The sequence below is a fragment of the Corynebacterium sp. HMSC06D04 genome (assembly GCF_001807315.1).
Lineage (GTDB): Bacteria > Actinomycetota > Actinomycetes > Mycobacteriales > Mycobacteriaceae > Corynebacterium > Corynebacterium simulans.
On sequence record NZ_KV788547.1, the window covers coordinates 227,617 to 283,876 of the forward strand.

The 56,260-nt window shown below is 58.1% G+C and carries 54 protein-coding genes, 1 tRNA gene and 1 pseudogene (2 of these 56 running past the window's edge); 41 read left to right on the top strand and 15 right to left on the bottom strand.

The features are described 5' to 3' along the window. The 5 genes from HMPREF3155_RS06895 to HMPREF3155_RS06915 form a co-directional block, all read left to right on the top strand. Nucleotides 1-929 carry the 3' portion of an ABC-F family ATP-binding cassette domain-containing protein gene (locus HMPREF3155_RS06895; protein WP_061922386.1) on the top strand. Its footprint begins 703 nt before the window's first position, so the window shows 929 of its 1,632 coding nt (coding positions 704-1,632); the start codon falls outside the window, past its left edge; the stop codon is at nt 927-929. A 53-nt stretch (nt 930-982) separates the two neighbouring features. Further along, entirely contained in the window at nt 983-1,921 is a 939-nt protein-coding gene (locus tag HMPREF3155_RS06900) for a nucleoside hydrolase (RefSeq protein ID WP_061922389.1), read from the top strand. 106 nt (nt 1,922-2,027) lie between these two features. Then, a complete protein-coding gene (locus tag HMPREF3155_RS06905; protein WP_061922391.1) occupies nt 2,028-2,777 on the top strand; it encodes a hypothetical protein in 750 nt (249 codons plus the stop codon). Continuing rightward, the gene (locus tag HMPREF3155_RS06910) at nt 2,774-3,457 is read left to right on the top strand and encodes an energy-coupling factor transporter transmembrane component T family protein (protein ID WP_061922394.1); all 684 of its coding nucleotides are present in this window, start codon (nt 2,774-2,776) and stop codon (nt 3,455-3,457) included. The genes HMPREF3155_RS06905 and HMPREF3155_RS06910 overlap by 4 nt, the downstream gene beginning before the upstream one ends. A gap of 20 nt (nt 3,458-3,477) precedes the next feature. Further along, a complete protein-coding gene (locus HMPREF3155_RS06915; RefSeq protein ID WP_168162312.1) occupies nt 3,478-4,542 on the top strand; it encodes an ATP-binding cassette domain-containing protein in 1,065 nt (354 codons plus the stop codon). On the opposite strand, the gene HMPREF3155_RS06920 is transcribed toward HMPREF3155_RS06915, so the two are convergent. Both HMPREF3155_RS06920 and HMPREF3155_RS06925 read right to left on the bottom strand, forming a co-directional pair. Further along, nucleotides 4,543-5,907, bottom strand: coding sequence for a PFL family protein (locus tag HMPREF3155_RS06920; protein ID WP_061922400.1), 1,365 nt, complete (start codon nt 5,905-5,907; stop codon nt 4,543-4,545). It abuts the gene before it with no gap. A 2-nt stretch (nt 5,908-5,909) separates the two neighbouring features. Further along, nucleotides 5,910-6,179: an ACT domain-containing protein gene (locus tag HMPREF3155_RS06925; protein ID WP_049062390.1), complete on the bottom strand. Its 270-nt coding sequence runs from the start codon at nt 6,177-6,179 to the stop codon at nt 5,910-5,912. A 38-nt stretch (nt 6,180-6,217) separates the two neighbouring features. Here HMPREF3155_RS06925 and HMPREF3155_RS06930 point away from each other — a divergent pair, with 38 nt between their 5' ends. Further along, nucleotides 6,218-6,886: an SDR family oxidoreductase gene (locus HMPREF3155_RS06930; RefSeq protein WP_061922403.1), complete on the top strand. Its 669-nt coding sequence runs from the start codon at nt 6,218-6,220 to the stop codon at nt 6,884-6,886. Between the two features lie 5 nt (nt 6,887-6,891). Here HMPREF3155_RS06930 and HMPREF3155_RS06935 read toward each other — a convergent pair whose 3' ends face one another. Next, the gene (locus HMPREF3155_RS06935) at nt 6,892-7,464 is read right to left on the bottom strand and encodes a TetR/AcrR family transcriptional regulator (RefSeq protein WP_061922406.1); all 573 of its coding nucleotides are present in this window, start codon (nt 7,462-7,464) and stop codon (nt 6,892-6,894) included. A 154-nt stretch (nt 7,465-7,618) separates the two neighbouring features. Continuing rightward, nucleotides 7,619-10,435, bottom strand: a complete 2,817-nt coding sequence (gene can, locus HMPREF3155_RS06940) for an aconitate hydratase (protein WP_210385648.1) — start codon at nt 10,433-10,435, stop codon at nt 7,619-7,621. A 394-nt stretch (nt 10,436-10,829) separates the two neighbouring features. On the opposite strand from can, the gene HMPREF3155_RS06945 reads away from it, so the two are divergent. From HMPREF3155_RS06945 to HMPREF3155_RS06955, 3 genes are all read left to right on the top strand, one after another. After that, nucleotides 10,830-11,327, top strand: coding sequence for an Rv1476 family membrane protein (locus HMPREF3155_RS06945; protein WP_061922409.1), 498 nt, complete (start codon nt 10,830-10,832; stop codon nt 11,325-11,327). A gap of 1,764 nt (nt 11,328-13,091) precedes the next feature. Continuing rightward, complete coding sequence (locus HMPREF3155_RS06950) at nt 13,092-14,972, top strand: DIP1281 family NlpC/P60 protein (protein ID WP_070432913.1); 1,881 nt, start codon at nt 13,092-13,094, stop codon at nt 14,970-14,972. 30 nt (nt 14,973-15,002) lie between these two features. Beyond that, nucleotides 15,003-16,076 carry a ferrochelatase gene (locus tag HMPREF3155_RS06955; protein WP_061922415.1) on the top strand — a complete coding sequence of 358 codons (1,074 nt, stop codon included), beginning with the start codon at nt 15,003-15,005 and terminating at the stop codon, nt 16,074-16,076. 6 nt (nt 16,077-16,082) lie between these two features. On the opposite strand, the gene HMPREF3155_RS06960 is transcribed toward HMPREF3155_RS06955, so the two are convergent. Further along, complete coding sequence (locus tag HMPREF3155_RS06960; RefSeq protein WP_061922418.1) at nt 16,083-16,847, bottom strand: hypothetical protein; 765 nt, start codon at nt 16,845-16,847, stop codon at nt 16,083-16,085. A gap of 33 nt (nt 16,848-16,880) precedes the next feature. On the opposite strand from HMPREF3155_RS06960, the gene HMPREF3155_RS06965 reads away from it, so the two are divergent. Continuing rightward, nucleotides 16,881-17,723, top strand: coding sequence for a DUF3097 domain-containing protein (locus tag HMPREF3155_RS06965; RefSeq protein ID WP_070432914.1), 843 nt, complete (start codon nt 16,881-16,883; stop codon nt 17,721-17,723). Here the strand turns inward: HMPREF3155_RS06965 and HMPREF3155_RS06970 are convergent. Together HMPREF3155_RS06970 and HMPREF3155_RS06975 are read right to left on the bottom strand one after the other, a co-directional pair. Continuing rightward, nucleotides 17,720-18,292 (bottom strand): hypothetical protein, encoded by a 573-nt coding sequence (locus HMPREF3155_RS06970; RefSeq protein WP_062035052.1) that lies wholly within the window; start codon nt 18,290-18,292, stop codon nt 17,720-17,722. The two genes, HMPREF3155_RS06965 and HMPREF3155_RS06970, sit on opposite strands and share 4 nt — an antisense overlap. Nucleotides 18,293-18,411: 119 nt before the next feature. Further along, a complete protein-coding gene (locus HMPREF3155_RS06975; protein ID WP_070432915.1) occupies nt 18,412-19,128 on the bottom strand; it encodes a TVP38/TMEM64 family protein in 717 nt (238 codons plus the stop codon). Between the two features lie 223 nt (nt 19,129-19,351). Between HMPREF3155_RS06975 and HMPREF3155_RS06980 the strand changes: the two genes are divergently transcribed. Then, nucleotides 19,352-19,981 carry a DedA family protein gene (locus tag HMPREF3155_RS06980; RefSeq protein ID WP_062038979.1) on the top strand — a complete coding sequence of 210 codons (630 nt, stop codon included), beginning with the start codon at nt 19,352-19,354 and terminating at the stop codon, nt 19,979-19,981. A 168-nt stretch (nt 19,982-20,149) separates the two neighbouring features. Here HMPREF3155_RS06980 and HMPREF3155_RS06985 read toward each other — a convergent pair. Next, nucleotides 20,150-20,235, bottom strand: a tRNA-Leu gene (locus tag HMPREF3155_RS06985). A 228-nt stretch (nt 20,236-20,463) separates the two neighbouring features. Here HMPREF3155_RS06985 and HMPREF3155_RS06990 point away from each other — a divergent pair. After that, entirely contained in the window at nt 20,464-21,003 is a 540-nt protein-coding gene (locus HMPREF3155_RS06990; protein ID WP_070432916.1) for a YbhB/YbcL family Raf kinase inhibitor-like protein, read from the top strand. A 92-nt stretch (nt 21,004-21,095) separates the two neighbouring features. On the opposite strand, the gene HMPREF3155_RS06995 is transcribed toward HMPREF3155_RS06990, so the two are convergent. Then, nucleotides 21,096-22,205, bottom strand: a complete 1,110-nt coding sequence (locus tag HMPREF3155_RS06995; protein ID WP_070432917.1) for a quinone-dependent dihydroorotate dehydrogenase — start codon at nt 22,203-22,205, stop codon at nt 21,096-21,098. Between the two features lie 15 nt (nt 22,206-22,220). Continuing rightward, the gene (locus HMPREF3155_RS07000; RefSeq protein WP_141744792.1) at nt 22,221-23,231 is read right to left on the bottom strand and encodes a hypothetical protein; all 1,011 of its coding nucleotides are present in this window, start codon (nt 23,229-23,231) and stop codon (nt 22,221-22,223) included. A 124-nt stretch (nt 23,232-23,355) separates the two neighbouring features. On the opposite strand from HMPREF3155_RS07000, the gene HMPREF3155_RS07005 reads away from it, so the two are divergent. The 9 genes from HMPREF3155_RS07005 to HMPREF3155_RS07045 all read left to right on the top strand — a co-directional run bounded on the left by HMPREF3155_RS07005 (nt 23,356) and on the right by HMPREF3155_RS07045 (nt 32,920). Then, entirely contained in the window at nt 23,356-24,180 is an 825-nt protein-coding gene (locus HMPREF3155_RS07005; protein ID WP_201040701.1) for an undecaprenyl-diphosphate phosphatase, read from the top strand. A 92-nt stretch (nt 24,181-24,272) separates the two neighbouring features. Beyond that, nucleotides 24,273-25,511 (top strand): cysteine--1-D-myo-inosityl 2-amino-2-deoxy-alpha-D-glucopyranoside ligase, encoded by a 1,239-nt coding sequence (mshC, locus tag HMPREF3155_RS07010; protein WP_070432918.1) that lies wholly within the window; start codon nt 24,273-24,275, stop codon nt 25,509-25,511. 24 nt (nt 25,512-25,535) lie between these two features. Then, nucleotides 25,536-25,919 (top strand): hypothetical protein, encoded by a 384-nt coding sequence (locus tag HMPREF3155_RS07015; protein WP_070432919.1) that lies wholly within the window; start codon nt 25,536-25,538, stop codon nt 25,917-25,919. 20 nt (nt 25,920-25,939) lie between these two features. Continuing rightward, nucleotides 25,940-26,695 (top strand): HAD family hydrolase, encoded by a 756-nt coding sequence (locus HMPREF3155_RS07020; protein ID WP_070432920.1) that lies wholly within the window; start codon nt 25,940-25,942, stop codon nt 26,693-26,695. Nucleotides 26,696-26,744: 49 nt separating this feature from the next. After that, a complete protein-coding gene (locus tag HMPREF3155_RS07025) occupies nt 26,745-27,008 on the top strand; it encodes a phosphoribosyl-ATP diphosphatase (protein ID WP_061922452.1) in 264 nt (87 codons plus the stop codon). Between the two features lie 17 nt (nt 27,009-27,025). After that, on the top strand, nt 27,026-27,871 hold the full coding sequence (hisG, locus tag HMPREF3155_RS07030) for an ATP phosphoribosyltransferase (protein WP_070432921.1): 846 nt from the start codon (nt 27,026-27,028) through the stop codon (nt 27,869-27,871). 144 nt (nt 27,872-28,015) lie between these two features. Next, the gene (aspA, locus tag HMPREF3155_RS07035; protein WP_061922458.1) at nt 28,016-29,548 is read left to right on the top strand and encodes an aspartate ammonia-lyase; all 1,533 of its coding nucleotides are present in this window, start codon (nt 28,016-28,018) and stop codon (nt 29,546-29,548) included. A 311-nt stretch (nt 29,549-29,859) separates the two neighbouring features. Next, nucleotides 29,860-31,167 carry an anaerobic C4-dicarboxylate transporter gene (locus HMPREF3155_RS07040; protein WP_061922461.1) on the top strand — a complete coding sequence of 436 codons (1,308 nt, stop codon included), beginning with the start codon at nt 29,860-29,862 and terminating at the stop codon, nt 31,165-31,167. A gap of 85 nt (nt 31,168-31,252) precedes the next feature. Beyond that, on the top strand, nt 31,253-32,920 hold the full coding sequence (locus tag HMPREF3155_RS07045; RefSeq protein WP_070432922.1) for a formate--tetrahydrofolate ligase: 1,668 nt from the start codon (nt 31,253-31,255) through the stop codon (nt 32,918-32,920). On the opposite strand, the gene HMPREF3155_RS07050 is transcribed toward HMPREF3155_RS07045, so the two are convergent. After that, nucleotides 32,917-33,741, bottom strand: a complete 825-nt coding sequence (locus HMPREF3155_RS07050; RefSeq protein ID WP_070432923.1) for a RecB family exonuclease — start codon at nt 33,739-33,741, stop codon at nt 32,917-32,919. The genes HMPREF3155_RS07045 and HMPREF3155_RS07050 overlap by 4 nt on opposite strands. A gap of 46 nt (nt 33,742-33,787) precedes the next feature. Here HMPREF3155_RS07050 and HMPREF3155_RS07055 point away from each other — a divergent pair, with 46 nt between their 5' ends. The 13 genes from HMPREF3155_RS07055 (at nt 33,788) to HMPREF3155_RS07115 (ending at nt 49,045) form a co-directional block, all read left to right on the top strand. Beyond that, nucleotides 33,788-35,047, top strand: coding sequence for a M18 family aminopeptidase (locus tag HMPREF3155_RS07055; protein WP_061922470.1), 1,260 nt, complete (start codon nt 33,788-33,790; stop codon nt 35,045-35,047). 45 nt (nt 35,048-35,092) lie between these two features. Then, the gene (locus HMPREF3155_RS07060; RefSeq protein ID WP_061922473.1) at nt 35,093-35,929 is read left to right on the top strand and encodes a tRNA (adenine-N1)-methyltransferase; all 837 of its coding nucleotides are present in this window, start codon (nt 35,093-35,095) and stop codon (nt 35,927-35,929) included. Nucleotides 35,930-36,020: 91 nt separating this feature from the next. Further along, the gene (gene arc / locus HMPREF3155_RS07065) at nt 36,021-37,580 is read left to right on the top strand and encodes a proteasome ATPase (protein WP_070432924.1); all 1,560 of its coding nucleotides are present in this window, start codon (nt 36,021-36,023) and stop codon (nt 37,578-37,580) included. Continuing rightward, nucleotides 37,565-39,082, top strand: coding sequence for a depupylase/deamidase Dop (gene dop / locus HMPREF3155_RS07070; RefSeq protein ID WP_070432925.1), 1,518 nt, complete (start codon nt 37,565-37,567; stop codon nt 39,080-39,082). Before arc ends, dop begins: the two co-directional genes overlap by 16 nt. 73 nt (nt 39,083-39,155) lie before the next feature. Further along, nucleotides 39,156-39,347: a ubiquitin-like protein Pup gene (locus HMPREF3155_RS07075; RefSeq protein ID WP_061922482.1), complete on the top strand. Its 192-nt coding sequence runs from the start codon at nt 39,156-39,158 to the stop codon at nt 39,345-39,347. A 44-nt stretch (nt 39,348-39,391) separates the two neighbouring features. Continuing rightward, on the top strand, nt 39,392-40,768 hold the full coding sequence (pafA, locus tag HMPREF3155_RS07080) for a Pup--protein ligase (RefSeq protein ID WP_070432961.1): 1,377 nt from the start codon (nt 39,392-39,394) through the stop codon (nt 40,766-40,768). A gap of 34 nt (nt 40,769-40,802) precedes the next feature. After that, entirely contained in the window at nt 40,803-41,801 is a 999-nt protein-coding gene (locus HMPREF3155_RS07085; protein ID WP_070432926.1) for a helix-turn-helix transcriptional regulator, read from the top strand. Nucleotides 41,802-41,803: 2 nt separating this feature from the next. Beyond that, the gene (locus HMPREF3155_RS07090) at nt 41,804-42,760 is read left to right on the top strand and encodes a helix-turn-helix transcriptional regulator (protein WP_070432927.1); all 957 of its coding nucleotides are present in this window, start codon (nt 41,804-41,806) and stop codon (nt 42,758-42,760) included. Nucleotides 42,761-42,838: 78 nt separating this feature from the next. After that, nucleotides 42,839-43,102: a Sec-independent protein translocase subunit TatA gene (gene tatA / locus HMPREF3155_RS07095; protein WP_070432928.1), complete on the top strand. Its 264-nt coding sequence runs from the start codon at nt 42,839-42,841 to the stop codon at nt 43,100-43,102. 181 nt (nt 43,103-43,283) lie between these two features. Further along, a complete protein-coding gene (tatC, locus tag HMPREF3155_RS07100) occupies nt 43,284-44,249 on the top strand; it encodes a twin-arginine translocase subunit TatC (protein ID WP_070432962.1) in 966 nt (321 codons plus the stop codon). 21 nt (nt 44,250-44,270) lie between these two features. Continuing rightward, nucleotides 44,271-47,084, top strand: a complete 2,814-nt coding sequence (locus tag HMPREF3155_RS07105) for a DEAD/DEAH box helicase (protein ID WP_070432929.1) — start codon at nt 44,271-44,273, stop codon at nt 47,082-47,084. Nucleotides 47,085-47,107: 23 nt separating this feature from the next. After that, on the top strand, nt 47,108-48,292 hold the full coding sequence (locus HMPREF3155_RS07110; RefSeq protein WP_070432930.1) for a M24 family metallopeptidase: 1,185 nt from the start codon (nt 47,108-47,110) through the stop codon (nt 48,290-48,292). Beyond that, nucleotides 48,293-49,045: an SDR family oxidoreductase gene (locus HMPREF3155_RS07115; protein WP_070432931.1), complete on the top strand. Its 753-nt coding sequence runs from the start codon at nt 48,293-48,295 to the stop codon at nt 49,043-49,045. 70 nt (nt 49,046-49,115) lie between these two features. Here the strand turns inward: HMPREF3155_RS07115 and HMPREF3155_RS07120 are convergent, their stop codons facing one another. Next, entirely contained in the window at nt 49,116-49,997 is an 882-nt protein-coding gene (locus HMPREF3155_RS07120; protein WP_246817708.1) for a hypothetical protein, read from the bottom strand. A gap of 100 nt (nt 49,998-50,097) precedes the next feature. Here HMPREF3155_RS07120 and HMPREF3155_RS07125 point away from each other — a divergent pair, with 100 nt between their 5' ends. The 3 genes from HMPREF3155_RS07125 to HMPREF3155_RS07135 are packed head-to-tail and all read left to right on the top strand — an operon-like array spanning nt 50,098 to nt 53,148. Next, nucleotides 50,098-50,706 carry an FxsA family protein gene (locus tag HMPREF3155_RS07125; RefSeq protein WP_061922513.1) on the top strand — a complete coding sequence of 203 codons (609 nt, stop codon included), beginning with the start codon at nt 50,098-50,100 and terminating at the stop codon, nt 50,704-50,706. Then, complete coding sequence (lnt, locus tag HMPREF3155_RS07130; protein WP_070432932.1) at nt 50,706-52,253, top strand: apolipoprotein N-acyltransferase; 1,548 nt, start codon at nt 50,706-50,708, stop codon at nt 52,251-52,253. The genes HMPREF3155_RS07125 and lnt overlap by 1 nt, the downstream gene beginning before the upstream one ends. Before the next feature lie 4 nt (nt 52,254-52,257). Continuing rightward, nucleotides 52,258-53,148, top strand: a complete 891-nt coding sequence (locus HMPREF3155_RS07135) for a polyprenol monophosphomannose synthase (RefSeq protein WP_070432933.1) — start codon at nt 52,258-52,260, stop codon at nt 53,146-53,148. Nucleotides 53,149-53,290: 142 nt separating this feature from the next. Here the strand turns inward: HMPREF3155_RS07135 and HMPREF3155_RS07140 are convergent, their stop codons facing one another. Beyond that, the gene (locus HMPREF3155_RS07140) at nt 53,291-53,671 is read right to left on the bottom strand and encodes an RNA polymerase-binding protein RbpA (protein WP_070432934.1); all 381 of its coding nucleotides are present in this window, start codon (nt 53,669-53,671) and stop codon (nt 53,291-53,293) included. A 127-nt stretch (nt 53,672-53,798) separates the two neighbouring features. Between HMPREF3155_RS07140 and HMPREF3155_RS12665 the strand changes: the two genes are divergently transcribed. From HMPREF3155_RS12665 to HMPREF3155_RS13035, 3 genes are read left to right on the top strand one after another with little or no spacing between them, the layout of a single operon-like run. Beyond that, entirely contained in the window at nt 53,799-54,140 is a 342-nt protein-coding gene (locus HMPREF3155_RS12665; protein WP_235591278.1) for a hypothetical protein, read from the top strand. A gap of 6 nt (nt 54,141-54,146) precedes the next feature. Then, a complete protein-coding gene (locus HMPREF3155_RS07145; RefSeq protein WP_070432935.1) occupies nt 54,147-54,845 on the top strand; it encodes a YceI family protein in 699 nt (232 codons plus the stop codon). Between the two features lie 11 nt (nt 54,846-54,856). After that, nucleotides 54,857-55,024, top strand: coding sequence for a hypothetical protein (locus tag HMPREF3155_RS13035; RefSeq protein WP_168162310.1), 168 nt, complete (start codon nt 54,857-54,859; stop codon nt 55,022-55,024). Between the two features lie 157 nt (nt 55,025-55,181). On the opposite strand, the pseudogene HMPREF3155_RS13295 reads toward HMPREF3155_RS13035, so the two are convergent. Beyond that, nucleotides 55,182-55,406: pseudogene (locus HMPREF3155_RS13295) on the bottom strand (hypothetical protein); the annotation flags it as partial. A gap of 54 nt (nt 55,407-55,460) precedes the next feature. Between HMPREF3155_RS13295 and HMPREF3155_RS13135 the strand changes: the two are divergent. Then, nucleotides 55,461-55,991: a heterodisulfide reductase-related iron-sulfur binding cluster gene (locus tag HMPREF3155_RS13135; protein ID WP_061922528.1), complete on the top strand. Its 531-nt coding sequence runs from the start codon at nt 55,461-55,463 to the stop codon at nt 55,989-55,991. Here HMPREF3155_RS13135 and HMPREF3155_RS07155 read toward each other — a convergent pair. Further along, a protein-coding gene (locus HMPREF3155_RS07155) for a class I SAM-dependent methyltransferase (RefSeq protein WP_061922531.1) crosses the window boundary here: on the bottom strand, nt 55,988-56,260 show its 3' portion. 1,041 nt of this gene lie beyond the right edge of the window; the window shows 273 of its 1,314 coding nt (coding positions 1,042-1,314); its start codon lies beyond the right edge, outside the window; it ends in the stop codon at nt 55,988-55,990. The genes HMPREF3155_RS13135 and HMPREF3155_RS07155 overlap by 4 nt on opposite strands.

Consider the following 56,260-nt stretch of genomic DNA (forward strand, 5'->3'; position numbering starts at 1 on the left):
TATGGTTCCTTGACGCGGTGCGCGCTGAAGCAGACGTCTACAACATGGGCTTTAAGAAGTACCTGGATGCGCGCGCTACCGATGAGGCACGTCGCCGCCGTGAGCGTGCCAATGCGGAGAAGAAGGCTTCCGCCCTGCAGAAACAGGCGGCGAAGCTGGGTGCCAAAGCCACCAAGGCTGCTGCGGCTAAGCAAATGCTTGCGCGCGCCGATCGCATGATGAACGAGCTCGATGAGGTGCGCGTGGCCGATAAGGTTGCCTCCATCAAGTTCCCGGAGCCGGCGCCGTGCGGCAAGACCCCGATGAACGCGAAGGGCCTTACCAAGATGTACGGCTCGTTGGAGGTCTTTGCTGGCGTCGATCTCGCCATTGACAAGGGTTCCCGCGTGGTTGTTCTCGGTTACAACGGAGCTGGTAAGACCACGTTGCTGAAGCTGCTTGCGGGAGTAGAGCGCACCGACGGTGAGGGCGGCATTGTTTCCGGCCATGGTCTGCGTATCGGCTACTTCGCGCAGGAGCACGACAACATCGACCCGAACAAGACCGTGTGGGAGAACACCATTGAAGCCTGCCCGGACGCAGGCCAACAGGATCTCCGTGGCCTCCTCGGTGCCTTTATGTTCTCCGGCGACAAGCTGGAGCAACCCGCCGGTACCTTATCCGGTGGTGAGAAGACGCGTCTTTCGCTTGCAACTCTGGTTTCCTCGCGCGCAAACGTCTTGCTGCTGGATGAGCCTACTAACAACTTGGACCCGCAGTCGCGCGAACAGGTCCTGGATGCGCTATCCACTTACACCGGTGCGGTCGTCCTGGTCACGCACGACCCTGGTGCGGTTAAGGCCCTAAAGCCGGAGCGCGTGATCATCATGCCTGATGGCGACGAAGACATGTGGAGCGACGAGTACATGGAGATCGTCGAGCTAGCCTAGTTCGTTGGCCTATTCCACACCAAGGTTAAAAGGACCTATAGAGAGGAAAGCAGATGGCAGCACGCAAGGTCTTTATCGATTGTGATCCAGGCATTGATGATGCCTTGGCCCTGCTCTATCTCGCGGGGCTGCATCACGCCGGCGAGATTGAGCTGGTGGGAGTGACTACCACGGCCGGCAACGTCGATGTTTCGACCACCGCACGCAATGCTGCTTTCATCTTGCAGGTCTGCGGGCTGGGCGGCGTTCCCGTTGCGCCGGGCCATCCCGTCCCGCTCGAGGCGGAGCTGGTGACCACACCTGAAACTCATGGCGCTGCCGGTTTGGGTTATGTCAGCGCGCCGAAGTTTGAGCCGCACCACGATTGGCGCGAGCTTTGGCAGGCCGCAGCCGACGCCCGGGCCGAGCTCGTCGTCACCGGCCCGCTAACAAACGCCGCCTTGGCCGGCACTTCAGGATTTTCCAAGGTCAGCGTTATGGGCGGCGCGATTAACTATCGAGGCAATACCACACCCACGGCCGAGTGGAATTTCTGGGTGGACCCGCATGCGGCACAGCAATTCTTTGATGCTCTCCAGCGCGAAACAGTCAACGCTACCTTGTGCTCTTTGGAGGTCACCGAGCAATTCCTCATCGATCCACCACGCCTGGAGGCGCTGATGAAGGAGTTGGGGGAGCACCCCGTGAAGGCGCACCTTCCGGAGATCCTCCGTTTTTACTTCGAGTTTCACCGCGCGCAGGGCGAGGGATACCAAGCACAAATCCATGACCTTTTAACGTGCATGATTGCGCTCGAGCGCGTGGACTACCTAAAGCAAGAGACCACCGTGGCGGTCGAAGCGGATTCACAGTTGATGCGAGGAACCAGCGTCGCGGACTTGCGTGGGCATTGGGATCTGCCGCATAATGCGCGGCTCGTGCAGGCCGTGGATATCCCCGGCGCGCATGCTGAGTTTCTTCGCGCCGCGCGGATTTTGAGCAAGCACGCCTAGTCTGCCTATTATTGGTGCGTTGCCCGAGGTGACATAGGGCATTAAATCCAAAGCAGATCCGTTTGCTTTTCCTTCTTTCATTTCTTTTATCTGGAGAATTCTTTTTATGTCACAGTTATCTCTAACGCCTGCGCGCAAGGCTATGGTCCTGGCCGGCGGCCTTTTGGTTGCAGCGACGTGGATTTATCTGGTCCTCGTGCGTCCGACCTCTTGGGAATCAGTAGCCGGTTCGACCGAGGCACTCATTACCTTGGGCGGCTATGTGGGCGGTGCCGTGTTTTTGTTGGCAGGCACATTGCCTGTTCTTCCAGCCCGTACTATCGCGATCATTCCAGTAGCTCTGGTCTTAAACATCGTGGTAGGCGAGATCATCGGTTCTATCGGAGTGCCTTTGTATTTGGACGCGGTCGGCACGATCCTCGTAGCCGCTCTTGCCGGGCCAATCGCAGGCCTTGCCACGGGCACGTTGTCTTCGGTGGTGTGGGGACTCATCAATCCCGCAGCACTTCCGTTTGCGGCCGTTTCTGCAGCTACTGGGTACCTTTCCGGGTGGGCTATTTCCCACGGCGCGTTTAAGAAGTGGTGGCGCGTTGTTGCTTCTGGTGCTGTTATCGGCATCATCTCCGGCATGCTTGCGGCACCGGTTGCGGCTTTCGTTTATGGAGGAACAGCCGGCCTGGGTACGGGCGCTGTGGTCTCGCTTTTCCGCGAGTTGGGAAACTCTCTACTCGCATCGGTGACGTTGCAGTCCTTTATCTCCGATCCGCTCGATAAGATCATCGTGTTTTTGATCGTGTGGGCCACCGTCAAGGCATTGCCCAAGCGCACCCTGGAATCGCTGCGCCCTCAGCTATGATTCATCCCGCAACTATCTTCAGTGCGGCCGCATCAACGTGGTTTCTCGTCGTGGCGATCAACCAGCCCTGGCTTAGCTTTGTGCTGCTTAGCGTATGGCTTATATGCGGCACCATCTGGTCACGCTCCATCTCCGTGGTAGCGACCACCGCGGTATTGGCGCTTCCCGCTGCCGCCTCGATGGTGCTTATCCATGCGCCCTATGGTGATAATCGCCTCGCGCCCTTTTTAACCAGTGACGGGCTGTGGCTTGCAGCTAAGCTTTCGCTGCGATTCGCCACGCTCATGGGATGCATCCTCGCTGCAGCGGCAGCACTAAAGGTAAGTGACGTAGCCAAATGGCTGCAAACCTCGCGGTTTGGACACAAGGCCGCATATGTTGTGGGGGCGTCGCTCCAATCATTGCCGCAGGGTGCTGCAACGGTGGCCGCAGTACGCGATGCTAACCGCCTCGCCGGGGCGAAGATTCACTTGGGCAATGTTGCACCCCGTGTCATCATTCCGGTCATCGCACGCTTGCTTACCCAAGGCGCAAGCCGCGGGCATGCGTTGGGAGCCATTGGCTTCGATACCCCGGGCAAACGTACAGTGCTGGTCCCCGTACCAGATAGTAAGTTCCAGCAAGTATTGCGCTGGACCTTGCCAGTATTTAGCATCTTGGGAGCGGTGATATGGAGCTAAAACCTGGTGAAATCCACACCTTGAGGGTCGCTTTTGAGGAAAACGCCGATGAAGTGGCACAGGAACTCGCGCGGGAGTTAGGCGTAAATACTGTCATTGGTTCCTTTGCGGCTGCGCACGTTACTTTTCTGCGCGATACCGTGCGTGAGGAACTGGCTTTGGCCTTGGAGAACCAAGGCAGGCAGTGCGAGGAGATGGCCCAGCGTGTTGACGCCACGCTTGGCGATGTCGACCTTGATGGCACCCGCAATCCCGCCACGCTGTCGGGCGGTCAAACGCGTCGGCTCGCACTGGCACAAGTCGCCATCGCGCGACCGGAAATCCTGATTATTGTTGAGCCATGGGCCGGCCTAGACGCGCATTCCCGCGAACGCATCGCGGCCTACTTAGGAAAGTTGGATCAAACAGCCGTGGTGTTGGTCGAGCACGAGATGCAGATGCTCGCGCAGGACGGCCAAGAACTGGAAGCGATTGTTCCGTCTGGTGAGGCAATCGTTCTAGACGGTATTCAAGCCAAGCGCGGTGGCAGGCGCAGGCGGTGGTGGAACCTGAAACCTGTGGACTCCAAGCTTTTCACGGTAGGGCCGGTGGATTTGCGGTTGCAGCACGGCGCCGTGCTGTGGCTGCGCGGCGACAACGGCTCCGGCAAGACCACGCTGTTGCGCGCGATGGCCGGCCTCGACGGAAATGCTCCTGTGCATGCGAGCACATCGCTGGCTTTACAGTCGCCGCTAGATCAGATTATTGAACCCACCATCGCCCAGTGGATCGGGGAAGGGACTCTACCCGAAGAACTCTTGAGCCAGCTTTCCGCCGAGATTGCCTTCGATGATCATCCGCTGGACGTCTCTATGTCCCAGCTACGCGTAGCACAGATTGCCCACGTGGTGGCGCAGGGGCGCGAGGTCGTGATGTTGGATGAGCCAGACACGCTTCTCGACGCCCGGGGCACAACGTGGGTGCACCGGCTCATGCACCACGCTTTAGCAAGGGGAGCAGCCCTCGTGGTGACCTGCCATGAACCTCGTTTCGTAGAAGAAATTGCGGCTTATGCGCAGGTCACCTCTCTAGCTCTACGCTGCTGATTAATTTCGGAAGCCGTGGACCGGTGCCGGGATAAAGCCGCCGCGATTGACAAACGTAGAGTTGCCCACGGTGTTGACCGGGATGACCGGAGCGTATCCGAGCAGACCACCGAAGTTGACTTCGTCGCCAATCTTGGCACCCGGTACTGGAATAACGCGGACCGCGGTGGTCTTATGGTTCATCACACCGATGGCGGCTTCATCAGCAATCATGCCGGCAATAGTTGCCGCAGAGGTATCGCCAGGAAGCGCAATCATGTCGAAGCCGACCGAGCAGATTGCGGTCATGGCTTCCAGCTTGTCCATGGAGATGGCACCGGAACGCACTGCGTCGATCATGCCCTTGTCCTCGGAGACCGGGATGAAGGAACCCGAAAGGCCGCCGACGCGGGAACACGCCATCATGCCGCCCTTCTTCACTGCGTCGTTAAGCAGCGCCAGCGCGGCGGTAGTGCCGTGCGTGCCGACCTGGTCAAGGCCCATGTGCTCGAGGATGTGTGCCACTGAGTCGCCGAGCTCGGCCGTCGGTGCCAGGGAAAGGTCAATGATGCCGAAGGGAACGCCAAGGCGCTCGGAGGCCATGTTGCCCACGAGCTGGCCAGCACGCGTGATCTTAAACGCGGCCTTCTTGACCTCCTCGGCAACCTGATCCAGGGTGGCACCCTCGAGGTTGCCCAACGCACGGTCAACCACGCCGGGGCCGGAAACGCCCACGGAAACCACGCAATCCGGTTCCTCGATGCCGTGGAAGGCACCCGCCATGAACGGGTTGTCGCCCACGGAGTTTGCAAAGACCACCAGCTTGGCGCAGGCGATCGCCGACTGATACTTGGTCAGTTCGGCGGCCTCCTTGATGACCTCGCCCATGCGCTTGGCGGCATTCATGTTGATGCCCGCGCGGGAGGACGCGATATTTACGGAGGAGCACACGAGCTCCGTGGTGGACAGTGCCTCAGGGATCGAATTGATGAGCTTCTTTTCCGCGGTGGTGGCGCCCTTTTCCACGAGAGCAGAGTAGCCGCCGACGAAGTTGACGCCGGTCTCAGCTGCGGCACGGTCCAGGGCCTTGGCTACCTCGACCGGGTTGCCGTCGACACCAGCCACGATCAGGCTGACCGGGGTCACCGAGATTCGCTTGTTCACGATCGGGATGCCGAGCTCTTGCTCGATGCCTTCGCAGACTTCCACCAAGTGCTTGGCTCGCTCGGTGACCAAGTCATAGACAGCCTGTGCTGTAGCGTCCATAGAAGAGCGCGTGCAGCTAAGCAGCGAGATACCCATGGTGACGGTACGGATATCGAGACGGTACTTATCGATCATCTCGATCGTGTCGAGGATACTTACGGTATTAAAGCGATTGAGCATATCTAGATCTCGTTCATCGCTGTAAACAGCGCCTCGGATTGAACACGGATGGACTGGTTGATGTCTTCGCCCACCTTATTCATGCGCTCTTGAATCTGTTGGATCGAAACCTCAGATTCATCAAATTCCACGCGCAGAATCATGGTGAAGAAGCCAGACATCAAGGTCTGGGAGACGTCAACGATGTTGACTCCAAGTTCAGCGAGACTGGTTGTAACAGAAGCGATAATTCCGGTGCTATCCGCACCGGTAACAGTCATAATGGCAATCATGGATTAAATTCTATCGCTCTTCACGTACGGTGGGGGCCATGACTTTGACGAAAAAGAAAGTACTTTACATTGGCGGACACGGAAAGGTCGGTCTGCTTGCCACCCCGAAGATGCTAAAAGTGGGCCACAACGTTCATTCGCTGATCCGCTCCGAGTCCCAAGTGGAGGAGATTGAAAACCTAGGCGCTACCGCAGTGCTGAAGGACATCACAAAGACCAGCGCCCAAGAATGGGCTGAGCTTTTCGCGGACTTCGACACCGTGGTGTGGGGTGCCGGTAACGGCGGCCGTGGAGGCGCAGACCTTACCTGGGCTGTAGATCGCGATGGCGCAATGGCAACTATCGACGCCCTAGAGCTGCTCAAAGCAGAGGGCAAAAAGGTACCTGATTACGTGATGATCTCCTACGTTGGCGCAACGCACAACGAGACCGATCCCAATGATGAGTCTTGGTACGCCTACGTTGAGTCAAAGAAGGCAGTAGACAACCGCCTGAATTCTTCTGAACTGAACTATGTCATCCTCGGCCCATCTGCGCTTACGGAAGAGCCAGCGGGCGGCATCGAGGTAATCGAGGATACGAATCCTCACGGCCAGACTAGCCGTGAGCTGGTTGCCGAGGTGATTACTGAAGTTGTTGGCCGCGAGAGCCTTCCGGCTAGCCCGTTGGCCTTCATCGATGGCGAGAATCCAGTCAGCAGTATTTAAGCCGGCTAGGCACCCGCTTTATCTTTACGGATGGTTTGCTCCACGAGGTCTAGCACAGCTCTAAGACCAGCGTGGTCACCGAGTGCTAGGCGGGAAATGAAGCCATCCATGAAGGTCTCGAGGTAGAGCACCAACGTGTCCACGCTGACGTCGTCGCGCATGCGACCTTCCTCAGCGTTGGACTGTAGGCGGGCACGGACTGCGTCGGAAAGCACCGATTGTTGGTCCACCCACCGCGCGCGGAACGAAGGATCGGTCCGCAGCAGCGATGAGATCTCCAACCGAGTAGCCAGCCAATCGTGGCGCTCTGGGTGGCGGAGCATCTCACTCATTACTTCGACCAAGCCGTTATTCGCAACGACCTCCGCCTGGCGGGCAGCGTCTTCACGCGCCAGCGCCAAGAACAATGACTCTTTGTCGCCAAAGTGGTGGAAGATGGCGCCGCGGGACTTGCCCGTGGCCTCTTCTAGAAGGCGGACCGTAGCTCCCTCGTAGCCATGCTCGGCGAAACACTTGCGTGCACCAACGAGGATGTCATGTCGACGTCGGTTGAGCTCAGCATCACTCACGATGGGCATAGAAAATCCGTTTCTTCTAGATAGCAAGTTAGAAATATTTAGTTCTAACCGGAGCTTGGATTCCCCCGGTCAAGTCTAAAAGGGGGACCGCAAGATAACTTGCGATCCCCGCTCTACCTAGGGTTTTACCTAGGAATTAGATGGTGTGAAGACCTTAAGCCTTAACCATCTGGCGCAGCACGTACTGCAGGATGCCGCCGTGGCGGTAGTAGTCGGCCTCACCCGGGGTATCGATGCGGACCTTAGCGTCGAACTCGACGGACTCGCCAGACTCCTTGGTAGCGGTCACGTGAACCGACTTCGGGATGCCACCCTCGTTGAGAGCGGAGATGCCTTCGATGTCGAAGGTCTCGGTGCCATCCAGGCCGAGGGACTCGTGGGACTCGCCCTCCGGGAACTGCAGCGGGATAACGCCCATACCAATGAGGTTGGAGCGGTGGATACGCTCGAAGGACTCGGTAATGACAGCCTTGACGCCAAGCAGGTTGGTGCCCTTAGCAGCCCAGTCACGGGAAGAACCGGTGCCGTACTCCTTGCCAGCGATAACAACCAGCGGAATGCCAGCTGCTTTGTAGTTCTCGCAAGCGTCGAAGATGAAGGACTGCGGTGCGCCTTCCTGGGTGAAGTCGCGGGTGTAGCCACCAGCAACGTCGACCAGCTGGTTCTGCAGACGGATGTTGGCGAAGGTACCACGCATCATGACCTCGTGGTTACCACGACGGGAACCGAGGGAGTTGTAGTCCTGACGCTCAACGCCGTTTTCATCCAGGTACTGAGCAGCAGGGGTGCCCGGCTTAATGGAGGAAGCAGGGGAGATGTGGTCGGTGGTGACGGAATCGCCCAGCTTGGCAAGAACGCGAGCGCCCTTGATGTCCTCGACTGGGGTCGGCTCTGCCGGCATGCCGTCGAAGTACGGTGCCTTGCGGATGTAGGTGGAGTCGTCGTTCCAGTCGAAGGTCTCGCCCTCTGGCACATCGAGGGAGCGCCATGCATCGTCACCCTTGAAGACGTCAGCGTAGTCAGCCTCGTAGAGCTCGCGGGAGATTGCCTTCTGGATGGTGTCCTCGATCTCCTCGGAGGAAGGCCAGATGTCCTTCAGGAAGACATCGTTGCCGTCCTGATCCTGACCCAGAGCCTGGGTGTCGAAATCGAAGTCCATGGTACCAGCAATAGCATAAGCGATAACCATGATTGGGGAAGCCAAGTAGTTCATCTTGACGTCCGGGGAGATACGTCCCTCGAAGTTACGGTTACCGGACAGGACTGCGGTTGCAGCCAAGTCATGCTCGTTGATGGCAGCGGAGATCTCCTCCGGAAGCGGGCCGGAGTTGCCGATGCAGGAGGTGCAACCAAAGCCGGAGAGGTAGAAGCCCAGAGCCTCAAGATCTTTCCAGAGGTCTGCACGCTGGAAGTAACCGTCAACAACCTGGGAACCCGGTGCACAGATGGTCTTAACCCATGGCTTGGAGGTCAGGCCCTTTTCAGCAGCCTTGCGGGCGATGAGGCCAGCGCCAACCATGACGGATGGGTTAGAGGTGTTGGTGCAAGAGGTGATAGAAGCGATTGCAACCATGCCGTGGTCCAGGGTGTACTCGCCGCCATTAGGGGAGGTGACGGTAACTGGGTTGGACTGACGGCCGGAGCCACCCTTGGCTGCGGACTCGCCGTGACCCTCACGGGAGTTGTTCAGACCGCCGGTAACGTCAACGAGTGCCTCGTCAGCGTCGCCCTCGGAGGTCATGCGCTTTGCCTCAAGGGAGGACTCGTCAACGACGACGTCGCCAGTTGCGTAGGTCGGTAGATCCTTACGGAACTGCTCCTTAGCCTCGGACAGCAGGATGCGATCCTGTGGGCGCTTTGGACCAGCGATGGAAGGAACAACGGTGGACAGGTCCAGCTCGAGGCACTCGGAGTACTCTGCCTCTGGAGCGTCCTGCTCCAGCCACATGCCCTGTGCCTTGGCGTAAGCCTCGACGCGCTCGATCTGCTCCATTGGGCGACCGGTGAGCTCGAGGTACTTGATGGTTTCCTCGTCAATCGGGAAGATTGCGGCGGTGGAGCCGAACTCTGGGGACATGTTGCCGATGGTGGCGCGGTTAGCCAGCGGAATGGACTTAACGCCATTGCCGTAGAACTCAACGAACTTCTGGACAACACCGTGCTCGCGGAGCATCTCGGTGATGGTTAGAACGACGTCGGTTGCAGTAACGCCGACTGGGATCTCGCCGGTCAGCTTGAAGCCGACAACGCGCGGGATAAGCATGGAGACCGGCTGGCCGAGCATTGCAGCCTCAGCCTCGATGCCGCCAACACCCCAGCCCAGGATGCCCAGGCCGTTTTCCATGGTGGTGTGGGAGTCGGTACCGATACAGGTATCTGGGTATGCGACACCGTCGTTGTCGAAGACGACGCGGGACAGGTACTCGATGTTGACCTGGTGGACAATGCCGGTTCCCGGTGGGACAACGCGGAAGTTGGAGAAGTTCTCAGCACCCCAACGCAGGAACTGGTAGCGCTCCTGGTTGCGCTCGTACTCAATTTCAACGTTCTTCTCGAGCGCTTCTGCGGAACCGAAGGCCTCAACGATAACGGAGTGGTCGATGACCATCTCTGCCGGGTTCAGCGGGTTAACCTGCTCTGGCTTGCCGCCCAGAGCGGAGATTGCCTCACGCATGGTGGCGAGGTCGACTACACACGGAACACCGGTGAAGTCCTGCATCAGAACACGTGCCGGAGTGAACTGGATCTCGGTGTCCGGCTCAGCGGACGGATCCCAGTTAGCAAGTGCGTTGATGTGATCCTTGGTTACATTCTTGCCGTCCTCGTAGCGCAGCTGGTTCTCAGCAAGCACCTTCAGGGAGTAAGGCAGCTTCTCCAGGCCAGCGACTGCGTTGATGTCAAAGTAGTCATAGGACTTGCCGTTGACGTCAAGAGTCTTCTTGGCACCGAAGGAGTTTAGGCTTTCAGTCACAGGGAGCTCCATTCCTTGTTTGTCAGAACAAAAGTTCATGGTTTCCAGCTCTACCGCCTTAAAGGTAAGCCGCCACTTTCCATGTTCACATATATGGTTCACATATATATGAGGAATAAGGCGCTTGCGTTTAAGGCCAAGGCGCTGGAAACGAGAAGAACGCGAAGGTTCGGAAACCAGTCTAATGGTTTCGACCGACGACCGTGTCAACTATAACAGTACGAGCGTTCTGTTTCACCTTTTGGGAAGGTTTCGCGCGTCACATAGGCAATCCTGATGATGGCAGCGTTACTTTATGAATCGAAGCTGCTTGCTCACAGGCGCCCATGGGCTGCTATTTATAGGGTGGGTTACGGCAAGGCAGCATTAGCAACCGAAGTAGAGGAGGGGAGCAATGAGTGCGGAAAGCGCTGAGTCTCCGGCGATCGATATCGCTGACCTCGCCGCGCAGCTACGCGCGGATGGCTCCGCCTTTACTAATACGGACCTGGCCAACGATCAATCCGTCCAGGACTCCATTTCTGCGGCGTTGCATGCCGGCCATGGCGTTGCTGTTGTGGATGACTACACCGCCACTGCGGCAGAAAGCCGCAACCTTGCCGTCGATCTTCAAAATGCCACGGGATTAGACACCGTCATCGTTCAAGTGCCTTCGCATGTCTCTGCCGTGAGTGGCTCGCTGTCGCGTGCGGAACTCGAAGCAGTGCAACGCAAGATTCCTAGGGGCATCGATCAGGTTGAGCTCCTTGAACGCTTTTACGACGGCATAGATCGGTTTGACGTCCATTCGGTGATTCTCACCGCCTTTATGGTGGTGCTCGCGCTCGCCGTTGCTTGGATAGCTTTCAGGTCTGCATCAAGGCGTGAAACGCGTTCCGAGAAAATGGGCTAGGCCCAACGGTGGGACGATTGTCCGCCGAACCTCGGTTCAACCGAAGCTCGAAGATTTCTCTCGTTTTCAGCGTTTCGGAAACTATGAGACTTAGATTTGTTCGAAAAACTATCCCCAGAACCTGAGTGAACCGTCGGGGTCACCGGGTGCCGAATGAGGGGAACCGTGCGGTTGCAATCAACCCGAAAGTTGGCCATCAAATTTACCGATCTGGCTACACCTGAGTCATCGATCTCGCGCGGATCTGGACCTCAATCCGTTGGGAATTTGCCTCCCATTTAACGCTGGGCGAGGCGATCGTTTTGCGCCCTTTAGTTAAAGCGGAAACCAATCCATGCCCATCTGGTGGCTATGGGATTGTGGACATCTGGGCGCCGGCGGATGTCGAAATTGGTCTGGCGAGTGTCAAATTCCAAGAGTGGGGTAGGGGATCTAGTCAACCACCCTGACTTGACAAGCGGTGGGGGAGGGGCTGCTAAAGGGGGTTTGCGTGGAGATTTCACTAGTAGTGTGATGAAACACACAATCACGGGAAGGTAACAAAATTATTGCAGGTTGGCTGCCTTTGTAACGTCATGTGGCGCGACTTGACTGGAGTGAATTTTGAGGAAAGTGTGCGCGACGGTGTGTCGGTGACGTATGGTTCAAATATCGACTCACGGGTTGATTCTTGTTCCATACGTTCATGGGCCAAGCCTTGACTCTCAATCGAGATGACACACGGGTATGTGGGGAAGCACGCCACGAGTGGAAATCGCGGGATTGAGGTTCGCCGCCTGGCTCACGATGAGCAGATGGGATGGGGCCTAGTTGTTTGAAGCCCTGACGCATAACGCTTTAAGGCGCGAGCCTTTAACTCTGTTGCGTGTCGGAGACAGCGGCGTCGTAAAGCAGCGCTGGCTTATTTCGAACACACCTGGCACCCCAAGAACGATTCGTCGAAGCCGATTCCAGTGTTCGAATTTTTTAAGAATTGACACACCCACATTCCGATTGGGGACAAGCAAGCCGGTTGGTCTTGTCGTCGCCTCACCGGGTGCCGGTGCAGCTTCAGCCTTCTGGGGCGAGAAGCTTCTGCGGGTTCTCGGTAAGGGGATGGCAATGTGATCGGCATAGCGAGTTACTCGTAGGGCTAGCTTCGTGCGGCCCGTTCAAGGTTCGTGGATTTTGCTTTCCGCCCTCCCGACCGCGCGCAAGCGCAACGGAATTGCGGCGACGGCAGGCCACGGATTTTAGAGCGGTTCATACGGGGTTAAGACGCGAGTTCAACACAGCATTGCTTCTCCCGCGCCTGTGATCGGCGCATAAACGTCACGCATTTTCACCGTAGGCACAACCTGCCTAAAGGTTGTACTGCCAGGGCGGTGTACGCATCGAATGCGTATATCTGCACCTACTCCAAGGCTGCCTGGTGCCGGGTAACGTGCCCCTAACTTTTGCCATTGTGCGATTAGGTAAAAGAGTTCAAAGGGGTGCGCTAGTTAAGACATGCGCTTTTAAGCTGGCTTAAGTTAAGTCCCGGGCATTCCTATATCTAAATCAACAGTGTAAACCCGCTAGCTTTCTGCCAGCCAGCTCGCTGACAGGCGCATCTGTATCTTGTGCCGAGGTGGATGCTCGAAGGCTACCTCGCCGGTCGCAGGCGAGGACTCTCATAGCTTCTATCGGGTTTGGCTGGGCTGATTGTGGCTGATTGTGTAGGGATGAGCTTTTGCATGACGTGAAACAATTCGGCGAAGCGTGGGTGTCTAGGAGATACTTCTCGTGGCCACCATCTTTAAGTACGGCTCTCGGCGTCTGAAGACGCTGTTAGTCACCGTCGCAACCACCGCGACGCTATCTACCGTTTCCACCCTTGCTCCGGTTGCCGCCCAGGCGGAAGAACCGGTCAACATCCAGTCCTTGCTTTCCTCGAAAGATGCATCTGTCGCTGACCTTGCTGGCGCCATTGCCACCATTGAAGAGCAGATTGCGAAGCTCGAGGGAGAAATTGGAATGCGACGTGAGGCAGTAAACCGTGCCTTGGTCGACCTCCAGGACGCGCGTACGGAAGCCGCTCAGGCTCGCCGTGGCACCACTGCGGCGCGTGGTGAACTCGATTCCGCACAGTCGGAAGTCGAAAAGGCTCAGAAGAAGCTCAATGAGCTTTCGCGTACTGCTTACCGCCGTGCCAATACTTCTGACGCTGTCTCCACGGCTGCGGGAAATGACGCGCGCGGCGAGATGCTGGAGCGCCAGACCTATCTGCATACGCAAACCAAGGATCAGCAGGCGGTCTTGGATCGGTTGGAGCGAGAGCGCACTGAGAAGGCGAACAAGGAATCGCAGCTTCGCAAGACCCAGGAGTTGGCACAGCTGCGCGAGGAAAAAGCTACCGAGGCTGAGGCCCAAGCGCGTCAAACCCTGGAAGAAAGCCAGTCGAACGTGGCCGAGTTTTCCTCCGAGCGCGAGAGCTTGCTAAAGCAGCGCTCCCAGGTGCAAAATGCGCTAAATCAAGCCAAAGAGCTAGATTCCAACGAGTCTAAGACTGGAGAGTCTGGCTCAAACGTCCAGTCAAATAACTTGACCAAGAGGAAGGCTCAGACCGATAGCGCGGCTACTTCGCAGGCGCCGGCAGCAGGCTCCCAGGAGTCCGCGGCGGCAAGCAATGCTGCGGGCGCAACGCAGTCGACGTCGGAAAGCGCTTCTGCGAATGCTAATGCCAACGGTGGCGAAGCGGCGCTTGCTCCTGACGCTTCCGCGGCGGAGTCATCTACATCAGCTACCGAGTCTGATTCGATGATGCAGGGCGGCGAGCCGGATTCCGTAACCCGGGACTTCCGTGCGGATAGGTCTGGCTCGCAGCTTAGCGCGAGCGACGTCCAGAAGGCAGCGGAGGCGGCCCAGGAGCTGTCTTCGGATCCGAACGTGCAAAAGCTTTCCTCCGAAGGTTTCAGCATGCACGGTTCTTCCGTCGACTCCTCGACGCTGGCGCTCGCGGGCACGGCAATCGGTGCGGCTGCCGCGATTGTTGGCGCGGCCCAGCCAAATCATACGGGCTTGACCCAGGAGGAGCTGGACTCGCTGGCGCAGGGTTCTTCGCAGCTAGCAGCTCTCCAGGGCGGCACCACCAGCAACACCGACGACGATGAATTGACCGGTGAGGTCTCTGACGTCCTGGGCGAGTTGGACACCACGGATGATGTCACGGAAAAAGCAACGAGTGCGCTTGGCGATGCCGACCGTAACGCGAAGATTGAAGCGGTCATCGCCCGTGCAAAGTCCCAGATCGGCATGCCTTATGCATGGGGTGGTGGCGACGCGAACGGACCCACCAAGGGCATCCGCGACGGCGGCGTGGCTGACTCCTTCGGCGACTACAACAAGGTCGGCTTCGACTGCTCTGGCCTTACGATGTACGCCTTTGCCGGTGCCGGCATCTCCTTGCCGCACTACACCGGCTACCAGTACCAGAAGGGTACTCAGGTCCCAGCTAGCGAGATGCAGCGCGGCGACCTTATCTTCTACGGGCCCGGCGCAAGCCAGCACGTAGCTATCTATCTTGGCGACGGCACCATGATTGAGGCTCCTCAGTCTGGATCTAACGTTCAGATTTCTCCTGTGCGTTGGTCCGGAATGACGCCTAATGTCGTGCGCCTCCTCTAAGCCCCAACCTTTGGTTGGTAAAGTTGCGGTATGACTGACGCACAACAGCTTGCCCGCAACTACGACGCCCTCCTCGTTCTTTCTTTCGGTGGCCCGGAAGGAAACGAGGAGGTCGTTCCGTTTTTGGAGAACGTTACCCGCGGGCGCGGCATTCCACGTGAGCGCCTTGAGGTAGTAGGCGAGCACTATTTCCATTTCGGCGGCATAAGCCCGCTCAACAAGCTCAACCGCGAAATCATCGACCACGTCGAGCAGGAGCTGAAAAAACGCGAACATAATCTACCTGTCTACTTCGGCAACCGTAATTGGCACCCATTCGGCACCGAGACAGTGGAGCAGATGGCTGCCGACGGCGTCCGTAACGTCGCCGTTCTCGCAACCTCTGCGTGGGGTGGTTACTCTGCCTGCCGCCAGTACGACGAGGATATTCGCCAGCTGCGCGAGCACCTCGCGGAAAAAGGCCTGCCGGAGATTGAGTTCACCAAGATCCGTCAGTTCTACGATCACCCGAAGTTCATCGCAGAGATGACCCAGGCGGTAAAGGACGCTTACGCCAAGATCCCCGAGGGCAAGCAGGCACGCATGCTCTTTACTGCGCATTCCGTACCTACCGCGCACGATAACGTCGGTGGCGGCGAAGGCGATAAAAATATCTACTCCCGCCAGGTCGCCGAAGCCTCCCGCCTCGTGGCAGAAGCCGCAGGTGTAGCTGACTATGACTTGGTCTGGCAGTCGCGCTCCGGCAACCCAAAGACCCCATGGCTCGAGCCCGACATCGTCGACCACACCACCGAAATCCATGACAAGGATGGCGTTGAGGCGATCGTCGTTTGCCCGATCGGCTTCATCTCTGACCATATGGAGGTTGTATGGGACCTCGATACGGAGCTTAAGAAAGCGGCCGGTGACATGGGCGTGCTCGTTGAACGTACCCGCACCGCTGGCCCGACCGATTCCTTTGCATCGATGATCGTGGATCTTATTGAGGAGCTCGAGCAGGATAAGCAGTGGGAGAGCATTGGCAACGTCACCGTTCAAGGCTGTACTACCAACGGCGCTCCCTGCGCTGAGGGCTGCTGCGATATTTGGTCGCTGCGTAAATAATGGCCCTTAGCGGCTGAAATCCGAAAGCGCGTGTGCAACGCCCGCCATACGCGCTTGACGAATATGCCGCCACAGACCTAAAAGGTGATGAACGAGGCTGTGATTCATTCTTTCCGTCACAGTTTCGATAATCGCGCCCACGCGGTCTGCACGGGCGAAAAGCTTTGCGGCCCGCGGTGATACTGATCGTGGAAGTCTCGGTGTGTCATAAAAATCGCTGAGACTGCCCACGGTTAGCCGTGGATTATGCAAAGCATCCGATTTGTAGCCCGCAGCTTCGATGAGTAGTGCGGCTTGGTTGGTTGCCTTGCTGAGCAGCTCGTCAGCCTCGCCGGGGCTCAGCCACGCAGGCGCAGGCAAGGGCAGTTCCTCCTCGAACACGTGCCAAGTGGTGCTGGAGTTTCCATAGTGGGGCACGAGCACTAAGTGGCGGTTGTGATCATTGGTGCGCACAACGATTGCGCCCGCATCGCTTGCGGCCGCCGCCTTCCATGACTTCGAGCCTGCTGGCAATAACGGGGACTCGCCCGGCCCGGAAAGGACAAGACGCAGCACGGGTTCGCGCTCGCTGTTTTGCACAATCTCGGAAGTTTCTGCCCGCAGGTAAGCTAGCAAATCCACAAAGGGTGCTTCATCCTCCATCACCTGCAAGCCACCGAGCTCCTGCATCGCATCCAAGAGATCGTCCGTGGATTCGTGTCCCCACAGCCAGGCGCCCAGCCAGACTGCGGTGTTTTGTAAAGGAGACCAAACCTCGGCGCGCATATCCATGACGGCAAAGTTTAGTAGATAGACTTTTGGCCCATGAGTATCGATCCATACGGCGGCGACATCTTTGCAGGCCATAAACGCGCACAGAAGAAGGAGTACCCAAAGGTTCCAGCAGAACCTGGAATGGTTGTTGAGGTACGTGGCGACGACTTTGTCGGCGCAGTGATGGGCGTGGACAAGACCGTGTTTGGTCAAGTAGTCCGCCTCGAGGATCGGTACGGAAACGAGCGTGTTTTCAACTTGGTGGAAGGCGGCTTCCTGTTGGAGGGGCAGCCGATCACCCTGACGCGCTACGTCGAAAAGCAGGCCCCGCAAAAGTCCAACTCCGGTTCGCGGCGGGTGGCCAATGTTGAAGCAAAGGTTGCGGCGCCCTCGCGCATCTGGGTTGAGGGCATTCACGACGCCGCGATTGTGGAGAAGGTCTGGGGCCATGATCTGCGCGTTGAGGGCGTGGTCGTGGAATACCTGGAGGGTCTAGACAACTTGGAAGAACGTCTCGCTGAGTTCCAGCCTGGCCCCGGCCGGCGCGTCGGCGTTCTGGCAGACCATCTAGTCGAAGGTTCTAAGGAAACCCGCCTTACCCAGAGTGTGGGCGAGCACGTGCTGGTAACGGGCCATCCTTTTATCGATATTTGGGCGGCAGTAAAGCCCGAGCGTCTGGGTCTTCGCGAATGGCCGGAGGTGCCATACGGTGAGGATTGGAAGACGGGCATCGCTAAGCGCGTGGGTTGGTCTGACCCGAAGGAAGGCTGGAGCCGAGTTTATACCGCCGTCAATACCTTCCGAGATCTAGATCCGACGCTGATTGGGGCAGTGGAAAGGCTGGTCGATTTCGTGACCACGCCCGAGCTTTCGAAAGCTGACCTCGGATATTAAAGGGTATCGGCGCGTTCAATGATGTTGACCGCCAGCTGCCAACCCGCCATCTCGGCGGCCCAACCAGCGGCCTGCAGACGCTGCGACATTGCCTGCTTGGAGATGCCGAGTTCCTCGGCTGCCTCATTCTGATTTAGGCCAGCGCGCACTAGCGAGGTTGCCTCGCGGCCCTCAATCGTGCGCTTGTGGAGCACGAATCCAAGCAAGGCAAAGGTGGCGGCAATATCGTTAGCTTCCGAAGCGCGCCCTCGCTTGCTGATCTTGGCGTATACCTGGCCCGCGCGCGCCGAGCCTTTCAGCGCGGCAGTGGCCACCTGGCGGGCAGCGTCTTCGTCGCCGCTTGCTCCGGGGGATACGCCGATGCCGATGGCCCAGTCACCGTCGGCAAGCAGCGCCATGACAACGTCACACACGGAGGACGCAGAGTGCGCCACCGCGCAGATGTCCTCGACACCCAGGACGTGGAACTCACCGACTCCGTCGAGCGTGGAAAGGGCGGTGGCGGATCGCTGCACCAGTTCCGCGCGGCGTACCGAGCGGCCGCGATAGCGTGCGTGTACAGCGAGCATTGTTCCTCCTAGGGTCGAAGAATATTCAAAGCGAAGTGCTAATCAGCATAGCGCCCATAAAGTCTATAGGTGAAACTTGACTCGCTGTCCTTTGGCTTTCATAGCATTTGAGGGTTTACCTAGGGGCGCATCGGCAACTTGGCGTCGAGAACCAAGCCTGCGACGCCTATGGCGGCGAGAAAGGCAATGGCGACGAAGATCCAAGGCTCCGATTGGCCGGTCAGGGTATCACCGAAGAATACGCCGATTGCGGTGGTAGGAATGGAGCCCACAAGTGTGGCCACGGTGAATTGGCCGACGGGGATAGGGGTGAGCGCGGCGACATAATTGAGGAGGGAAAAAGGCACGCCTGCCACCATTCGCAAGCTTGCGATGGCAAGCCACCCGCGCCTTTCTAACCTCGTGTTGATTTTGAAGACCGCAGGGTGGGTTAGGTGCGGGCGAATCCAGTCGCCGAGGAGAAGGCGAACGATGAAAAGCGAAAGCACTGCAGATACGGTCAATGCCGCAAGAGAGATGCTAAGACCGAGCCAAGGGCCGAATAGGATACCTGCAGCCACGGTCCAAAAGGTACGGGGCAGCGGAAATTGCGTAAATATGACATAACCTAGGAAGAAGGCGATAATGAACCAGGTGCCCATATTCTCGGCCCAGGAGCGCAGGGCGGTGATGTCGGGGACATCGACAAGCGCTGCGACAACGCCTAGGCAAATGGCAGCAGTGAGGACGACCAACCATCGCGTGGCTGACCAACCTTGCACGGCGGCGACTGCAGAGGCACAGACGTCTTTTACGAAGCCGCCCAAGCTACGCAGCCATCCAAGAAGTCGAGTCATGGATAAAACAGTAGTGGGCCAATCTTTGGATGTGGAATCGCGGTGGCTGAATGTATGCTGTGTCGATCGCGACAATTTGCCGTGAAAGGCCATGTCGAGCTGTACTTAGTGGCAAGACAGGGGAGATACTTAGATGCAATCACCTGCGCCTCCTTTTTGGTTGAGGCGCTTTAAGAATGTTTTGGAGTATCGAGTGGACGCAATTTCTAACCTTTTGTCCTACATGGACGCTGCGACCCTATTGGAATCATTTGGGCCATGGGTAATCGCCGGCATTGCCGTCGTTGTATTCATTGAGTCGGGCGTTTTGTTCCCGTTCCTGCCGGGTGACTCGCTGCTGGTTACAGCGGCGATCTTGCGCGACCAGCTGCACGTGAATATCTGGACGCTTCTCGGCGTGGGGATCGTGGCTGCAGTGCTGGGCGATCAAGTTGGTTACTACCTGGGCCATCGCTTCGGCCGCCGCCTATTCAAAGATGATGCACGCATCTTGAAGACTGAGCACCTCGTCGCGGCAGAAAAATTCTTTGCCAAGCATGGCCCGGTTGCGCTTGTGCTCGGCCGCTTCGTACCGATTGTTCGTACCTACATCCCGGTTGCCGCTGGAACAGCGAAGATGCCTTATAAGAACTTCGTGGGGTGGAACGTCTCTGGCGCCATCGCGTGGGTGGTGTCGATGAATCTGGTGGGCGTCTTCCTGGGCAATATTCCGGGTATCGCGGACTCGATTGAGAAGATCATGTTGCTCATCATCTTCCTTTCGGTACTGCCTATCATTATCAAGTACTTCATCGAACGCCGTAAAGCGAAAAAGCTTAAGGGTTCCGAGGCTGAGCCGGAGGCTGTAGTCTAGGCGGCTGCCTTGGCAGCGGCCGCGCTTCCGAGGCAAGCGAGAGTTGTGCGCCTTGTTTTAACATTTGGATAATTGCCCTCATCTTAGCTCGAGGCAGGGAGGGCAATAGATGCTACGGAAAAAGTCTCGCGACATCGATAGGAACGATGTCGCGAGACTTCACATTTGTGCCCGAGGGGGGACTTGAACCCCCACGTCCGTTAATAGGACACTAGCACCTCAAGCTAGCGCGTCTGCCATTCCGCCACCCGGGCTGGGTGTTTTCAGCCTCTCGGCTGGGCACTCGAATACTGTAGCGCGAAACGCGTAGATTAAACAAATCAGCAGGTAGTAGTGGAAAATGGCTTAGTTTTGAGGCCTTTAAAGCGCGTAAAAGTACATCGTTGTAAGTTGGCAGTTGCGCCTGCGGTATGGCGTGGGGGCTGCCAATTGAGATGCCAGACTCATCGACAGCATAGTGTGGCCTCAGGTACAACTGAAATATGACTTCATATGCACAAGATTCCCGTTTCCCCGGCCACGATCCGTATGCGCCGTTAAAGGATCTGCCGAACTTCGAGCTGACCTCCGCAGACATTGTAGAGGGCGAGGAGATCGCTGAGCGTTTCCGCGCCCCCTCTGATGTCTCTCCACAGCTGAAGTGGAGCGGCGCGCCTGAAGGCACGAAATCCTATGCGGTTACCTGCTTCGACCCAGACGCGCCTACGGCATCGGGTTTCTGGCACTGGGCGGCCTTTAACATCCCAGCCACCGTTACAGAACTTCCAACCGGCGCAGGTTCGGCTGAGGACCTAGGCATCGAAGGCGTGGTTAGCATGCGCGGGGATTCCGGCAAGAAGACCTACTACGGCCCGAATCCGCCCGCAGAGCATGCCCCGCACCGTTACCTCTACGTAGTGCATGCGGTAGATGTGGAAAAGCTCGACATCGACCCAGAATCCACGCCGACTGTCCTAGTCTTTAATCTTCATTTCCACGCCCTGGGGCGTGCGATCACTTGGGGTTGGTACGAGACCACCTAAGGCTCGTTAAAGACGTGTTAAAACGCCCGTCCCACCACCTTGTAGGTTGAGGTGGTGGGACGGGCGTTTCGTGGTTTTGTCTTGGCAGCTTTCTACTTCCAAGGAAGGCCGGAGCCTACAGCCTCAGAGATGTTGCGAAGGCCGTGAGCACGAATTTGCTCGGCGATGCCGCGGTGAATATCGCGAATCCAGTCCGGGCCGCCGTAAATCAGGCCCGTGCAGCCCTGCAGGAGGCTGGCTCCCGCAGCAATGCGCTCCCACGCCTGCTCCGGGGTTTCGATGCCACCAACGGAGATGAGCACGAGCTTGTCACCCACCCGCGCGTGGAGGCGGTGGAGGACCTCCAAGGAGCGCGCCGCAACCGGTGCGCCCGAAATGCCACCAGCGCCCATTGCAGCAACCTCGTCGGCGGGGGTCTTGAGTCCCTCACGTGAAATAGTGGTGTTGGTGGCCACGATGCCCGCAAGGCCCAGCTCGACCGCCATATCGGCAACTGCGTCAACGTCCTCGTCAGAGAGATCTGGAGCGATCTTGACCAGGACTGGAGAGCTGGTGGATTCCTGCACAGCAGCCATGATCGGACGCAGGGACTCAACGGCTTGGAGGTCACGCAAGCCCGGGGTGTTTGGCGAGGAGACGTTAACTACGAGGTAGTCAGCCAGGTCGCCCAAAACCGAAGCTGACTGGCGGTAGTCCTGGACCGCTTCTTCGGCAGGGGTGACTTTAGTCTTGCCAATGTTGATGCCGATGACGTCGGAAGTCCGACGTGCCCGCAGGTTGCGGGCTGCAGCGGCTGCGCCCTCGTTGTTAAAGCCCATGCGGTTTAAGATTGCGCGATCCGCCTTCAAGCGGAAAAGGCGTGGGGCAGGGTTTCCCGGTTGCGCCTTTGCCGTGACGGTGCCCAGTTCTGCATAGCCAAAGCCAACAGCAGACCAAGTATCGGCGGCTGCGGCATTCTTATCAAAACCAGCTGCAAGTCCCAGCGGACGCGGGAACTTTACACCGAATACCTCTTGCTCCAGTACTGAATCATTGACTGGCACCACCTTGTGTAGACCGCGGTGCAGCAGGGGTGCTTTCTGCAAGCCGGATAAAGCACCCATCATAATGAGGTGAATGCGCTCGGGCGCGAGCTTAAACATGCCTTTGAGCGCTAATTGATAGGCGGCTTTGCGCAGTGCGTCGACGCGAGTTTCTTGCATGGTTTTAAAGGGCCCTTACTTCAGATTCGGTTCGGAAATAAACTGGATGCCGCTGCCACTCGCAGAGGCGGTGACCACGGTGGCGTCGTCAAGCACGGCGATATTTTGAGCATCTGCGACCGTGTCAACACTACCTTTATTCTCAGGCACGCCGGAGACGATGGAAAAGGCATGTGCCTTGCCGTTGTCGGTGGTCGTAACCCATGCCAGCTGGCGCTGTGGGTCCCATGCCACGCCCCATGGCGAGCCGTCGACGTTGCCGTATTGGTGCAGGCGGATTACGTCGTCGGCGGTATATACCGCAAGACGCTCGCCAGAGGTATCGGAGGCGAGGACGAGGGCACCGCCACCAACAGAGATCTGGCCTATGCCTTGGCCTGCGCGAAGGCGGCCGCCGGCGCGATCGTTTTGCCAATCGATGTTCTGGATCGTGGAATCAGCGCGCAGGATGCGCACGACGTTGTCGGCACCGGCGTCGTTAGGCACAGCTAGGAGCTGATCGGAGCCTTCCTCGACCTCAATGTCGCGGTCGCGCTTGCCGTCCTCATAGATGCCAACCGTGCGCGAGTCCTTGGAGCCTGCGAAGATCTCGCCGCTAGAAAGTTGCGTGGCGACGGTGACCGGAGCTTCTTCTTCCATGGCTACCTCGGTCGGGGCATCGGGCTTGGTTGGGTCAATGAGATAGACCTTATCGCCGCAGGCAAGTACGAAGCCCTGCTGGGAGGCGTTCAAATCGCCGCACTTTTCGTCGATGTCGATCTTCTTTGCGTCGCCGCCGAGGAACTCGCTCTGCTGGCCGACGTAAAGTGCGTCCTTGGTGCGGACGGCGATGGTGTTGCCGTGGGCCGCGAGGTCCGTTACCTTCTCCTCAAATTTCGCGACCTTGCCTGCAGGCTTTGCCCCATCGTTGGAGGCAGGAGCAGGCGTGGCGTTTACCTTCAGAGCTGAATCTGGATAGCCGCCAACGCCTACCTCCGGCTGGCATGCACTAAGTGCTAGGGCGCTTGCAAAAAGCGTCAGTGGCATCAATTTCTTTGTTCTGGCCAGTGGTTTCACGGTTGTTTATCCTAGCAGCCAGCGTGGGTAGATCCCGAAGCGCGCCAGACTATGTATGCTCACCCGAGTGAATACTGCAGCAGCAACAGACGCAATGTCCTGGCTTCAGGTCATCGTCCTATCCATTGTCCAAGGCCTCACCGAGTTTCTGCCAGTTAGCTCTTCCGGCCACCTGCGGATCGTCTCCGAGCTTTTTTGGGGTCAAGACGCTGGTGCATCCTTTACTGCCGTGATCCAGCTTGGTACGGAAGCAGCCGTATTGGTCTACTTCGCCGGAATGATTTGGCAGATCCTTAAAGGCTGGTTTGCTGGACTTTTCAACAAGGAAAAACGGGGTCAAGACTATCGAATGGGATGGATGGTCATTGTCGGTTCCATTCCGATCGGCATCCTGGGCGTGCTGGGCAAGGATTTCATCCGTGACAATCTGCGCAACCTGTGGATTACGGCTGCGATGCTCATCCTTTTCTCTTTTGTCTTCATCACGGCTGAGCGCACCGGAAAAAAGGAGCGCGGCTTCGAAGAATTGAACATGAAGGACGCCATCGTCATGGGTCTATGCCAGTGCTTGGCGCTGGTGCCTGGCGTTTCCCGTTCCGGCGGTACCATCTCTGGAGGTCTCTTCTTGGGCCTCGACCGCGAGGTGGCAACTCGATTTAGCTTCTTGCTCGCAATCCCAGCCGTGTTGGCTTCCGGGCTGTTTTCTTTGGGGGATGCCTTCGGCCCGACTGTCGGCCAGTCCGCAACCGGCGCGCAATTGCTAGTGGGCACCCTTATCGCCTTTGCGATTGGCTATGCCTCCATTGCATGGCTACTGAAATTCGTGGGCAACCATTCCTTCGAATGGTTTGCCGCATACCGCATCCCAGTGGGCATTATCATCATGGCGCTCATCGCTTTCGGCTACCTTCAGCCATAGGCCGGTTTTCTCATAACTGGCTATTAGCCCTGCCTGATGCCTAATGCTGTACAAAGTGCATTAGGCATGAAAAGGGCGCTACGATAGACCGCATGCATTCTTGGCCTGAACCCCATGTTGAATTAGTTCCAGGGAAACCCCACGCACTCCGCCTCTACGACTCCGCGGATCAGCAGATCCAGAAGGTAGAGGTAACGGGGGACACCGCCACCATGTACGTGTGCGGTATTACTCCCTATGATTCGACCCACCTGGGCCACGCGGCAACATATTTGACCTTTGACCTGGCCTATCGCCAGCTCCTGGATAACGGCTACAAGGTTCATTACGTCCAAAACATCACGGATGTGGATGACCCGCTCTTTGAGCGTGCAGAGCGCGACGGCGTCGATTGGCGTGAGCTCGGCACCTCCCAGATTGATCTTTTCCGCTCCGATATGGAGCTGCTTTCTGTTTTGCCACCCCAGGATTACGTGGGCGCGATGGAAGCCATCGATGAGGTCACCGAGATGGTGGGCAAGCTTCTCGATGCCGGCGCCGCCTACATCGTTGACGACCCCGAATCCCCCGACGTCTATGCGTCCATCGAAGCCACGGAAGCCTTTGGCTACGAGTCCAACTACTCCGCAGCGGAGATGGAGGAGTTCTTCGCCGAACGCGGTGGGGACCCTGAGCGTCCAGGAAAGCGCAACCCGCTGGATGCCTTGATTTGGCGCGCTCACCGTGAAGGCGAGCCGGCATGGGATTCTCCATTTGGCCCGGGCCGACCTGGTTGGCACATTGAGTGTTCTGCTATCGCCACCAATCGCCTGGGCGCCTCGTTTGATATCCAGGGCGGCGGAAGCGATCTTAAGTTCCCACACCACGAGTTCTCAGCAGCGCATGCGGAGGCAGCCTTGGGTGTGGAGCGTATGGCGCAGGTTTACGTGCACACCGGCATGATCGGCCTCGACGGCGTCAAGATGTCGAAGTCTCTGGGCAACCTCGTTTTCGTCCACAAGCTGGTTGAAGCGGGCGTTGATCCCTCCGCCATTCGCCTGGGCGTCTTCGCAGGCCACTACCGCAGCGAGCGCGATTGGTCCGATGAGGTTCTGCACGCGGCCAACGAACGCCTGGCAAACTGGCGTAAGGCTCTGGAGAATCCGGGCAGCGTAGATGCCGCACAGGCGCTTGTCGACGCAGTGCGTCTCGCGCTTTCCAATGACCTGGATACGCCGGCAGCTTTGCAGGCCGTCGACGAGTGGGCAGCGGGCGAGCGCGGCGCAGATGACGAGCAGGCGGCTGAATTGCTGCGCACCGCTTTTTATTCGCTACTTGGCGTGCACGTTTAAGAAATATCAGGCAGAATTCACTTCATGAGCATTCGCGCAGACTTTCAGCCCACCGTCGATGAGTTCATCAGCAATCTCGAGTCTTTTGCCACTGGCAGCTACCTCAAAGAAGAAGAGAAAGAATTCTGGGAGGCGCCCTTCGACGCCGGCGTTCTTCCAGAGCTGCGTTCCATTGTGGAAAAGCTTCTTGACGATCTTGATGCACTCCCTGATGATCCAGACGGGCAATCTCTTACCGCGAGCGTCAACAAGTCAGTAGAGAAGCTGGCTGCGTTCAACCGCAAGAACGCGGATGCAGTTTTGGAGCCGGAGGAAAAGGAAGAGCTCTCTGAGCTTATCTACAATGCCTCCGCAGCCACCGGCGCCGATGACGAAGCCTTGGCACAACTGCCTGAGCTCGACTTCTAAACGTAACCCCTTATCTTTTGATGAGATCATCTTTCGAATCTGCAGGTTTCGCATCCAGTCAAGCCATACCCAAACGGCCCGCAGCAATCTTTTGGGACATGGACGGCACACTAACCAACTCTGAGCCTTTGTGGGCCCAAGCCACATTGCATCTGTCTAGCCTTATGGGCCATGCAATGACCCCGAAGGAGCGGCTTGCTACGGTTGGCGGCACTTTTGAAAAAACTCTTTCAGTCTGCGCTGAGTTGGCTGGAGTCGAGCTTATGCCCGGTGACTATCAGCGTTACCAGGAGGTTACTTTTGACTACGTCAAAAATCTCTTCCACGGCAACCTAGAAATCTTCCCAGGTATCCCGGAGCTTCTGCGCGAACTGCATGCGGATGGTATGCCGATGATGGTCACCACGAATACGGAGCGCTATGTCGCTTCTTCGGCCATTCCGGAGATAGGCGAAGAATTCTTCGTCGATACAATCTGCGGTGACGAAGTACCAGCCGGAAAGCCTGCACCCGATATGTACTTGGAGGCAGCGCGTCGCCTCGACCTTCATCCCGCTGATTGCTTGGTCTTTGAGGATTCCGCTGCGGGCATGCGTGCGGCTGTCGACGCCGGCTGCCATGTCATTGGCCTACCGGAGGATGACAGGGTAGTGGTTCCAGCGGAAGTAACTGAAATTTCTACGCTACGGCCTGCGCGTCACTTAGACGGCGTTAATGCGGCCGATGTCTATGCGTGGTTTGGCGAGATCAGCTCTAATTCGTCCAAATCTATTTAGTTATCGATTTTAGCCCTCGGAGCCAAGTTTCTATGCAACAATAGAATCCGTGAAGAATTTCGAGTCCCTTTTTGCAGAACTGTCCGAGAAGGTTCAGGCCCGTGCGGCGGGCTCTGGAACCGTGGCTGCATTCGATAAGGGCGCTCATCATCTTGGCAAGAAGATCATCGAGGAAGCCGGTGAGGTCTGGATTGCTGCCGAGTATCAATCCGACGAAGAGCTCGCCGAGGAAATGTCGCAACTTATCTACTGGCTACAGGTCATGATGCTAAAGCGGGGCCTTAGGCCAGAAGATATCTACAAGTATCTCTAAAGGGAAGGAGCCTTAAGATGATTAAAGCTGCCGTTCCCAACAAGGGATCATTGTCCGAGGCTGCCCTTAGCATCTTGGCAGAAGCCGGCTACAAAGGCCGCGGGCACTCCAAGGCACTCAACATCGTTGACGAGGCTAACGGTGTCGAGTTTTTCTTTTTGCGCCCCAAAGACATCGCCATCTACGTCGCCCAAGGCGTCTTGGACTTAGGCATTACTGGTCGCGATCTCGCGCGTGACTCCCGCGCATCATTCAACGAGGTTCTAGATTTAGGCTTTGGCGCATCCACTTTCCGCTACGCCGCCCGCCAGGGTGAAGACTGGACCATTGAAAAGCTGCAGGGCAAAAAGATCGCTACTTCTTATCCCAATCTCGTGCGCGCGGATCTGCGGCAGCGGGGGATTGAAGCTGAAGTTATCCGCCTCGATGGTGCGGTGGAAATTTCCATCCACTTAGGCGTTGCCGATGCGATCGCAGACGTGGTCTCTACCGGAGCGACGCTGCGTCAGCAGGGGCTTGCCCCGTTTGGGGAAGCCATCACCGAGTCCACGGCGGTCCTCATCAAGCGCGCCGGCGTGGGATTGAGCGATGAAGAGCAAGTAGTCCTCCAACGCATCCAGGGCATCCTAAATGCGCGTAACTATTTGATGCTCGATTACAACGTGCCCAAAGAAGACTTGGAGGCGGCTTCGGCAGTAACACCGGGGCTTACCGGGCCCACGGTTGCCCCTCTCGCAAGGGACAATTGGGTAGCGGTGCGCGCGATGGTCCCACGGCAGGATGCGAATCGAATTATGGACCACCTTTCGGCGTTGGGAGCGGAAGCTATCCTGGCATCAGAGCTACGCATCGCCCGCTTTTAGGGGTAAATTTTAGAGATCTTGCGCAGATTGAACGCCGGAATGCCTGCTCTAGCTACGATGGGCCTTGAGTTTACTCAAACAACTATCGTTCGAAATGCTCGCGGATTTTTCAGCGAGTATTGACCACTTAAGGAGTCCCGCCAAATGGCTAAGACCACTAAGAAGGATGCAGAAATCGACGCTAAGCAGGAGGGCGTAAAACCTTCTGCTAACGAGGCCAAGGACGCTGCCAAGGCTAAGAAGTCTTCTTCTAAGAAGTCTCGCACCGAGACCGACCTTCTCGGCTCCATGGAGATCCCGAATGACGCGTACTACGGTGTCCACACCCTGCGCGCCATCGACAACTTCCAGATCTCCTACGTCACTATCAACACCATTCCAGACTTCATCCGCGGCATGGTGATGGTCAAGAAGGCCACCGCAATGGCCAACCGTCGTCTGCACGTTCTGCCTAAGCAGAAGGCAGAGGCAATCATCTGGGCATGTGACCAGATCCTGGACGAGGGTCGCTGCATGGACCAATTCCCGCTCGACGTCTTCCAGGGCGGCGCGGGCACCTCGCTAAATATGAACACCAACGAGGTTGTTGCCAACCTCGCTCTTGAGTACCTCGGCGAGGAAAAGGGCGCATACGACATCATCAACCCGAACGATGATGTCAACATGTCCCAGTCCACCAACGACGCATACCCAACCGGTTTCCGCTTGGGTCTGTACTACTCCCTGGACACCCTGATCGAGCGCATCGATTCCCTGCAGAACGCTTTCCACGACAAGGGCAACGAGTTCCAGGACATCCTGAAGATGGGCCGCACCCAGCTGCAGGACGCTGTTCCTATGACCCTGGGTGACGAGTTCAAGGCATTCGCTCATAACCTGGCTGAGGAGCAGGCGGTACTGCGCGACGCTCAGAAGCGCCTGCTGGAGATCAACCTTGGTGCCACCGCAATCGGTACCGGCGTTAACACCCCAGCTGGCTACCGCCACCAGGTCACCGCAGCCCTATCCGAGGTCACTGGCCTGGAGATCAAGACTGCTCGCGACCTCATCGAAGCAACCTCCGACTGCGGCGCATACGTTCTGCTGCACTCCGTCATCAAGCGCACCGCTATGAAGTTGGCCAAGATCTGTAACGATCTGCGCCTGCTGGCTTCCGGCCCACGCGCTGGCCTGGGCGAGATCAACCTGCCTGCTCGCCAGGCTGGTTCCTCCATCATGCCGGGTAAGGTCAACCCGGTTATCCCAGAGGTTGTCAACCAAGTCTGCTTCAAGATCTTCGGCAATGACCACGTTGTCACCATGGCTGCTGAGGCTGGCCAGCTCCAGCTCAACGTCATGGAGCCGGTCATCGGCGAGGCACTGTTCCAGTCCATCCGTATCATGGGCAACGCTGTTGACACCCTCCGCGAGAAGTGCGTCACCGGCATCACCGCCAACGCTGATGTCTGCCGCGCATACGTTGAAAACTCCATCGGTATCGTCACCTACCTGAACCCGTTCATCGGTCACCACAACGGTGACGAAATCGCTAAGGAGTCCCTGAAGACCGGCAAGGGCGTCAAGGAACTCGTTCTGGAGAAGGGCCTTATGGACGAGGCAACCCTGTCCAAGGTTCTGTCCGTTGAGAACCTGATGCACCCAGAGTTCCGCGGCCAGCTCTACATCGACGAGGACTAAATCCGACCTAAACCTTTAATGGTTTCGCTGGGGGAGTATCAGCGCCTCCTGCGAGCTATTAAGTACGGATTTTAGGCCATGTGGTTTTACCACATGGCCTTTCGTCGTTTTGTTGTTGTGCAGGGATTTCTCTGGTTTTCAATCAACCAACCGTAATGCAAAAGGTTAATTTTGTGGGAACAAGCACAAACGGGCGTTTTAATTAACCAAAACCACATGATTTGGGGGACAATGGGGAGGACAGAGCATGGCTGACTCGTTTATTTTCGGCTGAGGAAGCCATTTAATTTTTCGACCTTGTGGAGATTCCCATGGCTGTAGTCCATATCCTCATTGTCCTCGCCGCGATTTACTTAGGTGCCCGCATTGGCTCAATCGGCATCGGTGTCGCTGGCGGTCTCGGCGTCCTTTTGCTGGGCCTAACAGGCGTGCCGGTTACCCGCGAAGATATCCCTTTCGACGTCATCGGCATCATCATGACCGTTATTGCCGCCATCGCCGCCATGCAGCGCGCGGGCGGTATGGACTACCTGGTCCAGGTGGCCGAGCGCTTCCTGCGTAAGAACCCGCGGCGCATCACCTACTATGCGCCGATCGTCACCTGGCTGATGACCGTTCTAGCAGGTACTGGCCACACCGCATTCTCTACGCTGCCCGTCATCGTCGAGGTAGCAAAGGAAGGCAAGGTCCGCCCATCGCGTCCGCTTTCCATCGCCGTGGTGTCCTCCCAGATGGCAATTTGTGCCTCGCCGATTTCCGCCGCCGTGGTCCTGCTGGCCTCGCTTCTGGAGCCAACCGGCATCGGTTACCTCCAGCTGCTCGGCGTTCTTATTCCAGCAACCTTCCTCAGCATCTTCCCGGCTGCTTGGCTAGCAAACCACGCGGGTAAGGAACTAGAAGACGATCCGGTCTATCAGGAGCGCCTCGCACAGGGCCTCGTCGCAATGCCGAAGGGACACACCGACCAAAGCACGCAAAAGGGCGCAAAGGCCTCCATCTACATCTTCCTGGCTGCCATCGTCATCGTCATGATTTGGGCAACGCTGACCTCGGAGCAGGTTGGCCTCATCTCCGAGCCGACCCTGCCACGCAACGAGGCCATCATGACGGTCATGCTTACCGCAGCAACACTCATCGTCATGATCACCAAGATTCCAGCCGCCGACATCCTCAACACCCCGGTATTCAAGTCCGGTATGTCTGCTTCCATGTGTGTTCTCGGCGTCGCCTGGCTGGGCACCACGCTCATCAACCACTACATGGACAACATCCAGACCATGGCGGGCGACGTCGTCAAGTCCGCTCCGTGGATGCTGGCCGTCGTTCTCTTCTTCGCCGCCGCACTGCTGTACTCCCAGGCTGCTACCACCAAGGCGCTGCTGCCGGCCGCGCTGGCCCTGGGCGCAAGCCCGCTGACCGCACTGGCCGCATTCCCAGCCGTTTCCGCTCTGTTCATCCTCCCGACCTACCCAACCTTGCTGGCCGCAGTTGAGATGGACGATACCGGCTCCACCCGCATCGGAAAGGCTGTGTTCAACCACCCATTCCTCATCCCAGGAACGGTCTCCATCGTGGTCGCTGTTCTGCTGAGCTACGCACTCGGTGCTGTCATCGCCTAGAGCCCGCGATTTGACAATTTAGCCGCCCACTGTCCTTTTCTCCGAAACAGGCAGATCGGGCGGCTTTTCTCTGTAGCATAAAGCCATGGCTACCCAACTCTCAGATGTCGAAATCGCACAGGCTCACAAACTGGAGCCAATTACCGATATTGCTTCTCGTGCGGGAATCCCGGAGGAAGCGCTCATTCCTTATGGCAACACCAAAGCCAAGGTTGATATCACGAAGCTCGAGGACCTTCCCACCAAAGGCAAGCTGGTGCTCGTCACTGGTGTTTCTCCAACACCGGCTGGTGAAGGCAAGTCCACCACGCTGATTGGTCTAACCGATGCTTTAGCACTACTGGGGCACAAGGCCATCGTCGCTTTGCGTGAGCCTTCCCAAGGTCCAGTCATGGGCATCAAGGGTGGTGCCGCCGGCGGCGGTTATTCCCAGATTGTCCCGATGGAGGATATCAACCTTCATTTCACCGGTGATTTCCATGCCATCGCAGCGGCCACCAACACCTTGGCTGCCATCATCGATAACCACATCCACCAAGGAAACCAGCTCGGCATCGACCCGCGCCGCGTGACCTGGCAGCGCTGCCTCGATGTCAATGACCGTGCGCTGCGCGGCGTCGTCACTGGCCTCGGCGGCCCGGCACACGGAGTGCCTGCGGAAACCGGATTCACCATCACCGCAGCTTCAGAGATCATGGCTATCTTGGGCCTGGCTACTGACCTCGAAGACCTTAAGAAACGCTTGGGTGATATTACCGTTGGCTATACCTTCGACCAAAAGCCAGTCACGGCACGCGAGCTTGATGCCGAGGGCACACTGACTGCTTTGATGCGCGACGCCCTCAACCCGAACCTAGTACAGACTCTGGGCGGCACCCCGGCATTCGTACACGGTGGACCTTTTGCCAACATTGCGCATGGCTGCAACACCTTGCTTGCAACACAGACTGCGATGAAGTTCGGCGACATTGTGCTCACCGAGGCTGGCTTTGGCGCCGACTTGGGCGGCGAGAAGTTCATGGATATCAAGGCTCGCTTTGGCGAGCTCGACGTCGCGGGTGCTGTGGTCGTTACCACCATCCGCTCCCAAAAGTACAACGGCGGCCAGGCCCGTGAGGACCTGACCACGGAAAACCTTGACGCACTGCGCAAGGGCATCGTCAACCTCGAGCGCCACGTTGAAAACATCCGCAAGTTTGGTCTGCAACCAGTAGTTGCGCTCAACTCCTTCTACAGCGATACCGAGGCCGAGCGCGAATTCATGCGGACCTGGGCCAAGGACTTTGGCGTCGCCCTGGCTGAGGCAGATGTCTGGGCAAAGGGCGGCGAAGGAGCCAAGGAGTTGGCAGAAACTCTCTTAGAAAACCTCTCCGAGGGTCAGGCACATCAGCTCTACGATCCAGCAGAGGGCGTGGAAAAGTCCATCGAAAAGATCGCCACCGAGGTCTACCGTGCAACCTCTATCGAGTACGGCCCGAAGGCCAAGAAGGACCTGCAGTACATCAAGGACAATGGCTGGGATAACTTCCCAGTGGTCATCTCAAAGACGCAGTACTCCTTCTCCGATAGCCCGGCTTCCTTGGGCGCTCCAGAGGGCCATACCCTCCACGTGCGCGAGCTGCTGCCGCGTACTGGTGCGGGCTTCATCGTGGTGCTGACTGGCGACGTCATGACCATGCCGGGTCTGCCGAAGAAGCCGGCGGCCAACAACATCGATGTTGCCGCCGATGGCACCATTTCCGGCCTGTTCTAGTTATCTGCGGCGGAGCCCGGCCAACCCGGATACTCGGGCGGGGTTCCGCCGAATTCAGGACAAAGCTCTTGGAAAGAGCACCAGCCGCAAAGCTTCGAGGTCTTCGGGCGGAAGAGACCTTCCTTACCGTCGCCCTCGATCTTTGCCCATAGCTCGCCTAGATCGCGCTCGAAGTACTCCAGCTCTTCGCGGGTTGGGGTAAGGAACATCGAGTCAATGACCTTGAGGTACATCAGGCGCAGCTGGGCGGGGATGACGCCTAGCATTCGCCAATAGACAAGCGCGTAGAAACGCATCTGGAACTGGGCGTCTTGGCTAAAGCGGGGGATTGGCTTCTTGCCGGTCTTATAGTCCACGACGCGGACCTCACCGGTTAGGGCAACGTCCACGCGGTCGATGAAGCCGCGGACCGGCACGCCGTTTGGCAAGACGGTATTGACGTACATCTCGCATTCTTTAGCATCGAAGCCCTGCGGGTTTTCCATCTGGAAATAGCCCTTGAGCAATTCGCGGGCCGCTACGAAGAAATCGAGGGTTTCTTCCTCGGGCACGAGCTCTTTAAGCTCGGCGTCGGCAGCGACCATTTTGGCCCATTCCGGCTTAATCATTTTCACTGCAGCGGGGTAGTCACGCTCTTCGCGCGGCAGCTTGTGGGTGTTTTCTAAAACTGCGTGGACCAGCGTTCCTTTTACTTGCGCTACGGTCTTCGGCTCGGGGAGCTTGTCAATTGCCCGAAAGCGGTAGAGAAGTGGGCACTGTTTATAGTCTGAGGCCCGAGAAGGCGAAAGCGCCAACGGGCGAGGTTTTCGTGCATCAGCCATGGTCCTTTTAGCTTAGCGCGGCGCAATTCATGGCAAAGTAGGAGGCATGAGTATTTCGGATGAGTTCCTTGATTTCATAGCCGCTTCTCCTTCTTCCTATCACGCGGCCCACGAGGTGGCGCGCCAGCTAGAAGAGGTGGGCTTTGTCCGCCAGGATGAGGCCGCGGAATGGTCAGCAGCCCCAGGCGGCCACTACATGATTCGCGGCGGCGCCATCATGGCTTGGTTCGTGCCGGAGGGCGCGGGCAAACACTCCGCGTTTAGGATCATCGGTTCTCATACAGATTCGCCGGGCCTTGTGCTCAAGCCGACCCCCGATTTTGATGCTGCGGGCTGGCAGCAGGTCGCGGTAGAAATTTACGGCGGCCCGTTGCTGCATACCTGGTTTGACCGTGAGCTGACCGTTGCCGGTCAGGTGGTAACGAAGGATGGCGTGCATCATTTGGTTAACACCGGCCCGATTCTGCGTCTTCCTTCGCTGGCTATCCACCTCTACCGCAAGGACGAGTTCAAGCCGGATCGCCAGCACAACATGCAGCCGGTGCTTTCCGTGGGCACTCCCGATGCCTCGGTATTGCGCGTGGTAGCGGAGTCCATCGGCGTGGCTCAGGATGAGATCTCTGCATTCAATCTCATTACTGCCGATGCCCAGCGGGGCGCCGTATTCGGCACCGGTGAGCGCTTCATCGCGGCCGGCCGCATGGATAATCTTTCTTCCGTGTTTGCCAGCCTCGTCGCAATGCGCAATGCCGCCCAGCAGAAGGACTATGGACACGAAGACATTTTGGTCATGGCTGCCTTCGACCACGAAGAGGTGGGCTCGGCTTCTCGTTTCGGTGCTGCCGGCCCGATTCTCGCCGATGTCCTGGGGCGCACTGGTCGCGCGCTGGGAGCCAACGAGGAGGAGCGGTATCAAATGTATGCGCGTTCTTGCTGCGTGTCGGCCGACGCCGCGCATTCGGTCCACCCTAATTACGCAGGCAAGCACGATCCCACGCATCACCCGATTATCGGTAAGGGCCCCGTCACCAAGATCAACGGCAATCAGCGCTACGCGTCCGACGCCACGACCGTCTCCCTGTGGGAGCGCGCATGCGAGCGAGCCAAGGTTCCTTTCCAGCGCTTCGTGGGCAACAACGACGTGCCCTGTGGCTCCACCATCGGTCCCATCACCGCGACCCGCTTAGGCATCGACACCGTCGACGTCGGCGTGCCGATGCTTTCTATGCACTCCGCACGCGAGATGGTCGGCGAACGTGACCAAGTATGGATGGCCAAGGCCATTGAGGCATACTTGTTAGGTTAATTAAACCTCCTTTAAATCCACGAGAAAGCATAGGAAGCACACACCATGCCTTATTCCGGACCTTTTCACTATGGCGATCGCGTCCAACTGACCGATGCTAAGCGCCGCCACTACACGGTGATACTTGAGGAAGGCGGCGAGTTTCACTCGCACAAGGGCATCATCCGCCACGACGAAATCGTCGGTCTGGATGAGGGCTCCGTGGTGCGCTCCACACTGGGCAGCGACTTCCTGCTCTTCCGCCACTTGATGGTGGACCACGTGCTTTCCATGCCGCGTGGCGCGGCGGTCATCTACCCGAAGGACTCCGCGCAGATCCTGGTCGAAGGCGATATTTTCATGGGCGCACGCGTCCTGGAGGCTGGCGCCGGCTCCGGTGCGTTGTCCATGACGCTGCTGCGCGCCGTTGGCCCGCAGGGACACGTCTTCTCTTACGAGGTGCGCGATGATCACCTGGAGTACGCCGTGGACAACGTCAAGGAATACTTCGGCGAGCAGCCTGAGTGGTGGACCCCGCGCTTGGGTGATTTGGCGGACGTCACCGTGGAAGAACTCGGCGGTCCGGTCGACCGCGTCATCCTCGACATGCTTGAGCCGTGGGAGCATTTGGAGAAGGTTCGCGACATCCTGATCCCTGGCGGCGTTTTCATGACCTACGTGGCTACCGTGCCGCAGCTGATGAAGGTCATGGAGGGGATCCGCGAGCTGAAGTGCTTTACCGAGCCGAAGGCCTGGGAGTCCCTCGTGCGTGAATGGAAGGTGGAAGGCCTTGCCACCCGTCCAGAGCACCGCATGAACGCGCACACTGCGTTCCTCATCTGGACGCGCCGCCTTGCCGACGGCGTGACTCCACCCCGCCCGCAGCGCCGCGCCCGCAAGTAGGTCCAAAAGAAACGGGGCGGAGCCAAAGAGTCCGCGGGGGATTTTAGGCCAACCTGACTTGTCGGCATGGTTCACGCGCTAGTGTGTAGCTATGACCGACGCAAGTCACACAGCCGCCCTCAAAAGGCAGATTGATCAGCTAGCCGAGCGCAACACCAAGCTCGCTTCGCTGCTGCAGGATTCCCGCAACAAGCTGCAGCAGATGTTGGCCGAGGTCAATGAGCTTTCAGAGCCTGCCTCAACCTATGGTGTATTCCTCGGATACTCAGGAAAGCCGCATGATTCCCGGCGCGACGCCGAGGTCTATACCAACGGCCGCCCCATGCGGGTTAAGGTCTCGCCCAACCTAGAGCCAGGCAGCCTTGAAGCCGGTCAACTCGTGCGTTTAGGCGAGGGCTTCGTCGTTGTAGAAGCTTGTGGACACCCGCAAACGGGAAGCCTTGCCACCGTGCAAGAGACTTTAGGCACCACCCGCGTCATCGTGGCGAACTCCTCCGGCGAGGAGCAAGTGGTGCTTTTGGCCGCCCGTCTTCGCGAGGGCATTCGCGCTGGCGACACAGTCCTTGTCGACGGCAAGGCAGGTGTCGCACTCGAAAAGATTGAAAAGTCCGAGGTGGCACAGCTTTCGTTGGAGGAGGTCCCAGAGCTTAGCTACGACGACATCGGCGGTCTGGATGCTCAGATCTCCCAAATCCGCGATTCGGTCGAGCTGCCTTTCCTGCATCCAGATCTTTACCGGCAATATGACTTGGAGCCGCCGAAGGGCGTATTGCTCTATGGCCCGCCGGGCTGCGGCAAAACCTTGATTGCTAAAGCCGTGGCAAACTCCCTTGCTACCAAGATGGGTAGCGGCGGCCCGAGCTTCTTTTTGAATGTCAAAGGCCCTGAACTCTTAAACAAGTACGTGGGTGAGACCGAGCGCCGCATTCGCCTTATCTTTGAACGCGCTCGCGAACTCGCAGCCCAGGACTCGCGCCGCCCAGTCATCGTGTTCTTCGACGAGATGGAATCCATCTTCCGTACCCGTGGTTCCGGAGTTTCCTCAGACATGGAGACAACGGTGGTTCCGCAGCTGCTGACGGAGCTCGATGGCGTCGAAAAGCTGGGCAACGTCATCGTCATCGGCGCCACCAACCGTGAGGAGCTCATCGATCCCGCCATCATGCGCCCGGGCCGGCTCGACATCAAGATTCGCGTCAATCGCCCCAGCAAGCAAGGCGCCCGCGAGATCTTTAGCCGACATCTGGGTCAGAAGGTACCGCACCAGGCAGACCTCGAGGGGCTCATTGACTCAGCAGTCGAAGAGCTCTATTCGGAGCGGCCCTTCGTACGTCTGCATTACCGCAATGATGAGCCGCGGACGTTGTTCTACCGCGACTTTGTCTCCGGCGCGATGATTGCCAACATCGTAGCGCGTGCAAAGAAGCTTGCGATCAAGGAAGCGCTTGCTGATAGCGAGATAAGCACGCACGGTATTACTTCGGAACACTTACGCCAGGCCATTGCCGCGGAGCAGGCGGAGTCAGAATACGTACCAACCTCGGCTAGCCCTGAGGAGTGGACCAAGATTGTTGCCGGCACCCAAGCTGGCGCAGAAGTAACCCGAGTCGAGCTAATGGGCTTTAGGAGTACCTCATGGCACGCGTGCTAGGAACAGAAACTGAGTACGGGATTTCCACTCCCACGAGTCCGGAGTTTTCGCCCATTGTCACCTCGACCCATGCCGTGGTGGCTTATGCGGCGCTGCATACTTTGGCGCGTTCGCGCTGGGACTTCCGCGAGGAGCATCCGCTGCGTGACTCCCGCGGTTTTGATTTAAAGCGCTATCAAACCGTTCCCGTGGTCGATCCGAATGCAATCGGCGTGGCCAACGTGGTGACCGCAAACGGTGCGCGCTTCTACGTCGATCACGCGCACCCGGAGTATTCCTCCCCGGAATGCACGAATGCTTGGGACGCCATGCTTTACGACGCCGCCGGTGACGTAGTTTTGCGACAAGCCGCCGAAGCGGTAGCGCGCCTATCCGCGCAGGGCACATCTGTGCTGGCGAATCATGATCCGTGCCCGCCACTGAAGTTCTACAAGAACAATGTGGATGGCAAAGGCGCATCTTACGGTTCGCACGAAAATTACCAGTACCGGCGCTCTACCGAATTTTCCGCGATTGCCGCGGGCCTCATCCCGTTCTTCGTGGCACGCCAGGTGGTGGTGGGCGCTGGCCGCGTTGGCCTTGGACAAGAAGGTGAAGAGCCAGGGTTTCAGATCTCCCAGCGTGCCGACTACATCGAGCAGGAAATCTCGCTGGAGACAACGCTCAACCGCGGCATCATCAACACTCGCGACGAGCCACACGCGGTAGCCGAGGACTTTGGGCGCCTACACGTCATCATTGGCGATGCCAACATGTCGCAGACAGCAAACTTGTTGAAGCTTGGCATGACCTCCTTGGTGCTTGATGCCATTGAAGCGGGCGTCGATTTCAGCGACCTACAGCTCCGCGATGCGGTGGCCGAGGTTTCCTTGGTTAGCCGAGACCTCAAGCTACAGCACAAGCTGAAGCTCAAGGACGGACGCGAGCTCACAGCACTTGATTTGCTAGCTGAATATCGCAAGAGGGTCACTCCAACGAACGACGTGGATGAGAAGGTCCTGGCGGCGTGGGACGAGGTCGCCGGCCTGCTCGCGGCAGAGCCGCTTTCCGCGGCACATCTGGTGGACTGGGTAGCCAAATACCAGTTGCTCAAGGGATACATGGATCGCGGCGTAGCCATCGATGATCCCAAGCTGGCTCTTATCGACCTCCAATACACTGACGTCGATCCCGCCAAATCGCTTTACCATGCGTTGGTGCGAAAGGGGCGCATGCGCGTGCTCGTCAGTGAGGAGGAGATTGCCAGGGCAGCCCAAAACCCGCCGCGGGATACGCGTGCGTTCTTCCGTGGTCGAGTCATAGAAAAGTACGGTGAGGCTGTCGTTGCCGCCAGCTGGCAGTCTGTCTCCCTGCGTCACGGTCCCAACATCGTGACGGTGGATCTCGATGACACACTAGAGCTAGGCGCAGCTGATGCTGCGGAGCTCATCGAGCGGGCTGACGACGTCGAAACACTACTCGTTGAGCTCGATAAGGCCGGGGTAGCAATTCGGCGCAGTTAGCGCGAAGAATCCATAGGAAGCAATTCGCCGAAAAGATAGAAAGATAGTAGGAAAGAAAGAAGGTTTAGAGACAATGAGCGGAAACCAATCCCAGGTAAATGCCGGCAACGGCGGTAGCAACGGTGACGAGGCCGCGGAGTTCTCCGCGGGCCAGGTGAGCATCAATAGCGCGGGCACGGATGATCTGCTTGATGAGATCGACGGCTTGCTTGAAAACAACGCTGAAGAATTCGTACGCGCATATGTGCAAAAGGGCGGCGAATAGACGTGGGCGAGGCGCACACGGATCACGTTTATGCCCGCCGCATCATGGGCATCGAGACCGAATATGGCGTGACCTCACGGGCCGATGGCAATCAGCGCGCGCTGACTCCGGATGAGGTGGCGCGCATCTTGTTCCGGCCCGTTGTGGAGCAATATTCTTCCTCGAATATCTTTAGCCCAAATGCCTCAAGGCTCTACCTTGATGTGGGCTCACATCCGGAAATCGCCACTGCCGAGTGCGATAGCCTCACTCAGCTCATCAACTATGAGCGCGCCGGCGACCGCATCGTAGACGAGCTCGCCCGCAAGGCTGAAGGGACGATGGCTGCCGAAAATCGCCCAGCTTCCGTCTACTTGTTTAAAAATAACGTCGACTCAGCAGGCAACTCTTATGGATGCCACGAGAACTACCTCATTAGCCGTCACGCGGTGCTCAAAGACTTAGGCCTGGCCTTGCTGCCTTTCATGATCACCCGCCAACTCATCTGCGGCGCCGGCAAGATTCAACCGGCTAAGGCAGACCAGCCAGCTCGCTTTTTGCTTTCCCAACGCGCGGATCAAGTCTGGGAGGGCGTGTCCTCGGCCACGACTCGTTCGCGACCAATCATCAACACACGCGACGAGCCGCATGGTGACTCGAAACGCTTCCGCCGCATGCACGTCATCGTCGGCGATTCCAACATGTCGGAGACCACGCTGGCGTTGAAAGTTGGTTCAACGTTGTTGATGCTGGAAATGCTAGAGGCAGGCTTCGACGTACCGCGTTTCGATGTCGTTGATCCGATTCATCGCATCCGTGACATCGCCCGGGATACCACTGGCCGTACCGAATTAGGGTTGAAGGACGGCTCGACCATCACGGCATTGGAAGTGCAGTACGCCCTGTGCGAGGCCGCCCAACGTTGGCTGGAGGAACGCCCGGATGAGGGCACTCCGAATGCCGAGATGCGCAAGGTAGTAGACCTCTGGCAGCGCACGCTGCATGCCATTGACACCCAAGATTTCAGTGGCGTCGACCGCGAGATCGATTGGGTAATCAAGCGCAGCCTTCTGGATCGCTATCGTGAGCGCCTCGGCGGCGATTGGGCCCACCCCAAGCTGGCGCAGATTGACTTGACCTATCACGATATTCGCCCTGGCCGCGGCCTGTTTAACGTGCTGGAAGCGCGCAAGATGGTTGAGCGTTGGACCACCGACGCGGCTATCGCGGCCTGCGTCGATACTCCGCCGCAGACTACGCGTGCGCGCCTGCGCGGAGAATTCCTGCAGACGGCGCGCCGCTTGGGCGCCAACGTTACCGTGGATTGGACGCGTCTGAAGGTAAACCGACCTGAACCGCACACCGAGGAGTTCTCAGACCCGTTTGTCTTCGAGGATGCCAGGCTGCAAGCGTTGTTAGACTACATGGAGCACAACGCATAAATTCACCTATTTCCTTTAAGGAGCACACGGGCCTATGGCGAAGCCTCAACCAGGCAAACGCGACCCCGCCGTTGAAAGGTTGACCAATCTTTCCTTTGCGCTGCAGGGCGCAGCCCACGGCGGCGGCAGTCCCGATCGCAGCGCGGCCTGGATCCGCAAGAACGTGGAAGGCTACCAAGATCGCGGAGACGAGGCCTTTCTAAAACAGCTTGCGCGCGACGTCGTCACGCTCCAGCGCGCAGGCGTGCCAGTGGTCCATACCAGTGGTGAATTTGGCTCGACCTATCGTCTTAACCAGGAGGAGTACCAACTTCCTCCGGTCCACTTCACCCCAGAGGAAGCGATGGTGTTGGGCGTAGCCGGCGGCATCGGCAAGCCGGGCGGACTCAGCGATTTCACGCTGTCTGCTTGGACCAAGATTGCCGCCTCGGGCGCCTCAAGGGATCTCAGCGGCGCGCCGGTCTACGTTGCGGTTAACGACATCACCCGCATTAGCCCTGAGTTAACCACCGCAGTGCTGACGGCCGTGCGTAAGGGTTTGCGTATCAGCTTCGATTACTACGCGCGGCCTTCCGCGCCGGCAGTCCGGCGCACTATGGATCCGTGGGGATTAGTCAACCATGACAGCCGCGTTTACCTCGTGGGCTGGGATGTCGACAGGCAAGCCCCTCGCGTATTTCGCGCTACTCGCATCGATAATGTGAAACGTTCCCGGCAGGAGGCGACCCACCTTGTTGCCCCCAAGCCACTGCAAGAGCTGGTGGTAGACACGCTTAAGCGCGGTCAGCGCGTCGATGCGCTGGTGGCGATCCCTGAAGGCGGTGCCCGGGAGCTGGAAGCAGCAGGGGTACGACGCGATGATGGAATCGTGGAGATGCGCGGCGTGGATAAGGATTGGCTCGTGCGAATAGCAGCAAGTTATGCGCCCGAGGTGGAGGTCAAGGAACCTGCAGAGGTACGCGAGGCAATAGTTAAGCTGCTGAGTGCGCCACTCGGCGTCACAGATGAGGCCGCACTGGAAGGAGGGGAGTAGCCATGGCTGATGGTTCGCAAAAGTTGCAAGCGCTAGTACGCTCTTTAAATCTGATCCCGTACTTTCGCAATCACCCGGGCCAAACCCCGATGGAAGCCGCCACCGACCTTGGTATGACGCCGGCGGAGCTTAAAGATGCGGTGGATCGCCTCTTTTGCTCAGGCGTGGGCCGTCATACCGAAGACCTGATCGACCTTTCCTTCGATTATCGCGACGGCATCCAAATCTACAATGACCAAGGCTTGACGCAGGCGCTGCGGCTTACTCCGACGGAAGCCGGTGCGCTTTTGCTCACCCTCGAAAGCCTCGAGGCCATGCCTGGCCTCATCGATACCGAGGCCGTTAAGTCAGCAGCTGCAAAGCTGCGGGAGATTATGGATGAAAAGACAGCAGCTATCTATGACTCTCTCGCGGATACCGATCCACATGAGTCTCAAGTCCAGGCCACGCTAGCAAGCGCCGTCGATAAGCGGCACCGCGTGCGCTTTAAATATTGGTCCGCCTCCAGCAACCAGGAAAAAGAACGCACAGTGGATCCTGCGCGCATCTTTATCTATGAATCCGAGCCATACCTCGTTGCGTGGGAGGAATCGAAAAAAGCGCATCGCACCTTTCGCTTGGACCGCATTCAGGAGGTCGAGACGCTTGCTGAAAAGGCCTACCCCCACCTGCGGGAGCTTGACTTCGATGCCGAGCAGCCCTTTGCCATGCGACACGCCAAGAAGGCGACATTAGAGATTCACCCAGAATTCACATGGTTAGCAGAACAGCACGACATCGACTTGGGCGAGGCGTTAAAAAATGGCTACGTAGCTGCAACGATGCCGATCGGTTCGGAGGAGTGGTTTATTCGTTTCGCGTTAAGCCAAGCTGATAGAGTGCGGGTCACCAGCCCGGATTCGCTCGTGAAGGCGATTACAGATCGCCGTCTAGCGGCACTGGGCGGTTATACTAAATAGCCGTTCGTAAGTTCAGAAGGCGGTTGCTTTTTAAAAACTGCCGCCCCGCACCAATAATCTGAAGAGAAAGAGGAACCCATGAGCCTGGGACCTTGGGAAATTCTAGCTATTCTGCTTGTCGTTTTGCTTCTGTTCGGCGCTACCAAGCTGCCGGAGCTGGCTCGTTCGATGGGCCGCTCCATGCGCATCTTCAAGTCTGAAGTAAACGAGATGCACCAGGAAAACCAGCCAAAGCAGGAGCCAAACCAGATCTCTGCCGCTAAGCAGTCCGACGAGGAGTTCTGGAACGGTACCTCTTCGCAGCCAGGCCAGACCCAGCCAAACGGCGGCAACGCTAACTAATCACTAGGCCTAGCAACCACGGCGAACTCCAGCCTCAGCTGAGGTTCGGTGTTCGCCTTTTTATGTGAAAGCATCCTTTTAAACAATGCCGAAGAATTCTCCTGCGAATGCCGCGAAGCTCGCGAGCGCGCTTGCGCGCTTGCGCGCGCAACGCAAGGCAAAAAAGAACCCGTTGGGGGAGATGACGCTCGTCCAGCACCTGCAAGAGTTGCGCCGCCGCATCGTCATCTCCTTGCTTGCGCTGGTGGTTGGAACCATCATCGGTTTCATTTGGTATCAACAGGCACCGTTTAACATGCCACCGCTCGGTGAGATTCTGCGCGGACCTTATTGTTCGCTTCCGGAAGAAAAGCGCGTGTCCTTTACCGCGGACGGGGAGTGCCGCCTTTTGGCAACCACCCCGTTCGAGATGCTGATGCTGCGAGTTAAGGTGGGCGCCCTAGCGGGTGCCGTGCTGTCTTCGCCGGTGTGGCTCTACCAAATCTGGGCCTTCATTGTCCCTGGTCTGCATAAGAATGAGCGCCGCTTTACTTTTAGCTTCGTCGCTATCGCGGTGATTCTTTTCGTTGCCGGTGCAGTGCTTGCTTACTTCATTCTGTCGGTTGGCCTTGAATTCCTCATGGGCATTGGTGAGGAATTCCAGACCGCAGCGTTGACTGGTGGGGACTATTATCGTTTCTTGCTCGGTTTGCTCATTATCTTCGGTGTCAGCTTCGAAATCCCGTTGCTCGTTGTTGCTTTGAACCTGTTGGGCATCCTGCGGTACGAGCACGTTAAGGACAAGCGCCGCATCATCATCGTGTTGATTATGATTTTTGCCGCGTTTATGACGCCTGGCCAGGATCCGTTCTCGATGCTGGTGCTCGCTGGCTCGCTGTGCTTGCTCGTAGAGCTTGCATTCCAGTTCTGCCGCATCAACGATAGGCGCCGCAAACGCGAACGCCCCGAGTGGTTGGACTTGGACGACGAGACAGCCTCACCGCTTAATACCCAAGCCAGCGGCATTGGCGGCGCCTCCGCAGTCTCGGCTCCGACCCCGATTGCCGCACCGCAGCAAACCCGTCCCACGCAGGCTTCACAGCCATCAATTCCCAACTCTCAGTCGGCACCGAACAATAACGCGAGCTTCTTCGACGATGTGTTGTAGCAACAGGTAGCCTTGGTGCTTATGACTTCCATGCACCTGGATACCTTTCGCGCAGAACTTAGCCACCCACTCGATGACTTCCAGGTGGAAGGTTGCCGTGCGGTTGAAGATGGCCACGGCGTGCTGGTCTGCGCGCCTACTGGCGCGGGTAAGACCATCGTCGGTGAGTTTGCAGTTTCCCTGGCGCTTTCGCGCGGCACTCGCTGTTTCTACACCACGCCGATTAAGGCGCTAAGCAATCAGAAATACCACGATCTCGTAGCTGCCCACGGCGAGGACGCTGTGGGGCTTCTGACTGGCGATGTCTCCATCAATTCCGGCGCGGAAATCTTGGTGATGACCACCGAAGTTCTGCGCAACATGATCTACGCCGAGTCCGGAGCCTTGGAGCGGCTTAGCCACGTTGTCATGGACGAGATCCACTTCCTGGCCGATGCCTCTCGTGGTGCGGTCTGGGAAGAAGTCATCCTCAACCTTGATGAAAGCGTATCCATCATCGGTCTGTCAGCCACGGTTTCTAACTCGGAGGAGTTCGGTGAGTGGCTGTCTACCGTACGCGGAGATACCACCGTCATCGTCTCTGAGCACCGTCCAGTTCCGCTCGACCAATGGATGATGATTGGCCGCAAGGTCTATCCGCTGTTCGAGCCAGAGACTGGGGGACAGGTAAACGCCGAACTGGCGCGCCGCATCCGACGTCTTGAAGCCGGCGATAGTGACGATGGCAAGACAGCTGGCAACGACCGTGCAGGTTTTCGCAGCCGCGCGCGCCACAAGGGTGGCGGACACGGCGGAGGCCGCGATAAGCGCGGCCGCTCTGGCAATGCCCGATCCCAAGACCGGTATCGTCCGCTCGGCAGGCCGGAAACCCTCCAGGTGCTCCAGGGGATGGACATGCTGCCGGCAATTACCTTCATCTTTTCCCGTGCTGGCTGCGACGGCGCGCTCTATCAATGCCTGCGCAGCCGCATGGTGTTGACCACTCAGGAAGAGTCCGAGGAGATCAAGGCGATTATCGATGCCGGCGTAGAAGGCATTCCGGAAGAAGATCTCCAGGTGCTTGACTTCAAGCGTTGGCGCGAAGCGCTGTCGCGAGGATTTGCCGCCCACCACGCGGGCATGCTGCCGGCTTTCCGCCACATCGTTGAAGAGCTCTTCGTTAAAGGTCTCGTGCGCGCGGTATTCGCCACGGAAACCCTGGCGCTGGGCATCAACATGCCGGCCCGTACTGTGGTGCTAGAAAAACTGATCAAATTCAACGGCGAGGCGCACGTCGATCTCACCCCGGGCCAGTACACGCAGCTGACTGGCCGCGCGGGCCGTCGTGGCATCGACACCATAGGCAATGCGGTGGTGCAATGGGCGCCAGCGATGGATCCGCATGCCGTCGCAGGTCTTGCCTCCACGCGTACCTACCCGCTCATTTCCACCTTTACGCCGGGCTACAACATGGCCATCAACCTGCTCGGCATGCTGGGCTTCGAGGAATCGCTGCGGCTGCTGGAAAAGTCCTTTGCACAGTTCCAGGCAGACGGCTCAGTGGTGGAGGAGACCCGCGAGGTAGAAAAGGCAGAGCACCGCGTACGCGAGCTTCGCAATCAGCTTGACGACGCCATCGATGCTCTAGCACCGCCGCCGCGTGACGGGGAGGACCCGGCCGAGGTGCTCATGGACTATATCCGTTTGCGCCGCAAGCTCACCGAAGAAGAAAAAGCCACGCACGCGAACAACACCGCACAACGCAACCAAGAAGTCACGGTGATGCTCGCCCGCCTGCAAGTCGGTGAAGTCATTGCTATCGCAGGCAAAAAGCGCCCAATCTTGGCTGTGGTGGTCACCCCGGCAAACCAGGCTGCCGATCCGCGCCCTTGGGTGACTACTGAAACCGGCTGGTCCGGCCGCATCGACGCCTCCGGGATCAACAACCCGCCGATAGTGGTCGGGCGCATGAAGCTGCCGCGCCCAGTGCAGAAGAATCCCCGTCGCAACACCAAGTTCGTGCAAGATTCCTTCAAGCGCAACCACTATGACCGCCCGAAGAAGATGCGCTTGGAGCCGCGCAACCGACCAAATAAAAAGGTCGGCCAGTTGCGCGACGCTATTCGCCAACACCCAGCGCATGCGTGGCCGGCCACGGACCGCGAGCAGCTCGCAGGCCTAGCTCAGAAGCTTGCCCGCCGTGAGCGTGACCTCGAGAAGGTCAACGCTCGTATCGAGCGCGCCACCGACACCTTGGGCAAGACCTTCAGCCGCATCGTAGACCTACTTTCAGAGATGGACTATGTGGAGTTCGAAGGCCTTGGCGCGGAACGTACCCCCGTCATCACCGACGAGGGCGAGCGCCTTGCACAAATCCACAGCGAATCCGACCTACTAGTTGCGCAGTGCCTCAAGCGCGGTATCTGGAACGAGTTGGATCCCGCGGAGCTCGCGGGCGTGGCTTCGCTGTGTGTCTTCGAAAACCGCAAGGAGACCCGCGGTGAGCCGGAGGCTGCAACGGAGGCGATGGCCGATGCGATGGAGGCAACCTACCGCATCTACACTGAGCTCATCGCAGACGAAGCACGCCACAACCTGCCGCGCACTCGCGAGCCTGAGGCCGGCTTTGCGCTCGCCATCCACCAGTGGGCCGCGGGCGCACCGCTGGGCTACTGCATGGCAGCAGCCAACGAGGCCGGTGCGGAGCTTACTCCAGGTGATTTCGTGCGCTGGTGCCGCCAGGTGGTCGATATGCTCCAGCAGATTGCGAAGACGGGCTACGAGGAAGATATTCGCCGCAATGCCCGCAGGGCTATGGATGCGATCCAGCGCGGCGTTGTGGCAATTGGAGCTTAATCCAAAAAGGTAGGCTCGAGGGCATGTCTGATTCACAAATTGCTTTTCCCGTTTCGGTCTACGCGCAGCGTCTTAAGCATGCGCAAGAAGTCGCCGCAGAAAAAGGGATTGACCTCCTCATTCTGGGTACCGGAGCAGACTTTGCCTACCTCACCGGCTCGTGGGTTTCTTCCCACGAACGTCTGACCGCACTGGTCTTGTGCCCGGACGCCGCGCCTATCATCGTTGCCCCTGCAACCGATATTGAGACGCTGAATGCTTCTCCTGTCGCGGAGCTGGGCATCGAACTGCGCGGCTGGCAAGATGGCGAAAATCCTTATGAGCTGGCCTGCGATTCCTTTGCACAGCAGCAGGAAGGCGCTGAGGGCACAGGGGACGAAGGGAACAAAGCGCCCACTATTGCGCTGGGTGCCTCCCTGACCGCCGATCATGTGCTGCGCTTGCAGGATGGGCTGCGCGCCAATTCTTCTGCGCAACCGCAGTACGTACTGGCCACCTACGCTTTGGCTGAGCTTTTCACCCGCAAGGATGACGCCGAGATCAAGGAGCTGGCTAAGGCGGGCTCGGCTATCGACGCCGTGCATAACGCCGTGCCGGAGCTGCTTAAGCCTGGCCGCACCGAGGCCGACGTCGCCGCGGATCTGCGTGAGCTGATCCTGCGCGAGCATGTCGAGATCGACTTCATCATCGTTGGTTCTGGCCCGAATGGCGCGAACCCGCATTATGACTACGGCGACCGCGTGCTCACCGAAGGCGAGCCGGTGGTCGTCGACATCGGAGGAACCTTGCCTTCCGGTTACCACTCCGACACCACCCGCACCTACGTCGTCGGCGGCGACGTTACCGCGGCACCGCAAGACTTCCAGAAAGCTTATGCAGTACTAGAGCGTGCCCAGGCTGCCGGCCGCGCTGCAGCCAAGCCCGGTGCCACCGCGCAGGAAGTAGACCGCGCCACCCGCTCCATCATCGAAGAGGCGGGCTATGGCGAGTACTACACCCACCGCACCGGTCATGGCATTGGACTTTCCACTCACGAGGAACCTTTCATCATGGAAGGCAACGAGCTCGTGCTGGAGGAAGGCATGGCCTTTTCCATTGAGCCGGGCATCTACATTCCGGGCAAGTGGGGCATGCGCTTGGAGGACATCGTTTACACCACTGCGGATGGTTACGAGTCCCTGAACAAGGCTCCGCGGGAGCTGCGCTAGATGGCAGGGGTTTTGATCTTGGGCGGTCGCAGCGACATCGCCGGCGAGATTGCGCTGCGCCTTGCGCCGGGAAATGAACTGGTGCTGGCCGCCCGTGGTCTGCAAGGCCTGGACGAGCGCGTCGCCACGCTTCGCGCCGCGGGTGCCACCGAAGTACATACGCTAGATTTCGACGCCACCCAGGTAGAAAGGCATCGCGACGTCGTACACGCGGCGCAGCGCTGCCTTGGCGAGGGCGAAGAACTCAAAACGGCTGTAGTCGCGTTCGGTATCTTGGGCGAGCAAGAACGCGCGGAGCATGACGAAGAACACGCATTCGATATCGCACTAGTGGATTATGCCGCTCAGGTGTCCATGCTTACGGTCTTAGCTGATGAGATGAAGTCCGGACACATCGTCGCTTTTTCTTCGATTGCCGGATGGCGCGCGCGCCGCGCGAACTATGTTTATGGTTCTACCAAGGCTGGTCTAGACGCCTTTTGTCAGGGACTGGCAGATCGCTTGCACGGTGGTCCGCTCGCGCTAATCACTGCTCGCCCGGGCTTCGTGATTGGCTCCATGACCACTGGTATGAAGCCGGCGCCGTTATCAGTGACTCCCGACGTCGTGGCAGACGCCGTCGTGGATTCCATCACGGCAGATGAAGGCCGCATGCCCCGCAGCCGCACGCTTTGGATTCCTCGCGCTTTGCAGGCTCTGGCATGGGTCATGCGGCTTGTACCACGTCCTATCTGGCGGCATATGCCGCGTTAGACGCAGCGTTGAGAATTGACTGCCGAGTTTAGCTTGTAGCCAAGCCAAACTGCGTGGCCAATAGGCGCGCTTAAAAGCTGTAGAGATGCGGCGAATTGATGTCGAAGATGAACCCGCGTGGCGCAAGAACACGCAGGACCACTTCGGCATCGCCTTCCGCGATGTCGTGGAAGATAAGTCCCTGCCACGGGGTGACGGTAATCGGGACATCGAGACGACCAATCAGATCCGCAAACTCTGCCGGGATGATTCCTTTGTGTAGGCCCGCGCCAAGGTCCACGATTCCTTCGCGAGTATGCTCAGCCAGCCAACCAATTGGCAGCGCTGGCCGCTCGCCTTCAAAAGCCCCACGGTCGTGTTGGGCATTGCCGGAGCCATGCGCCACGGTAGCTGAAAGGGTATCGCTTTCTTCCAGCGCCTGGACTAGGGCTGGCACTAGCTCCTCGATGCTGAAAACATCTTCATCTAGTGCGCCGCCTTTAATCAGGCGCGCGCTATTTTCGCCCTCCAGCATCGCACCAAAGTCCAGCCCCTCGTACAGGATGTCGCCGTGGCCGCCGTCGACTCCGAGGCGCAGGTTTGCCGCAGCATCCAAGCTTTCTACTACTGCTGCGATATCGCGTGCCACGGCACGAGCAGTGGCAGATAGAGGAGAGGCCAGCACCGGCTTAGTACCTGCCAGCAAACCCGGGGCGCTAACGCGCGCCAACAGCTCTTGCTGATCATGCACGCCGCGTAGCTCCAGCGCGGCGCCTTCTGCCAAGTACACATTCCCATCGGCCAAATCTTGAGCCAAGGCTGCAATCTCTACCCAGTCGGCAGCGGTGGTCGAGCCTGCGACCGGAACAAAGCGTGCGATGGTGCCGAAAGTGGCGTCGTCAAGCAGCAGCGGCGCGCGATGAGGAGCGCCCTGCGGTGATTCTTGGGGCGGGGTGTGGGGCAAATCAGTCATGGCTGCGATTTTAACTTTCCTCGCCCCACCGCCAATATTCGCGTCTGCCAAGGGGTGTTGGCCGCACCCGCGAAGTTTGCAGATAGGTAGGGTAGAAGCCATGCCTTTTGTTCTGTTTATCGCCTATGTTTTGCTCGAGTCCGTCGCCTTTTGGGCCGTGGCTAAATGGCTAGGCATCTTGGGCGCGGTGCTGGCGCTTTTTATCACCATGTTCTTCGGCATGACCATTGCCGCATGGGAAGTTCGCCGCATCATGCGTCGTCAGGTGGTCCGCGGCGAAGATGGCATCTATTACATGGACGGCAAGCAGGCGGGAAAGACCGCAGGCAACGTGGGACTCACGCTGGCAGGTGGCATGCTCTTATCGATGCCAGGCTTTGTGTCCACCATTGTGGGGGCGTTGCTGATCTTCGCACCTACCCGTTCCCTGGCGCGCACTATCCTCGCAGCGTCGATGGTGCGCAAGATTGAGCACATGGGTACCCGCATCTTCGAAGCTAGCCCCATGGCACAGCACCACGATTCTTATGGCAGCTTCGGCGGATTCGATGGCTTCAAGACAAACAATGGCTCTAACGCGCGGAATCCTTTCCAGGAGGGCTCGGCAGAGGTCCTTGACGAGGAAGAGATCCGCAAGTGGAGCGAGAATCTCAGTCCGGATGATTTCACAGGCGGTGGATCTGGTTCTGCGGGGGATTCCGCGAAGTAATGAAGCACCTTTTAATCCGCCTGACGCTAGCCTGCCTGTCGGGCGGTCTTACTTTTCTAGCCGTCCAGCCACTCAGCTGGTGGCCGATGGGAATCCTAGGCATTGCGTTGCTCTATGGCGTGCTCACGCCGTGGGGGAGTAATGCCCCTACTTTGCGCGCCGGCGCCGGTTTCGCGTTTGCACATGGATTCGTGCTCTACCTGCTCACGCTGCCATGGATCGGCGAATTGGTGGGCAATTTTCCCTACGTCGCCTTGGCGTTTTGGTTAGCACTATACAGCCTGCTGCTGGGCATGGGCGGCACCGCATTAGCGCGACATAAAACGGGGTTTATCTTCTTTGCGTTCTTCTACGTCGCCGTTGAGATGCTGCGTTCGAGCGTTCCCTTCGGCGGTTTTTCCTGGGTGCGTCTGGCTTGGGGGCAGATCGACGGGCCGCTTGCGAACCTCGCACCGCTAGGCGGGCCTGCGCTTATCACCTTCGCCACGGTGCTAATGGCGTCCGGCCTCGTAGGGATGATTCGATCTCGCGGTAAGTTGCGTGCGGGGGCTGCCGCTGCTGTCATCCTTCCGCTTATCGTTGGGTTCGCTGCAGGCAGTCTTGTTAATCGCCCAAGCAAAACAGTAGGTGAGGTCAACGTTGCAGCGATCCAGGGCAACGTTCCGCGCATGGGGCTGGACTTTGCCGCGCAGCGCCGTGCGGTGTTGGAAAACCACGTGCGGGTAACCAAAGAGGCCGCCGCGGCAGGCAAGCCGGTGGACATGGTTGTTTGGCCGGAGAATTCTTCCGACGTAAACCCATTTGAGGACGCCCAAGCTAGCGCGCTTATCGACGCCGCGGTGCGCGCCATCAAGGCCCCCATTCTCGTGGGCACGCTGACCGAGGACGCAGTGGGTTCACGCAATACCATGCAGGTCTTTAAGGCGGATGGGGAAGTAGGAGAGCACCACTACAAAAAGTATCTGCAGCCTTTCGGCGAGACCATGCCGATGCGTACTTTCTTCCGCAAGATCACCGACTTGGTGGATTTGGCCGGTGATTTCAAGGCCGGCGATGGCCCCGGCGTGGTCCACATGAACAATGTATTGGTTGGGGTGGCTACCTGTTACGAGGTTTCTTTCGACCAAGCCTTCCGCAGCTCGATTCGCAATGGGGCGCAGATTCTTACGACGCCGACGAATAACGCCACCTTCGGATACTCCGACATGACCTATCAGCAGTTGGCCATGAGCCGCCTGCGCGCCATGGAGACCGACCGCGCGGTTGTGGTGGCGGCGACCTCCGGCGTCTCCGCCATCATCGCCCCAGATGGCACGGTGAGCCAACAGAGCGAAATTTTTGAGCCCAAGTATCTGATTGAGACGCTTCCGCTGCGCGAGGGGACGACGATCGCTGTAAGGTTTGGTTCGCTCCTGCAATGGCTGATGGTTATCATTGGTACAGTCAGCGCGTTGTGGGCTCTTCGCTCATTGCGGAAGAAACCTTGTTTAAGCGCGCCACACAGAAACTCTGCCGTCTTAGCGGCAGCAAACAAAGAGGAGCTTTAAAAACGTGAGCAACACCCACGCTTCCACCTTGGTTATCATCCCGACTTATAACGAGATCGAAAACCTTCCGCTAATCACCGGACGCGTCCGCAAGGCAACGCCAGAGGTCAACATCCTCATCGTTGACGATAATTCTCCCGACGGCACCGGTGAAGCAGCAGATAAGCTCGCAGCTGAAGACGAAAAGCTGCACGTCTTACACCGTGAGGGGAAAGGTGGCCTGCTGGGTGCCTATATCGCCGGCTTTAAGTGGGGTCTAGAGCGCGACTACCAGGTTCTCTGTGAGATGGACGCTGACGGCTCTCACGCACCGGAGCAACTGCACCTGCTGCTCTCTGAGATCGACAAGGGCGCTGATCTGGTAATCGGCTCCCGCTACATCCCAGGCGGCGAGACCGTCAACTGGCCGGCTTCCCGCGAGTACCTGTCTCGCCTGGGCAATATCTACATCTCAGTGGCTCTGGGTGCAGGCCTGTCCGATATGACTGCAGGCTACCGCGCATTCAGCCGCGAGCTGCTCGAGTCCATCGACTTCGAAGACTTGTCTAAGGCTGGCTACATCTTCCAGGTAGATCTTGCTTTCCGAGCCGTCAAGGATGGCTGGGATGTACGCGAGGTGCCAATCACCTTCACCGAGCGCGAGTACGGCGAGTCTAAGCTTGACGGCTCCTTCGTTAAGGATTCACTGATGGAGGTAACCAAGTGGGGCGTCGCGCATCGCTCTGAGCAGGTTAAGGATTTCGCCGGTGAGGTAGGAAACATCGCATCCTACACCTACCGCCACAGCAACATCCCGGGCTTGGGTGCCAAGGTCAAGGAAGGCTTTGCCTGGACCGGTGACTTCGCAGACGAGGTCAAGGCTCTGCTCAAGCACCAGTTCGGCAACTCCAAGTAGTACACCAAGTACTTCGTCGGGCTAAGCCCGCAAAATCGGCCTGTGAGTTTCTCCTTTAACACTTAGATTTAATATCTAGGAGAGCTGACAGGCCGCTTTCTTATTTTTACTTAGTTGCGTTCATCCGCTGCAGAAGGCCGCACTAGCCCTGGTTCTGGTTCTCCTGCTGTTCCTTGAGCAGGCGAGCGGCAGAACGACGGCGGGAGCGCAGGTTCTCAATGCGCTCGCTGAGAAGCTCATCCAGCTCCTCAATGGAGCGGCGCTCACGCAGCATATCCCAGTGGGTGCGTGGCGGCTTAGCTGGCTTGGACTCAACGCCTTCGCCCTCAATCAGGGTGCCAAGCTTACCGTTCTTGCACATCCACTCCTCAGGAATTTCCGCATCATCTGCGAAAGGAACTTCGTAGATGTCACCGTCTTCGGTACGGTACTTGACCATCTGGCGTGGTGCGAGATCGTGGTCACGGTCCGTCTCGTAGCTGACGGCGCCCATGCGGCTACCACGGAGTACGCGATCTGCCATGCAACATCATCCTTTTCATAAAGTGTGCTTGGAAGGGTAGACATACATCACCCAAGAAACTAACAGTATAACGAAGTGCTCCGCGGGTTTGTTCCCACCCCGGGATAAATGGACTAAGGTGTATCAGGTGATCCGTCAAGCTACCCGCGACCGCGCCCAAGCCACATGCCAATGGTGCGGCAAGGAGATCCCGCAAGGAGGGCGCGGACGCCCTCGTAAATTCTGCAGCCCATCTTGCAAACAACGAGCATACGAGCAGCGCAACAACGTCTCTGGAACCTCGATTCCGAAAGACGCTGTCATCATGACGCCCGAACGCGCTGACGCGCTTCGCGACGGCCTGTTTGAGCTGCGTTGCTCCGCAGAGGACATCGGGATTGCCGCACAGGAAGGCGCGGACGCTAAAGAGCTTCAACAGCTGTGCACGGAGCTTGTCACTCTGGCACGCCGGCTCGAGGAATTGAGGTAAGGACAAATGCAGAAACTTCTACGTAACCGCAAGCTGGTCATCTCCATTTTCGTGGTGCTGATCCTCATTGCAACCTTGGTGGCGCTTGGCCCGCTGTTTTACTCGATCTACATGGGTCGTGGTGTAGAGACCAAGCCTGTCGACGCCGCACATACCAAGCCAGCAAGCACTGAACTAGACGGCAATTGGCACGTTATTGCTGGTACGCCGCATAATTTCACCTCAGTTGGCTTCAGCATCGACGAAATCCTACCTGCTGAGAAAACCCGCACCTCGGGTTCCACCAAGGAAGTTGAAGGTCAGGCAGTAATCAAGGACCAAAAGGTTGAAGAAGGCACAATCGTTGTCGATATGACCAGCCTGACCACGGATAAGAAGGTCCGCGACCAGAATATGAAGGACAAGCTCTTCATCACGCGCGAGTACCCGGAGGCCAGCTTCAAGCTGACGGAGCCCGCTGACTTGTCGAACGTTCCTGAGGACGGCTCGGTGGCCAAGGTGACGCTGACAGGCGAGCTTACTATTAAGGACAAGACGAAGAAGGTTAGTGAAGACTTTGACGTTGTCCGTGACGACAAGACGATTGTCCTGGGCGGCAACATTCCAGTGAACCGACTGGATTATGGAATTGAGACACCAGAACTAATCGCCGCAAAGATCGCCGAAGAAGGCGAAGTTAATATCCGCGTAACGCTCGAGAAGTAGAAAATCAGATAGTGATGAACTCCAAGCATCTGATTCCGATCATCTGGTTCAGGCTCGTCGTGCTGATTGGCTTTGGCATATTCGTCGGCATCCAACAGATGTGGTTGTTGCTCGGCGTTGCAGTCTTATTGGGATGTCTGACGGGGTTCCAATTGTTTAACGCATACAAACGCCAGTAACGGAAACACCACCGCTTAAAGTCACAGTTACTTTAAACGGTGGTGTAAGTGTATGCCGGCCAACCGCGAAAATGGCGGGCGATCCTGTTTATCCATATCGATAAATGTCCGATAATGTACATTATGTCATTTCAGACAGGGCTGGCCAATCTCCCATCTAACCGGCAGGCACAGAAACCTCGTCTGCCTCCCTCCGTGCACTAGAGTCAGACTCACCGACAGTCTCGGCATCACCTCCGGGTCCGCTTTCTCCCGGCAAAGGCTTGCGGCGAACCAGCGCCGCGAACACGGCGCCAGTAATGTTCGCCCACACCGCAGCAACGACGCCAGGCAACGCAGCCTCCGGCGTAAAGAACTGAAGCGCTAATGCTGACGCCAGACCCCGTGGTCATCCAAGGGCTATAAAGAGGGTTTTGCCTACCAAGCCACCAAGATCGTGCGCGATCTATGGCAGTGGTCCGACGAAGGCGCGCTGCCGATCATTGTCGATGCCGCCAGCTGCACTCATGGCTTGCTCGACAACGTGCCAGAGGCGCTTGCCGACGCCGAGCTAAAACTGTGGGATCAGCTGCGCATCATGGATGTTGTGGAATGGCTGCGCGATGAAGTGGCCCCTCACCTGCCGATCGTGCACTCTATGGGCAAGATCGCAGTCCATCCGACGTGTTCTACCCACCACATGGGTATCAGCGATGACCTCGTTGCTCTGGCCGGACTCTGCGGCGAAGCCAAGGTGCCAGAGGGCGCCATGTGTTGCGGCTCCGCTGGTGACCGCGTCATGCTGCACCCGGAGCTGGTGGAATCTGCCACCCGCGAGGAGCGAACCAGCCTGGAGGCGGAAGACTTCGATGCCTTCGTCTCCGACAACCGCACCTGTGAGATGGGCCTAGAGATGATCTCCGGCAAGGCCTACGACTCAATCGCGGTACTGCTCGAACGGGCTTCGCGCCCAGTGGTCACGCCTTAACGGCGGCCACCACGGTGGCGGTGGGTGGCCGTGAGTTGCACGGCATCCACCTGGCCGAGCTCCAGCAAAGCCTGGCGCAGCGCAAACTGGAAAGTCCACAGGCGGCGGAACACAGGATCGAAACCTGCCGCCGCGGCTTCGCGTAGATGACCATCGAAGTAGCTGCGCTGCTCGCGTAGCGATTCCACGTAGTGACCGCCCACGTGCGTCTGCGCGACGATGCGCAGATTCGAGTTGCGGTCGAAGAGCTTGTGCGTTTCCTCGAGCGT

What these genes read in the sequence shown, in the direction of transcription:
- HMPREF3155_RS06900 (WP_061922389.1), top strand. Translation starts at nt 983, where the DNA reads ATGGCAGCACGCAAGGTCTTTATCGATTGTGATCCAGGCATTGATGAT.
- HMPREF3155_RS06905 (WP_061922391.1), top strand. Translation starts at nt 2,028, where the DNA reads ATGTCACAGTTATCTCTAACGCCTGCGCGCAAGGCTATGGTCCTGGCC.
- HMPREF3155_RS06910 (WP_061922394.1), top strand. Translation starts at nt 2,774, where the DNA reads ATGATTCATCCCGCAACTATCTTCAGTGCGGCCGCATCAACGTGGTTT.
- HMPREF3155_RS06920 (WP_061922400.1), bottom strand. Translation starts at nt 5,907, where the DNA reads ATGCTCAATCGCTTTAATACCGTAAGTATCCTCGACACGATCGAGATG.
- HMPREF3155_RS06925 (WP_049062390.1), bottom strand. Translation starts at nt 6,179, where the DNA reads ATGATTGCCATTATGACTGTTACCGGTGCGGATAGCACCGGAATTATC.
- HMPREF3155_RS06930 (WP_061922403.1), top strand. Translation starts at nt 6,218, where the DNA reads ATGACTTTGACGAAAAAGAAAGTACTTTACATTGGCGGACACGGAAAG.
- HMPREF3155_RS06935 (WP_061922406.1), bottom strand. Translation starts at nt 7,464, where the DNA reads ATGCCCATCGTGAGTGATGCTGAGCTCAACCGACGTCGACATGACATC.
- HMPREF3155_RS06945 (WP_061922409.1), top strand. Translation starts at nt 10,830, where the DNA reads ATGAGTGCGGAAAGCGCTGAGTCTCCGGCGATCGATATCGCTGACCTC.
- HMPREF3155_RS06955 (WP_061922415.1), top strand. Translation starts at nt 15,003, where the DNA reads ATGACTGACGCACAACAGCTTGCCCGCAACTACGACGCCCTCCTCGTT.
- HMPREF3155_RS06960 (WP_061922418.1), bottom strand. Translation starts at nt 16,847, where the DNA reads ATGGATATGCGCGCCGAGGTTTGGTCTCCTTTACAAAACACCGCAGTC.
- HMPREF3155_RS06965 (WP_070432914.1), top strand. Translation starts at nt 16,881, where the DNA reads ATGAGTATCGATCCATACGGCGGCGACATCTTTGCAGGCCATAAACGC.
- HMPREF3155_RS06970 (WP_062035052.1), bottom strand. Translation starts at nt 18,292, where the DNA reads ATGCTCGCTGTACACGCACGCTATCGCGGCCGCTCGGTACGCCGCGCG.
- HMPREF3155_RS06975 (WP_070432915.1), bottom strand. Translation starts at nt 19,128, where the DNA reads ATGACTCGACTTCTTGGATGGCTGCGTAGCTTGGGCGGCTTCGTAAAA.
- HMPREF3155_RS06980 (WP_062038979.1), top strand. Translation starts at nt 19,352, where the DNA reads ATGGACGCTGCGACCCTATTGGAATCATTTGGGCCATGGGTAATCGCC.
- HMPREF3155_RS06990 (WP_070432916.1), top strand. Translation starts at nt 20,464, where the DNA reads ATGACTTCATATGCACAAGATTCCCGTTTCCCCGGCCACGATCCGTAT.
- HMPREF3155_RS06995 (WP_070432917.1), bottom strand. Translation starts at nt 22,205, where the DNA reads ATGCAAGAAACTCGCGTCGACGCACTGCGCAAAGCCGCCTATCAATTA.
- HMPREF3155_RS07000 (WP_141744792.1), bottom strand. Translation starts at nt 23,231, where the DNA reads ATGCCACTGACGCTTTTTGCAAGCGCCCTAGCACTTAGTGCATGCCAG.
- HMPREF3155_RS07005 (WP_201040701.1), top strand. Translation starts at nt 23,356, where the DNA reads ATGTCCTGGCTTCAGGTCATCGTCCTATCCATTGTCCAAGGCCTCACC.
- mshC (WP_070432918.1), top strand. Translation starts at nt 24,273, where the DNA reads ATGCATTCTTGGCCTGAACCCCATGTTGAATTAGTTCCAGGGAAACCC.
- HMPREF3155_RS07015 (WP_070432919.1), top strand. Translation starts at nt 25,536, where the DNA reads ATGAGCATTCGCGCAGACTTTCAGCCCACCGTCGATGAGTTCATCAGC.
- HMPREF3155_RS07020 (WP_070432920.1), top strand. Translation starts at nt 25,940, where the DNA reads ATGAGATCATCTTTCGAATCTGCAGGTTTCGCATCCAGTCAAGCCATA.
- hisG (WP_070432921.1), top strand. Translation starts at nt 27,026, where the DNA reads ATGATTAAAGCTGCCGTTCCCAACAAGGGATCATTGTCCGAGGCTGCC.
- aspA (WP_061922458.1), top strand. Translation starts at nt 28,016, where the DNA reads ATGGCTAAGACCACTAAGAAGGATGCAGAAATCGACGCTAAGCAGGAG.
- HMPREF3155_RS07040 (WP_061922461.1), top strand. Translation starts at nt 29,860, where the DNA reads ATGGCTGTAGTCCATATCCTCATTGTCCTCGCCGCGATTTACTTAGGT.
- HMPREF3155_RS07045 (WP_070432922.1), top strand. Translation starts at nt 31,253, where the DNA reads ATGGCTACCCAACTCTCAGATGTCGAAATCGCACAGGCTCACAAACTG.
- HMPREF3155_RS07050 (WP_070432923.1), bottom strand. Translation starts at nt 33,741, where the DNA reads ATGGCTGATGCACGAAAACCTCGCCCGTTGGCGCTTTCGCCTTCTCGG.
- HMPREF3155_RS07055 (WP_061922470.1), top strand. Translation starts at nt 33,788, where the DNA reads ATGAGTATTTCGGATGAGTTCCTTGATTTCATAGCCGCTTCTCCTTCT.
- HMPREF3155_RS07060 (WP_061922473.1), top strand. Translation starts at nt 35,093, where the DNA reads ATGCCTTATTCCGGACCTTTTCACTATGGCGATCGCGTCCAACTGACC.
- arc (WP_070432924.1), top strand. Translation starts at nt 36,021, where the DNA reads ATGACCGACGCAAGTCACACAGCCGCCCTCAAAAGGCAGATTGATCAG.
- dop (WP_070432925.1), top strand. Translation starts at nt 37,565, where the DNA reads ATGGCACGCGTGCTAGGAACAGAAACTGAGTACGGGATTTCCACTCCC.
- HMPREF3155_RS07075 (WP_061922482.1), top strand. Translation starts at nt 39,156, where the DNA reads ATGAGCGGAAACCAATCCCAGGTAAATGCCGGCAACGGCGGTAGCAAC.
- pafA (WP_070432961.1), top strand. Translation starts at nt 39,392, where the DNA reads ATGGGCATCGAGACCGAATATGGCGTGACCTCACGGGCCGATGGCAAT.
- HMPREF3155_RS07085 (WP_070432926.1), top strand. Translation starts at nt 40,803, where the DNA reads ATGGCGAAGCCTCAACCAGGCAAACGCGACCCCGCCGTTGAAAGGTTG.
- HMPREF3155_RS07090 (WP_070432927.1), top strand. Translation starts at nt 41,804, where the DNA reads ATGGCTGATGGTTCGCAAAAGTTGCAAGCGCTAGTACGCTCTTTAAAT.
- tatA (WP_070432928.1), top strand. Translation starts at nt 42,839, where the DNA reads ATGAGCCTGGGACCTTGGGAAATTCTAGCTATTCTGCTTGTCGTTTTG.
- tatC (WP_070432962.1), top strand. Translation starts at nt 43,284, where the DNA reads ATGACGCTCGTCCAGCACCTGCAAGAGTTGCGCCGCCGCATCGTCATC.
- HMPREF3155_RS07105 (WP_070432929.1), top strand. Translation starts at nt 44,271, where the DNA reads ATGACTTCCATGCACCTGGATACCTTTCGCGCAGAACTTAGCCACCCA.
- HMPREF3155_RS07110 (WP_070432930.1), top strand. Translation starts at nt 47,108, where the DNA reads ATGTCTGATTCACAAATTGCTTTTCCCGTTTCGGTCTACGCGCAGCGT.
- HMPREF3155_RS07115 (WP_070432931.1), top strand. Translation starts at nt 48,293, where the DNA reads ATGGCAGGGGTTTTGATCTTGGGCGGTCGCAGCGACATCGCCGGCGAG.
- HMPREF3155_RS07120 (WP_246817708.1), bottom strand. Translation starts at nt 49,997, where the DNA reads ATGACTGATTTGCCCCACACCCCGCCCCAAGAATCACCGCAGGGCGCT.
- HMPREF3155_RS07125 (WP_061922513.1), top strand. Translation starts at nt 50,098, where the DNA reads ATGCCTTTTGTTCTGTTTATCGCCTATGTTTTGCTCGAGTCCGTCGCC.
- lnt (WP_070432932.1), top strand. Translation starts at nt 50,706, where the DNA reads ATGAAGCACCTTTTAATCCGCCTGACGCTAGCCTGCCTGTCGGGCGGT.
- HMPREF3155_RS07140 (WP_070432934.1), bottom strand. Translation starts at nt 53,671, where the DNA reads ATGGCAGATCGCGTACTCCGTGGTAGCCGCATGGGCGCCGTCAGCTAC.
- HMPREF3155_RS07145 (WP_070432935.1), top strand. Translation starts at nt 54,147, where the DNA reads ATGCAGAAACTTCTACGTAACCGCAAGCTGGTCATCTCCATTTTCGTG.